At 69.7% G+C, this 54,372-nt stretch carries 58 protein-coding genes, 2 tRNA genes and 1 pseudogene (1 of these 61 only partly in view); 25 read left to right on the forward strand and 36 right to left on the reverse strand.

Annotated elements, in window-relative coordinates; translation table 11 throughout:
- Positions 1-715: DNA translocase FtsK (locus BM249_RS10430; RefSeq protein ID WP_143103731.1), on the forward strand; the 715-nt coding region annotated here is incomplete at its 5' end.
- Positions 716-781: 66 nt separating this feature from the next.
- On the opposite strand, the gene BM249_RS10435 is transcribed toward BM249_RS10430, so the two are convergent.
- The 3 genes from BM249_RS10435 to BM249_RS10445 all read right to left on the reverse strand — a co-directional run bounded on the left by BM249_RS10435 (position 782) and on the right by BM249_RS10445 (position 4,034).
- Positions 782-1,102: a YnfA family protein gene (locus BM249_RS10435; protein WP_091971626.1), complete on the reverse strand. Its 321-nt coding sequence runs from the start codon at positions 1,100-1,102 to the stop codon at positions 782-784.
- Positions 1,099-2,136 (reverse strand): aldose epimerase family protein, encoded by a 1,038-nt coding sequence (locus BM249_RS10440; protein WP_091971629.1) that lies wholly within the window; start codon positions 2,134-2,136, stop codon positions 1,099-1,101. The genes BM249_RS10435 and BM249_RS10440 overlap by 4 nt, the downstream gene beginning before the upstream one ends.
- A 116-nt stretch (positions 2,137-2,252) precedes the next feature.
- Positions 2,253-4,034, reverse strand: coding sequence for an ABC transporter ATP-binding protein (locus BM249_RS10445; RefSeq protein ID WP_091971632.1), 1,782 nt, complete (start codon positions 4,032-4,034; stop codon positions 2,253-2,255).
- Positions 4,035-4,183: 149 nt separating this feature from the next.
- Between BM249_RS10445 and BM249_RS10450 the strand changes: the two genes are divergently transcribed.
- A complete protein-coding gene (locus BM249_RS10450; protein WP_091971635.1) occupies positions 4,184-5,116 on the forward strand; it encodes a metal ABC transporter substrate-binding protein in 933 nt (310 codons plus the stop codon).
- A gap of 4 nt (positions 5,117-5,120) precedes the next feature.
- Here the strand turns inward: BM249_RS10450 and BM249_RS10455 are convergent, their stop codons facing one another.
- The 4 genes from BM249_RS10455 to BM249_RS10470 form a co-directional block, all read right to left on the reverse strand.
- The gene (locus BM249_RS10455) at positions 5,121-5,753 is read right to left on the reverse strand and encodes a LysE family translocator (RefSeq protein ID WP_091971639.1); all 633 of its coding nucleotides are present in this window, start codon (positions 5,751-5,753) and stop codon (positions 5,121-5,123) included.
- Between the two features lie 64 nt (positions 5,754-5,817).
- Positions 5,818-6,795 carry a tetraacyldisaccharide 4'-kinase gene (gene lpxK / locus BM249_RS10460; protein ID WP_091971642.1) on the reverse strand — a complete coding sequence of 326 codons (978 nt, stop codon included), beginning with the start codon at positions 6,793-6,795 and terminating at the stop codon, positions 5,818-5,820.
- On the reverse strand, positions 6,795-8,117 hold the full coding sequence (locus tag BM249_RS10465) for a 3-deoxy-D-manno-octulosonic acid transferase (RefSeq protein ID WP_091971645.1): 1,323 nt from the start codon (positions 8,115-8,117) through the stop codon (positions 6,795-6,797). The genes lpxK and BM249_RS10465 overlap by 1 nt, the downstream gene beginning before the upstream one ends.
- Complete coding sequence (locus BM249_RS10470; protein WP_091971648.1) at positions 8,114-8,836, reverse strand: lysophospholipid acyltransferase family protein; 723 nt, start codon at positions 8,834-8,836, stop codon at positions 8,114-8,116. Before BM249_RS10470 ends, BM249_RS10465 begins: the two co-directional genes overlap by 4 nt.
- 278 nt (positions 8,837-9,114) lie before the next feature.
- On the opposite strand from BM249_RS10470, the pseudogene BM249_RS10475 reads away from it, so the two are divergent.
- A pseudogene (locus tag BM249_RS10475) lies at positions 9,115-9,603 on the forward strand (VIT1/CCC1 transporter family protein); the annotation flags it as partial.
- 86 nt (positions 9,604-9,689) lie between these two features.
- On the forward strand, positions 9,690-10,589 hold the full coding sequence (locus tag BM249_RS10480) for a metallophosphoesterase family protein (protein ID WP_091971651.1): 900 nt from the start codon (positions 9,690-9,692) through the stop codon (positions 10,587-10,589).
- Between the two features lie 110 nt (positions 10,590-10,699).
- Here the strand turns inward: BM249_RS10480 and BM249_RS21665 are convergent, their stop codons facing one another.
- Positions 10,700-10,873: a hypothetical protein gene (locus tag BM249_RS21665; protein WP_177232387.1), complete on the reverse strand. Its 174-nt coding sequence runs from the start codon at positions 10,871-10,873 to the stop codon at positions 10,700-10,702.
- Positions 10,874-11,173: 300 nt separating this feature from the next.
- A tRNA-Glu gene (locus BM249_RS10485) sits at positions 11,174-11,248 on the reverse strand.
- Positions 11,249-11,491: 243 nt separating this feature from the next.
- Between BM249_RS10485 and BM249_RS10490 the strand changes: the two genes are divergently transcribed.
- Together BM249_RS10490 and rpoH are read left to right on the forward strand one after the other, a co-directional pair.
- Positions 11,492-12,451 carry an RluA family pseudouridine synthase gene (locus BM249_RS10490; RefSeq protein WP_244528688.1) on the forward strand — a complete coding sequence of 320 codons (960 nt, stop codon included), beginning with the start codon at positions 11,492-11,494 and terminating at the stop codon, positions 12,449-12,451.
- Between the two features lie 267 nt (positions 12,452-12,718).
- Complete coding sequence (gene rpoH / locus BM249_RS10495) at positions 12,719-13,609, forward strand: RNA polymerase sigma factor RpoH (RefSeq protein ID WP_091971657.1); 891 nt, start codon at positions 12,719-12,721, stop codon at positions 13,607-13,609.
- 124 nt (positions 13,610-13,733) lie between these two features.
- Here rpoH and BM249_RS10500 read toward each other — a convergent pair whose 3' ends face one another.
- The 7 genes from BM249_RS10500 to BM249_RS10530 all read right to left on the reverse strand — a co-directional run bounded on the left by BM249_RS10500 (position 13,734) and on the right by BM249_RS10530 (position 21,153).
- Entirely contained in the window at positions 13,734-15,143 is a 1,410-nt protein-coding gene (locus BM249_RS10500; RefSeq protein ID WP_091971660.1) for a histidine kinase, read from the reverse strand.
- A gap of 99 nt (positions 15,144-15,242) precedes the next feature.
- Entirely contained in the window at positions 15,243-16,535 is a 1,293-nt protein-coding gene (locus BM249_RS10505; protein WP_091971663.1) for an adenylosuccinate synthase, read from the reverse strand.
- Positions 16,536-16,679: 144 nt separating this feature from the next.
- A complete protein-coding gene (locus tag BM249_RS10510; RefSeq protein ID WP_091971666.1) occupies positions 16,680-16,973 on the reverse strand; it encodes a hypothetical protein in 294 nt (97 codons plus the stop codon).
- A gap of 99 nt (positions 16,974-17,072) precedes the next feature.
- Positions 17,073-17,933, reverse strand: a complete 861-nt coding sequence (locus BM249_RS10515) for a D-amino-acid transaminase (protein WP_091971669.1) — start codon at positions 17,931-17,933, stop codon at positions 17,073-17,075.
- A gap of 55 nt (positions 17,934-17,988) precedes the next feature.
- Entirely contained in the window at positions 17,989-19,296 is a 1,308-nt protein-coding gene (gene purB / locus BM249_RS10520) for an adenylosuccinate lyase (protein WP_091971672.1), read from the reverse strand.
- Positions 19,297-19,400: 104 nt separating this feature from the next.
- Positions 19,401-20,021: an alpha/beta hydrolase gene (locus tag BM249_RS10525; protein ID WP_091971675.1), complete on the reverse strand. Its 621-nt coding sequence runs from the start codon at positions 20,019-20,021 to the stop codon at positions 19,401-19,403.
- A 193-nt stretch (positions 20,022-20,214) separates the two neighbouring features.
- Positions 20,215-21,153, reverse strand: coding sequence for a ring-cleaving dioxygenase (locus BM249_RS10530; protein ID WP_091971678.1), 939 nt, complete (start codon positions 21,151-21,153; stop codon positions 20,215-20,217).
- A 90-nt stretch (positions 21,154-21,243) separates the two neighbouring features.
- Here BM249_RS10530 and BM249_RS10535 point away from each other — a divergent pair, with 90 nt between their 5' ends.
- Both BM249_RS10535 and BM249_RS21670 read left to right on the forward strand, forming a co-directional pair.
- Positions 21,244-22,152, forward strand: coding sequence for a LysR family transcriptional regulator (locus BM249_RS10535; RefSeq protein ID WP_091971877.1), 909 nt, complete (start codon positions 21,244-21,246; stop codon positions 22,150-22,152).
- A 437-nt stretch (positions 22,153-22,589) separates the two neighbouring features.
- Positions 22,590-22,763 (forward strand): hypothetical protein, encoded by a 174-nt coding sequence (locus BM249_RS21670; protein WP_177232388.1) that lies wholly within the window; start codon positions 22,590-22,592, stop codon positions 22,761-22,763.
- A gap of 63 nt (positions 22,764-22,826) precedes the next feature.
- Here the strand turns inward: BM249_RS21670 and BM249_RS10540 are convergent, their stop codons facing one another.
- From BM249_RS10540 to BM249_RS10545, 3 genes are all read right to left on the reverse strand, one after another.
- Entirely contained in the window at positions 22,827-23,057 is a 231-nt protein-coding gene (locus BM249_RS10540; RefSeq protein WP_091971681.1) for a DUF6894 family protein, read from the reverse strand.
- 15 nt (positions 23,058-23,072) lie between these two features.
- The gene (locus BM249_RS22220) at positions 23,073-23,291 is read right to left on the reverse strand and encodes a DUF6538 domain-containing protein (protein ID WP_425284820.1); all 219 of its coding nucleotides are present in this window, start codon (positions 23,289-23,291) and stop codon (positions 23,073-23,075) included.
- 63 nt (positions 23,292-23,354) lie between these two features.
- A tRNA-Ser gene (locus BM249_RS10545) sits at positions 23,355-23,444 on the reverse strand.
- A 286-nt stretch (positions 23,445-23,730) separates the two neighbouring features.
- On the opposite strand from BM249_RS10545, the gene BM249_RS10550 reads away from it, so the two are divergent.
- The 3 genes from BM249_RS10550 to BM249_RS10560 all read left to right on the forward strand — a co-directional run bounded on the left by BM249_RS10550 (position 23,731) and on the right by BM249_RS10560 (position 26,941).
- The gene (locus BM249_RS10550) at positions 23,731-24,384 is read left to right on the forward strand and encodes an ABC transporter ATP-binding protein (RefSeq protein ID WP_091971879.1); all 654 of its coding nucleotides are present in this window, start codon (positions 23,731-23,733) and stop codon (positions 24,382-24,384) included.
- Between the two features lie 95 nt (positions 24,385-24,479).
- A complete protein-coding gene (locus BM249_RS10555) occupies positions 24,480-25,721 on the forward strand; it encodes a KpsE/RkpR family capsule polysaccharide export protein (protein ID WP_091971683.1) in 1,242 nt (413 codons plus the stop codon).
- A 65-nt stretch (positions 25,722-25,786) separates the two neighbouring features.
- Complete coding sequence (locus BM249_RS10560) at positions 25,787-26,941, forward strand: dimethylmenaquinone methyltransferase (protein WP_091971686.1); 1,155 nt, start codon at positions 25,787-25,789, stop codon at positions 26,939-26,941.
- Between the two features lie 65 nt (positions 26,942-27,006).
- Here BM249_RS10560 and BM249_RS10565 read toward each other — a convergent pair whose 3' ends face one another.
- Entirely contained in the window at positions 27,007-28,254 is a 1,248-nt protein-coding gene (locus tag BM249_RS10565; protein ID WP_091971689.1) for an acyl-CoA dehydrogenase family protein, read from the reverse strand.
- Between the two features lie 186 nt (positions 28,255-28,440).
- On the opposite strand from BM249_RS10565, the gene BM249_RS10570 reads away from it, so the two are divergent.
- From BM249_RS10570 to BM249_RS10585, 4 genes are all read left to right on the forward strand, one after another.
- Positions 28,441-29,817 carry a Wadjet anti-phage system protein JetA family protein gene (locus BM249_RS10570; RefSeq protein ID WP_091971692.1) on the forward strand — a complete coding sequence of 459 codons (1,377 nt, stop codon included), beginning with the start codon at positions 28,441-28,443 and terminating at the stop codon, positions 29,815-29,817.
- A gap of 136 nt (positions 29,818-29,953) precedes the next feature.
- A complete protein-coding gene (locus BM249_RS10575) occupies positions 29,954-30,223 on the forward strand; it encodes a hypothetical protein (protein ID WP_091971694.1) in 270 nt (89 codons plus the stop codon).
- Between the two features lie 173 nt (positions 30,224-30,396).
- Positions 30,397-31,029: a DUF4194 domain-containing protein gene (locus BM249_RS10580; protein ID WP_091971697.1), complete on the forward strand. Its 633-nt coding sequence runs from the start codon at positions 30,397-30,399 to the stop codon at positions 31,027-31,029.
- 88 nt (positions 31,030-31,117) lie between these two features.
- Positions 31,118-34,576, forward strand: coding sequence for an SbcC/MukB-like Walker B domain-containing protein (locus tag BM249_RS10585; protein ID WP_091971700.1), 3,459 nt, complete (start codon positions 31,118-31,120; stop codon positions 34,574-34,576).
- Between the two features lie 195 nt (positions 34,577-34,771).
- Here the strand turns inward: BM249_RS10585 and BM249_RS10590 are convergent, their stop codons facing one another.
- The 4 genes from BM249_RS10590 to BM249_RS10605 all read right to left on the reverse strand — a co-directional run bounded on the left by BM249_RS10590 (position 34,772) and on the right by BM249_RS10605 (position 37,728).
- The gene (locus BM249_RS10590) at positions 34,772-34,957 is read right to left on the reverse strand and encodes a hypothetical protein (RefSeq protein ID WP_091971703.1); all 186 of its coding nucleotides are present in this window, start codon (positions 34,955-34,957) and stop codon (positions 34,772-34,774) included.
- Positions 34,958-35,045: 88 nt separating this feature from the next.
- Positions 35,046-36,398, reverse strand: coding sequence for an ATP-binding protein (locus BM249_RS10595; RefSeq protein ID WP_425284821.1), 1,353 nt, complete (start codon positions 36,396-36,398; stop codon positions 35,046-35,048).
- Between the two features lie 44 nt (positions 36,399-36,442).
- On the reverse strand, positions 36,443-37,168 hold the full coding sequence (locus tag BM249_RS10600) for a response regulator (protein ID WP_091971708.1): 726 nt from the start codon (positions 37,166-37,168) through the stop codon (positions 36,443-36,445).
- Positions 37,168-37,728 carry a MarR family winged helix-turn-helix transcriptional regulator gene (locus BM249_RS10605; protein WP_091971710.1) on the reverse strand — a complete coding sequence of 187 codons (561 nt, stop codon included), beginning with the start codon at positions 37,726-37,728 and terminating at the stop codon, positions 37,168-37,170. Before BM249_RS10605 ends, BM249_RS10600 begins: the two co-directional genes overlap by 1 nt.
- A gap of 168 nt (positions 37,729-37,896) precedes the next feature.
- Between BM249_RS10605 and BM249_RS10610 the strand changes: the two genes are divergently transcribed.
- The 3 genes from BM249_RS10610 (at position 37,897) to BM249_RS10620 (ending at position 39,495) form a co-directional block, all read left to right on the forward strand.
- Positions 37,897-38,784 (forward strand): branched-chain amino acid aminotransferase, encoded by an 888-nt coding sequence (locus BM249_RS10610; RefSeq protein ID WP_091971712.1) that lies wholly within the window; start codon positions 37,897-37,899, stop codon positions 38,782-38,784.
- Between the two features lie 88 nt (positions 38,785-38,872).
- Positions 38,873-39,148: a DUF3072 domain-containing protein gene (locus tag BM249_RS10615; protein WP_091971714.1), complete on the forward strand. Its 276-nt coding sequence runs from the start codon at positions 38,873-38,875 to the stop codon at positions 39,146-39,148.
- Between the two features lie 119 nt (positions 39,149-39,267).
- On the forward strand, positions 39,268-39,495 hold the full coding sequence (locus tag BM249_RS10620; protein WP_091971716.1) for a Flp family type IVb pilin: 228 nt from the start codon (positions 39,268-39,270) through the stop codon (positions 39,493-39,495).
- A 40-nt stretch (positions 39,496-39,535) separates the two neighbouring features.
- On the opposite strand, the gene BM249_RS10625 is transcribed toward BM249_RS10620, so the two are convergent.
- The gene (locus BM249_RS10625; protein ID WP_143103732.1) at positions 39,536-40,303 is read right to left on the reverse strand and encodes a DUF937 domain-containing protein; all 768 of its coding nucleotides are present in this window, start codon (positions 40,301-40,303) and stop codon (positions 39,536-39,538) included.
- Positions 40,304-40,488: 185 nt separating this feature from the next.
- Between BM249_RS10625 and sfsA the strand changes: the two genes are divergently transcribed.
- On the forward strand, positions 40,489-41,196 hold the full coding sequence (gene sfsA, locus BM249_RS10630) for a DNA/RNA nuclease SfsA (RefSeq protein ID WP_091971720.1): 708 nt from the start codon (positions 40,489-40,491) through the stop codon (positions 41,194-41,196).
- Between the two features lie 267 nt (positions 41,197-41,463).
- On the opposite strand, the gene BM249_RS10635 is transcribed toward sfsA, so the two are convergent.
- A complete protein-coding gene (locus BM249_RS10635; protein WP_091971722.1) occupies positions 41,464-42,294 on the reverse strand; it encodes an FkbM family methyltransferase in 831 nt (276 codons plus the stop codon).
- 126 nt (positions 42,295-42,420) lie between these two features.
- Between BM249_RS10635 and BM249_RS10640 the strand changes: the two genes are divergently transcribed.
- Complete coding sequence (locus tag BM249_RS10640) at positions 42,421-43,185, forward strand: alpha/beta fold hydrolase (RefSeq protein ID WP_091971724.1); 765 nt, start codon at positions 42,421-42,423, stop codon at positions 43,183-43,185.
- Positions 43,186-43,231: 46 nt separating this feature from the next.
- On the opposite strand, the gene BM249_RS10645 is transcribed toward BM249_RS10640, so the two are convergent.
- The 9 genes from BM249_RS10645 to BM249_RS10685 form a co-directional block, all read right to left on the reverse strand.
- Positions 43,232-43,993: an ABC transporter permease gene (locus BM249_RS10645; protein ID WP_091971726.1), complete on the reverse strand. Its 762-nt coding sequence runs from the start codon at positions 43,991-43,993 to the stop codon at positions 43,232-43,234.
- The gene (locus tag BM249_RS10650; protein WP_091971728.1) at positions 43,990-44,913 is read right to left on the reverse strand and encodes an ABC transporter ATP-binding protein; all 924 of its coding nucleotides are present in this window, start codon (positions 44,911-44,913) and stop codon (positions 43,990-43,992) included. Before BM249_RS10650 ends, BM249_RS10645 begins: the two co-directional genes overlap by 4 nt.
- Before the next feature lie 127 nt (positions 44,914-45,040).
- Positions 45,041-45,526, reverse strand: coding sequence for a F0F1 ATP synthase subunit B family protein (locus BM249_RS10655; RefSeq protein WP_177232392.1), 486 nt, complete (start codon positions 45,524-45,526; stop codon positions 45,041-45,043).
- 128 nt (positions 45,527-45,654) lie between these two features.
- The gene (locus BM249_RS10660) at positions 45,655-46,218 is read right to left on the reverse strand and encodes a F0F1 ATP synthase subunit B family protein (RefSeq protein ID WP_091971732.1); all 564 of its coding nucleotides are present in this window, start codon (positions 46,216-46,218) and stop codon (positions 45,655-45,657) included.
- Between the two features lie 135 nt (positions 46,219-46,353).
- On the reverse strand, positions 46,354-46,581 hold the full coding sequence (locus tag BM249_RS10665) for a F0F1 ATP synthase subunit C (protein ID WP_018044493.1): 228 nt from the start codon (positions 46,579-46,581) through the stop codon (positions 46,354-46,356).
- A 109-nt stretch (positions 46,582-46,690) separates the two neighbouring features.
- A complete protein-coding gene (locus tag BM249_RS10670; protein ID WP_091971734.1) occupies positions 46,691-47,446 on the reverse strand; it encodes a F0F1 ATP synthase subunit A in 756 nt (251 codons plus the stop codon).
- Positions 47,447-47,517: 71 nt separating this feature from the next.
- On the reverse strand, positions 47,518-47,901 hold the full coding sequence (locus tag BM249_RS10675; protein WP_091971736.1) for an AtpZ/AtpI family protein: 384 nt from the start codon (positions 47,899-47,901) through the stop codon (positions 47,518-47,520).
- Positions 47,902-48,074: 173 nt separating this feature from the next.
- Positions 48,075-48,731 (reverse strand): DsbA family protein, encoded by a 657-nt coding sequence (locus BM249_RS10680; RefSeq protein ID WP_091971737.1) that lies wholly within the window; start codon positions 48,729-48,731, stop codon positions 48,075-48,077.
- Positions 48,732-48,966: 235 nt separating this feature from the next.
- Positions 48,967-49,464, reverse strand: a complete 498-nt coding sequence (locus tag BM249_RS10685) for a DUF721 domain-containing protein (RefSeq protein ID WP_091971738.1) — start codon at positions 49,462-49,464, stop codon at positions 48,967-48,969.
- Between the two features lie 150 nt (positions 49,465-49,614).
- Here BM249_RS10685 and mutY point away from each other — a divergent pair, with 150 nt between their 5' ends.
- Entirely contained in the window at positions 49,615-50,916 is a 1,302-nt protein-coding gene (gene mutY, locus BM249_RS10690; protein ID WP_244528689.1) for an A/G-specific adenine glycosylase, read from the forward strand.
- A 222-nt stretch (positions 50,917-51,138) separates the two neighbouring features.
- On the opposite strand, the gene BM249_RS10695 is transcribed toward mutY, so the two are convergent.
- Complete coding sequence (locus BM249_RS10695; RefSeq protein ID WP_091971881.1) at positions 51,139-52,248, reverse strand: site-specific DNA-methyltransferase; 1,110 nt, start codon at positions 52,246-52,248, stop codon at positions 51,139-51,141.
- Between the two features lie 659 nt (positions 52,249-52,907).
- Here BM249_RS10695 and BM249_RS10700 point away from each other — a divergent pair.
- The 4 genes from BM249_RS10700 to BM249_RS10715 form a co-directional block, all read left to right on the forward strand.
- Positions 52,908-53,255 carry a septal ring lytic transglycosylase RlpA family protein gene (locus BM249_RS10700; protein WP_091971742.1) on the forward strand — a complete coding sequence of 116 codons (348 nt, stop codon included), beginning with the start codon at positions 52,908-52,910 and terminating at the stop codon, positions 53,253-53,255.
- Between the two features lie 97 nt (positions 53,256-53,352).
- Entirely contained in the window at positions 53,353-53,667 is a 315-nt protein-coding gene (locus BM249_RS10705; RefSeq protein ID WP_091971744.1) for a polyhydroxyalkanoic acid system family protein, read from the forward strand.
- Positions 53,668-53,761: 94 nt separating this feature from the next.
- On the forward strand, positions 53,762-53,986 hold the full coding sequence (locus tag BM249_RS10710) for a hypothetical protein (RefSeq protein ID WP_091971746.1): 225 nt from the start codon (positions 53,762-53,764) through the stop codon (positions 53,984-53,986).
- A gap of 63 nt (positions 53,987-54,049) precedes the next feature.
- Positions 54,050-54,372 carry the 5' portion of an ABC-F family ATP-binding cassette domain-containing protein gene (locus BM249_RS10715; protein WP_091971748.1) on the forward strand. Its footprint extends 1,504 nt past the window's final position, so 323 of the gene's 1,827 nt are visible here — the first part of the coding sequence; its start codon is at positions 54,050-54,052; its stop codon lies off the right edge, out of view.

Genomic DNA, 54,372 nt, shown 5'->3' on the forward strand with positions numbered 1-54,372 from the left:
CGAGGAGATGGACCTCTCGGCGCTGCCCTACATCGTCATCGTGGTCGACGAGATGGCCGACCTCATGATGGTGGCGGGCAAGGACATCGAGGGGGCGATCCAGCGCCTCGCCCAGATGGCGCGGGCCGCCGGCATCCACCTCATCATGGCGACGCAGCGCCCGTCGGTGGACGTCATCACCGGCACCATCAAGGCGAACTTCCCGACCCGGATCTCCTTCCAGGTGACCTCGAAGATCGATTCGCGCACGATTCTGGGCGAGATGGGCGCCGAGCAGCTGCTGGGCCAGGGCGACATGCTGTTCATGGCCGGGGGTGGGCGCACCACCCGCGTGCACGGGCCGTTCTGCTCGGATTCGGAGGTCGAGAGCGTGGTGGCGCACCTCAAGCGACAGGGCCGTCCGTCCTACCTCGAAGCCGTCACGGCCGACGAGGGGGAGGGCGGCAAGGCGGGCTCGGACGAGGTCGAGATGGACGGCGCCGTGTTCGATCAGGGCAGCTTCGGCGAGACCGGCGGCGACCTCTACGCCCAGGCCATGCAGGTGGTGCTGCGGGACAAGAAAGCCTCCACCTCCTACATCCAGCGCCGCCTGCAGATCGGCTACAACCGCGCCGCCTCCCTCATGGAGCGCATGGAGATCGAGGGCATCGTCGGACCGGCCAACCACGCCGGCAAGCGCGAGATCCTGGTGGAGGCGGACGGCCGCGAGGGCTGATCGGCCTCACGATCGCAGCGCGATTCAGCGGGTCTGTCGCGAACCCGCCCCCTCGGCTGCTGGCGTTCAGGCGCGGGGGCCGTAGAGGATCACGCCGGCGCCCGCGAGGCAGAGGGCCGCCCCCGCGAGGTCGAAGCGGTCGGGTCGCTGCCCCTCCGCCGCCCACATCCACAGGAGCGAGGCTCCGATATAGAGGCCGCCATAGGCAGCAAAGGCCCGCCCCGCCACCTCCGTCTCGACGCGGGTGAGGAGCCAGGCAAAGAGCGCGAGGGCCACGGCCCCCGGCGCCAGCCACCACGCCGAGCGCCCGAGCCGCAGCCAGGCCCAGACCGAGAAGCAGCCGGCGATCTCGAACAGGGCGGCGGCGGCGTAGACGAGCACCGTCATGGAACCGTGAACCGGTAGGTGGTGAGGGCGGCGAAGCGCTCGCCTGGCCGCAGGGTGGTGCTCGGAAAATCCGGCTGGTTCGGCGCGTCGGGAAACCCCTGCGCCTCGAAGCACACGGCATCCCCGGCCCGGTAGAGGCCGCCGCCGGAGCCCGTCACCGTGCCGTCGAGCATGTTGGCGGTGTAGAGTTGGAGGCCGGGCTGGGTGGTGGCGACGGTGAGGTGCCGACCGCTCACCGGATCGTAGGCGGTGGCCGCCATGCGCAGGACACCGGGCGCGCCCAGCACGAAGGTGTGGTCGTAGCCCTTGGCCCGGATCAATTGCGGGTCGGCCGCGCGGATGCGGGCGCCGAGGGCCGTGGGATGCCGAAAATCCAACGGGGTGCCGGCGACGGGGCGCCGCTCGCCCGTCGGAATTTGCGCGTCGTCCACGGCGAGGAACGCGTCGGCCGCGACCGTCACGCGATGGTCGAGGACGCTTCCGGCGCCTTCGCCCGCGAGGTTGAAATAGCTGTGGTTCGTGAGGTTCAGGACCGTCGGCCGGTCGGTCTCGGCCGCGTAGGCGATGGCGAGGGTCTCGTCGTCGGTGAGACTGTAGGTCACCCGCACGTCGAGGGTGCCGGGAAAACCCTCATCCCCATCGGGGGAGCGCAGCGCCAGGGTCAGGCTCGTGTCCGTCACCCCTTCGACCCGCCAGACCCTGCGGTCGAAGCCCTGCGGCCCGCCATGCATCGTGTTCCGCCCCGCGTTACGGGGAAGATCGTAGACGTGTCCGTCGAGGTGGAAGCGACCGCCCGCGATGCGGTTGGCGAACCGCCCGATGAGCGCGCCGAAATGCGCGTCGCTCGCCTCGTAGCCGGCGAGATCGGCGGCGCCCAGGACCACGTTGGCGATGGCCCCCGTGCGGTCCGGAACCGCGATCCGGGTCACCACCCCGCCGTAATCGAGGACCTGCACGGTGAGATCGCCCCGCGCCAGGGTGTAGCGGGTGACGGCGTGCCCGTCCTCAGTGTGGCCGTAGGACTCTGATTTCATCCGAACTCCGCGCCTGCGCTTCGTCCGAGAAGACCCGCGACGGACCGCGGGCGTTCCCCCTCTTCATGCTTGCGGGGAGAGGCGACCCGCACGTGGTCAGCGAGAAAGCCGCCCCCTCACGGCGCCAGGGTTTCGGCGGCGGCGTCGCCCGAGAGCTGCATGCGGTGGAGTCGGGCATAGGCGCCGCCGCGTGCCATGAGGGCGTCGTGGGTGCCGGTCTCGGCGACGCGCCCGGCCTCCATCACCACGATGAGGTCGGCGTCGCGCACCGTCGAGAGGCGGTGGGCGATGACCAGGGTGGTGCGGCCCCGCATCAGCCGCAGGAGCGCGGCCTGGACGAGGCGCTCGGATTCGGAATCCAGCGCGCTCGTGGCCTCGTCGAGGAGCAGGATCGGCGCGTCCCGCAGGAAGGCGCGGGCGAGGGAGATGCGCTGGCGCTCGCCCCCCGAGAGTCGCCCCCCGGCGGGACCGACGCGGAAATCGTAGCCCTCGGGCAGGCGCGAGACGAAGCCGTGGGCGGCCGCCGCCTCCGCCGCCGCCTCGATCTCGTCCCGCGTCGCGCCGGGGCGGCCGAAGCCGATATTGGCCGCGACCGTATCGTCGAACAGCACCACCTCCTGGGACACCACCGCGACGGCCCGGCGCAGGGAGTCGAAGGTCACGCCCCGGATGTCCTGCCCGTCGATGGAGACGACGCCCGAATCGACGTCGTAGAGGCGCGGCACGAGGTTGAGGAGCGAGGATTTGCCCGATCCGGAGCGCCCCACCAGGGCCACGGTGGCGCCGGCCGGAACGAAGAGATCGATGCCCTCCAGGGCGGGGGCGTCGGCGCGATACCGGAAGCGCACGTCCTGGAAGCGGATGGCGCCCCCCGAGACGGCGAGCGGCGCCGCATCCGCCGCCTCGCGGATCACGGGGGCCTCGTCCATGAGGGCGAAGTAGCGTTGCAGGGCCGCCCCCGCCTCCTGCAGGATGGCGTTGAGGGTGCCGAGCGCCCGGGCCGGTTGGGCGGCCAGCAGCAGGGCGGCGACGTAGCCGGTGAAATCCCCCACCGTGCGCTCGCCCGACATCACCCGCTGTCCCACGAGCACCAGCACGGCGGCCACGGCGAAGCCGCCGCCGATCTCGAGGAGCGGATCGAGGCGCCCACGGGCGTTGGCGGCCTTCATCTTGAGGCGGCGGACCTCGTCGAAGGCATGGTCCGCCCGGCCCTTGAGGTAGCCTTCGAGGGCGTAGGTCTTGGCGATGCGCGCGCCCTGCAGGCTCTCGGAGATGAGGCTCGCGGTGAGCCCCATCTGCTCCTGCGTCGTTGTCGAGACCCGGCGCAGCTTCTTGCCGACCCGGCCGATGGGTCCGGCGACGAACGGCACGGTGATGCCGGCGACGAGCGTCAGGAGCGGGTCCATCCAGATCAGCGCCGCCACCAGGGCGATCAGCATGGCGATGTCGCGCAGGAGCACCGTGGAGATGCGGGTCAGCGCCTCCTTGATGAACGCAAAATCCGTGGTGAAGCGCTGGGTGAAGGCCGCCGGGCTCTCGCGACCGAGCTGGGCCAGATCCGAATCGATGAGGTGGGCATAGAGGGCCGCCTGCATGTCGGCCTCGACCCGCGTCACCACCCGGTTGGTCAGCACCGTCTGGCCGAACAGGGCGAAGCCCCGGATCGACGTGATGGCGATGACCACGAGGGGGCCATAGGCCAGGGCCGCCGTGTCCTTGCGGTCGAACGCATCGAACGCACCCTTGATCAGGGCCGGATAGAACCCCGTCGCCGCGCCCACGATGGCGATGAGCACGAGCACCACGGCCAACGTCGCCCGGTGGGGCCTGAGCCAGTCGCGCCAGACGCGGGCCAGGAGGGGGAGGGTGTCACCCCGGAGGAGCGGCCGACGCGCCATGTTTCTTGTGACTTTCTCAACGCCCCGCCCAATCGCATGAGGCGGTGTTTGCGACCGTGGGATCGAGAGATCAAGTCGAGGGCCAAACTTGGCAATGTGATAATGTTGCATTACAAGCTCGGCCGATCATGAGTTCAGGATTTGGATCGATGCCGCGTTGGCGCTTCTCAACCGCTTGGCCGCTGGCCTTCGCCCTGCTTCTCGCGCTTCTCGGAAGCGCGGCGCGGGCCGATGCCGAGAAGTTACGGGTGGTGGCGACCTTCTCGATCCTGGGCGATCTCGCGAGTCAGGTCGGCGGCGACCGCGTCGCCGTCACCACTCTGGTGAAGCCCGATGCCGATGCCCACGGCTACGCGCCGGCGCCGAGCGACGCCAAGACTCTCGCGGCGGCGGATCTCGTGGTGGTCAACGGCCTCGGCCTGGAGGGCTGGATCGACCGCCTGATCAAGGCGTCGGGCACCAAGGCCCCGGTGGTTGTGGCCTCCAAGGGAATCAAGCCCATCGAGGAGCCCGAAGAGTCCGGACATGGGCACGGCCATGGTCACGATCACCACGCCGACCCCCATGCCTGGCAGAGCATCGCCAACGCCAAGGTCTACGTCGCCAACATCCGCGACGGTCTGGTGAAGCGCGATCCCGCCCATGCGGCGGTGTACGAGGCCCGCGCCAAAGCCTATCTCGGCGAACTCGACGCCCTGGAGGGCGAGGTCCGCGCGACAATCGCGAACATTCCGCCCGCGCGGCGACGGATCATCACCACGCACGACGCCTTCGGCTACTTCACCGCCGCCTACGGCCTCACCTTCATCGCGCCGCAGGGCGTCTCCATGGACAGCGAGGCGAGCCCGCGCGACGTGGCGCGCATCGTCCGACAGATCAAGGCGGAGAAGATCCCGGCGGTGTTCCTGGAGACCATCGCCGACCCGCGCCTCATGGAGCAGATCGCCCGCGAGAGCGGCGCGACTGTCGGCGGCAAGGTCTATTCCGACGCCCTGTCGGGACCCGATGGTCCGGCCCCGACCTACGTGGGGATGATGCGCCACAACCTCGCGGCGTTCGCGAAGGCGCTGGGACAGCCCTGATCGCTCAGCGTCGCGATTCCGCGGCCATGCGCAGGGCGAGGCCGGCCAGCACCGTCCCCATGAGCCAGCGCTGTATCAGCTGCCAGACCGGACGATCGGTGAGGAACGCAGAGACCGACCCGGCCCCGTAGGCGATGGCCGCGTTGATGCTGACGCTGATGACGATCTGGACGCTGCCGAGGATCAGGGCCTGAGCCAGGACGCTGCCCCGCTCGGGATCGACGAATTGCGGCAGCAACGACAGGTACATCACCGCGATCTTCGGATTGAGCAGGTTGGTCACGAAGCCCATGGTGAACAGCCGACGCGGGCCGTCATGGGGCAGGGCGCGCGCCGCGAACGGGCTGCGTCCGCCCGGCCGTACGGCCTGCCAGGCGAGGTAGAGCAGGTAGGCCGCCCCGGCCCCGCGCAGGGCATCGTAGGCGAACGGCACGGCGAGCAGCAGGGCGGTGATGCCGAGGGCCGCGCACAGCATGTAGACGAGAAAGCCCAGGGCCACGCCACCCAGCGAGATCAGCCCGGCCCGTGGACCCTGCGCGATGGAGCGCGACACGAGGTAGATCATGTTCGGCCCCGGCGTCAGCACCATGCCGAGGGAGATGAGGGCGAAGGCGAGGACGGTGGACGATTCGGGCATTCCCCGAGGTTAAACCCCATCTTTCTCGAGACCAACGACAGTCCTTGGCGATGCCATCGGGCATTCAGGACCGCCGCAGGCTTGTCGCGAGCTGTGCGACGAGGGCGGTCGTCGGGAGAATTTCAAGGGTGACGGGCAGGACCGCGACCCGCCCGGAAAAGTCCGGCGGCAGGCGGACATGATCCTTGGCCGTGGTGACGAGATCGGCGCCGAGGCGCGCCGCCTCCGCCGCCAGGGCGTCGAGGTCGGTTCGGCGATAGGGATGGTGATCGGGAAACGCCCACGTGCCGGCGACATCGGCGCCCGCCGCCCGTAGCGTCGCGAACATCTTTTCCGGCCGGCCGATTCCCGCGAAGGCGAGGACCCGGCGCCCATCCCAGTCGCCGCCCGGCACGAGGCGGGCGCGGTGGACGGGCAGGCCGCGCCGCGCGGCATCCTCGGCCACAGCCTCGCCCGGCGCACCGTCGCCGACGAGGACGATTCCGTGGACATGCGGCCATTGCCGGGCGAGCGAAACCCGCAGGGGGCCGGCGGGAAACACCCGGCCGTTCCCGAGGCCCGCCCCGGCATCGACCACCGCGAGGGCGAGATCCTTGGCGAGCGCCGGATTCTGCAGGCCGTCATCCATGACGATGACGTCGGCGCCCAGGGCGACGCATTGGCGGGCGCCGGCCACGCGGTCGCGCGCCACCACCGTGGGGGCGTGGCGCGCCAGCAGCAGGGGCTCGTCGCCGGTCTCGGCCGCGCCGTGCCGGTCGGGCTCGACCCGGACGGGGCCGGTGAGGCACCCGCCATAGCCGCGCGTCAGGAAGGCCGGAGCGGCGCCAAGATCGCGCAGCATCGTGGCGAGCGCCAGGGCCGTGGGGGTCTTGCCGGCGCCCCCGAGGGTGAAGTTGCCGACACAGATCACGGGGCAGGGGGCGTGTACCCCCGGCCGGTCCATCCGGACGACGCTGCGCCAGCCGTAAAGGGCGGCGAGCGGTGCCAGGGCCCGCGCGGCGGGGTGCCCCGGTGCCGCGTTCCAGAAGGCCGGCGGGCGCATCAGGGTGCGGCCGAGGCCAGTTCGGCGAGCTGCATCTGCGCGATGAACGGATCGAGCACCGCCAGAGTGCGGTCGACGGCGCCCTCGAACGGCGCGAGGGCAGCGGCGCCCGCGCGGGCCATGGCGTCGATGCGGGCCGGATCGGCGAGGAGCTCGTCGAGGGCCACCGCGAGGTCGGCGCCGTCGGCGACGCAGCGGGCACCGCCGGCGGCGTCGAGGGCGCCATAGACTTGCGAGAAATTGAAGATGTGCGGCCCGTGCAGCACGGCCGCTCCGAGGCGCGTCGGCTCGATGGGGTTCTGGCCGCCCCGCTCCACGAGGGAGCCGCCGAGATACACCACAGTGGCCAGACGATAGAACAGTCCGAGTTCGCCCAGGGTGTCGGCGACGTAGAGGGCGATCTCCCCGTGTGGGCGCTCGCCCTGCGAGCGGCGCGCGCTGCGCAAACCCTCCGCCGCCGCCCGGGCGGCGACATCGCCGCCACGATGCGGATGGCGCGGCACCACGATGGTGAGGAGGCTGGGCCAGCGCCGCTTCAGGGCCGCGTGGACGCCCGCCACCACGGCGTCCTCCCCCGGATGGGTGCTCGCCGCGACCCAGACCGGGCGGTCGCCGATGCAGTCGCGCAGATGCGCGTGCTCCTGCGCGTCCACGGGGGGCACCTCGGAATCGTATTTGAGATTGCCGGCGACGCTGACGCGGGGGGCGCCGAGGCGGGCGAAGCGGGCCGCATCCGCCTCCGTCTGGGCGAGGCAGACGGAGATGCGCGACAGGAGCGCCCTGGCCGTGCGCGGCGTGCGGCTCCAGCCCCGGAACGAACGCTCGGATATCCGGCCGTTGACGAGGAGGAGGGGGATCGCGCGGGTGTGCAGCCCCACGATGGTGCTCGGCCAGATCTCGGATTCCGCCACGAGGGCGAGGTCCGGCCGCCAATGGTCGAGGAAGCGGGCGACCCAGCGGGGCGCGTCGAGGGGAACGTACTGGTGCAGGGCGCCCGGCGGGAGGCGCGGGCCGATGAGGTCGGCGGCGCTGCGGGTTCCCGTGGTGACGAGGACCGAGAAGCCCCGCGCGATCATGCCGTCGACGAGGCCGACGAGGGACAGGATCTCGCCGACACTGGCCCCGTGCATCCACACGAGGGGGCCGGGGGGCCGAGCCCGGCCCGGCAGGCCCCGGCGCTCGGAGAGGCGGCCCGGATCCTCCTTGCCGCGGCGGGCGCGCCACGCGAGCAGGCCGGCGACGGCGGGCTCGCCGAACACGAGGCCGGAGCGGTAGACCCGCAGGAGCGCCGTGAGGGGCGGCGCCTCCGGGGGCGTCGTCACGCGGGGTTCCCCACCCGGTCGAGCCGGCCGACGAGGGTGTAGGCGCGGTCGTGGACGCGGTTCATCTCGGCCTCGACCGCGACCCGCAGGGCCTCGAATTCCTGCGGTTCGACCTCGCGGGGGATGGAGATCGGCGTTCCGAACACCATGGCCCCCCGGCCGAAGGGGAGACCGAAACAGGCCCGGTCCCAGCTCTTGAGGCGCAGATGCCGGCTCGTCACCACGGCGACGGGCACGATGGGGCGCCCGGAGAAGCGCGCGAGGGTGAGGATGCCGGCGTCGCAGCGCCGCGACACCTTCGGGACGTCGGCGCTGAAGGCAACGGATTCGCCGTTCTTGAGGGCGCGCAGCATGGCGCGCAACCCCTCCGCCCCGCCCTTGGCCTTCACGTCGCGCACGGCCCGGCCGCGCGCCCCAGAGGCGCGGATCACCCGCACCCCCATGCGCTCAAGCGCGATGGTGTTGATGTTGCCGTCGGGCGAGCGTGAGATGATCGTGGCGATGCGGTCGTGCGGCCGTCGCATGAACGAGATCATCGTGTGCTGGCCGTGCCACATGCCGGCGATGAACGGGGAAAGATCGTCGAGCCACGGATCGGGGGTCGCCGGCTCCACCACGAAGCGGTTGGTGGCGCGGACGAAGCGCAGGTAGCCGCCCGCGAAGCGGCCGAGGGCCTGCTGGACCGGCGGAGCGCGGCCGATGCGCTTGAGGAGACTCATGAACCTGCCTTCGCGCGACGACTCACGGCCTGCCCGGTCGTGAACGCCGGATCGAGGGGCCTTGGCCGATGCCGGGCGGTGTCTAACGCCGTTGCGCGCGGCGACGCAACGGCGCCCGTGCCGCCGGATCGTACGGCGCAGGGGCGAAATCCCACCCGAAGGCGCCGAGACCCCCTTGCCTGGAATCATTCCAATCTCTAGTTTATAATAATTCCAAGATGGAGATCGCCGCCATGATCGCCGAGGCCGCCACCCCGATTTCGCCCGGCATGTCCGCCGACGAGGACCGCCGGGCCTTCGTCCTGCGCTATGTCCAGCCGGGGCTGGCCGGCCTCATCGACGGCTCGGTCTCGACCCTGGCGCCGATCTTCGCAGCCGCCTTCGCCACCCACAGCAACGCCGCGACCTTCCTGGTCGGTCTGGCGGCTTCCATCGGGGCCGGGATCAGCATGGGATTCACGGAGGCTTTGTCGGATGACGGCTCGATCACCGGACGCGGCTCGCCGGGGATGCGCGGCCTCGTCTGCGGGGTGATGACGACGCTGGGCGGCCTCGGTCACACCCTGCCGTATCTGGTGCCCGACCGCTGGCCGAACGCCTTTGCGTGGGCGACGGGCCTCGCCGCGTTCGTGGTCGCCGTCGAACTCGTGCTCATCGCCGGCATCCGCACGCGCTACATGGCCACACCCTTCTGGCGGGCAGCCCTTCAGGTGGTGCTGGGCGGCGCCCTGGTGCTCGCCACCGGCATCGCCATCGGCAGCGCCTGACAGGGCCTTCCGCGAAAAACACGCCGGTTGACCCCGGCGCCCGCAATGGCGATGCGGGGGGACGCCTCCTGCCGAAACGGACGCCCATGTTCCGCCTCGCCCACATCACCGATCCGCATGTCGGGCCGCTGCCGCGCCCGCGCCTGCGCCAACTCTTCAGCAAGCGCGCCACGGGCTACGTGAACTGGCGGCGCGGGCGCAAGAACGCCCACGACATGGACCTGCTGGCCGCCCTGGTGGCCGATCTCCAGGCGCAGCCGCACGACCACATCGCCTGCACGGGCGACCTCTGCAACATCGGCCTGCCGAGCGAGTGGGCGACCTCGCGGGTGTTCCTCGAAGCCCTGGGCAGCCCCGACACCGTGAGCTTCGTGCCGGGCAACCACGACGCCTATGTGCGCGGCTCCCTCGACGGGCTGCTCGCCGCCTGCGGGGCCTGGACCACGGACGACGACGGCACGGCGGGGGTGTTTCCCTACCTGCGCCGACGCGGACCCGTGGCCCTGATCGGCCTCTCGTCGGCGATTCCCACGAAGCCGTTCGCGGCCACCGGACGCCTCGGTGCGCCGCAGATCACGGCGGCGCGAGGGATGCTGGAGCGCCTTGGCACCGAAGCCGAGCCGCCATGCCGGGTGGTGATGATCCACCATCCGCCCCATCCGGGGGGGGCTTCGTCGGGGCGGGAACTCAAGGATGCGGAAGCCTTCATGGCGATGATCGCCGAGGCCGGGGCCGATCTCATCCTGCACGGCCACAATCATCTCGGCAGCGTGCATTTCGCGGCGGGGCCGGGTGGAAAGCCGATCCCGGTGGTGGGCTGCACCTCGGCCTCGGCCCGCGAGGGCGGCCCGAACCGGCGAGCGAGCTACTACCTCTACAGCATCACCCGGACCGAAGCGGGCTACGACATCCAGGGGCGGGAGCGGGGCCTCACGGAGGCGGGGCTCATCGACGAGCGCGGCCCCCTGCGGCTGCGTCCGGAGTGACGACCGGGCGCGCGCCGCCCGCGTGCGGGCGACGCGATCTCGTCGTCAGACGAGCACCCATCGGTTCCGCCGGCATGGCGGAGTTCGGCTTGGCTCCGACGGATGCGGGATCAGACCGTGAGACCGTGGGGCGGATTCGCGGCGACGAGGGATGCGAGAAGAGCGAGATCGGCCTCGTAACGTTCGGCCTGTGGGCGGGTGAGGCCGCTCACCAGCACTTCGGTGCCACGATAGACAGTATAGGTGCCGTCGTGAGTCGGCTTGACGCGAATGGTCTGGGACATAGCGAACACCTTGCCTCGAGTGACAGCCATCGAATGCGGTGACAAATCCGATGGTAACTCAATCTTAACGCGGAGCAAGGGCAGGTGCGGCGCCCGCAGGGGACTTTCGATGCGGCACCGCAAAAGAGCCGACTCAATAAAAATGAATAAAACCTGGATTCCTGCATAAGCGCCCAAGACTTGGATCGCCTCGCGACGCATCAACGACGATCGCGATAGGCCACCCCAAGATCAACGGGCAATAAACTGGAAGCTCGACATTTCACATCGCATACGAATGAAAAATGGAGCATGGTGGATTGGCGCGCCCACGGGGAATCGAACCCCGGTCTGATCCGTGAGAGGGACCTGTCCTAACCGCTAGACGATGGGCGCGGTCTTCAATCCAACGCCGCCTCCTTCCGGAGACCGACGCCGCTTCCCGAGAGTTCCGATCCCGTCGGGACCGTCCGGCGGGAGGAAGCTTCCCGGCGGCGTGGGGTTCGTATAGCGACGGTCCGGCGGGGGAGCAAGTGCCTTCCCGTGAGTTTTTGCAGACGGGTTTTGCGTCGCCCCGGGGGTGACGTGTTCGAGGCGGAGGGACGTTCGTTGCAGCAACCAGAGGACCGTCGGACGACCTTGCCCGACGATGCGATTCCGGAACGCCTGGACCGGGCCCTGGCGCGGGCTTTCCCCGACGTCTCGCGGGCGCGGCTGCAGGATCTCATCCGGAGCGGCCAGGTGCGGCGCGACGGCGCCGTGGTCCTCGACCTTTCGGTGAAGGTCGGTCCGGGCGCCGATCTCAGCGTCACCATTCCGGAGGCGGCGCCGCCCACCCCGAAGGCCGAAACCCTGGACCTCGTCGTGGTCTACGAGGACGGCGACCTCATCGTCATCGACAAGCCGGCGGGCCTCGTGGTGCATCCGGCGCCGGGCCACGAATCCGGCACCCTGGTCAACGGACTCATCGCCCATTGCGGCGACAGCCTGTCGGGGATCGGCGGCGTGCGGCGGCCCGGCATCGTCCACCGCCTCGACAAGGATACGAGCGGCCTTCTCGTCGTCGCCAAGAACGACCGCGCCCACAAGGGCCTGACGGAGCAGTTCGCCGATCACGGTCGCACCGGCCCCCTGGAGCGGGTCTATCGCGCCCTGGTCTGGGGCGTGCCGGAGCCGCGCGTCGGCACCATCGAGGCCGCCCTGGCCCGCAGCCAGCGCAACCGCGAGAAGATCGCCGTGGTGCGGGACGAATCCGGGCGCGAGGCCATCACCCATTACCATGTCGAGGAGGTGCTCGATCCGGCGGGGCTCGTCGCCCTGGTCCGTTGCGAACTCGAAACGGGGCGCACGCACCAGATCCGCGTGCACATGAGCCATCGCGGCCATCCGCTGCTGGGCGACGCCGTCTATGGCAGCGCCTTCAAGACGAAGGCGAGCCGCCTGGACGAGGAGGCGCGCGCGGCCCTTCAGGCCCTCGGGCGTCAGGCCCTCCACGCCTGTGTGCTTGGCTTCGCCCATCCGCGCACAGGGGAGGAGCTGTATTTCGAAAGCCCGCTGCCGCCCGAGATGACGGCCCTGATGGACAGCCTGCGCCGTTGAGGCAAGCCGCCCCGTTCGGCGGCCGATCCGCCACGGTCAAGCCCCGATGGGGCGGACGAGGGTGCGGAACGGCACCGCCGCACGCGGCGTTTCGTGTCACCCATGAGCCAACGACGACATCGCGCGTTGACCGCGATGTTCGCTCGACCGAACCGCCTTCCGGGGCTCCGCGTTTCCCGGTAGATATGGAGACGCGAACCATCGGCTCAAGGGAGCGGCGGTTCGGATCGGGTCCGCCCCCTGGGGGACCATGGAAGGAGATGACACATGGCCGGCGCATTGCCCGTGCTCGCCACCGAGGGTGGCCTGTCGCGCTACCTCGATGAGATTCGCAAGTTCCCGATGCTGGAACCGAACGAGGAATTCACCCTCGCGAAGGACTGGCGTGAGAAGGGGGACCGCAACGCGGCCCACCGCCTCGTCACCTCGCACCTTCGCCTCGTCGCCAAGATCGCCATGGGTTATCGCGGCTACGGCCTGCCCATCGGCGAGGTCGTCTCCGAAGGCAATGTCGGCCTGATGCAGGCGGTCAAGCGCTTCGAGCCCGACAAAGGCTTTCGCCTCGCCACCTACGCCATGTGGTGGATCAAGGCCGCGATCCAGGAATACATCCTGCGTTCGTGGTCGCTGGTGAAGATGGGCACCACGGCCAATCAGAAGAAGCTGTTCTTCAACCTGCGCAAGGCCAAGGGCCGCATTTCGGCCCTCGAGGACGGTGACCTCAAGCCGGATCAGGTGGCGCAGATCGCCGTCAAGCTCGGCGTGCCCGAGCAGGAGGTGATCGACATGAACCGTCGCCTCTCGGGCGACACCTCCCTCAACGCCCCCTTGCGCGAGGAAGGCGAGGGCGAGTGGCAGGATTGGCTCGTCGACAACAGCCCGAGCCAGGAGACGGTGCTCGCCCGCGAGGAAGAGGGCAACAACCGGCTCTCGGCCCTGCGCGACGCCCTGTCGGTGCTCAATGCCCGCGAGCGCCGCATCTTCGAGGCCCGCCGCCTCGCCGACGATCCCATCACCCTGGAGGATCTCTCGGGCGAGTTCGGCGTCTCCCGCGAGCGCGTACGCCAGATCGAGGTTCGGGCCTTCGAGAAGATCCAGGAGGCGGTGAAGCGCAACCTCGCCTCCCGCGAGGCGCCCCGCACCGCCGCCCACGCCTAATCCGGACGCCGCTTGAGGCCCTCGGGATAGCGCCGCGCCGGCTTCCTCCGTCAGGCGACCGCTTTCATCGAGCGGGCGCCTTATGCGCCGCCACCGGCAGCCCCCGCGGGGGCCGCCGAGGCCGTCACTGCCACTGGGCGAAAGCCTTCTCCATCACCTGCGCGCCGGCGGTCCCTTTCTCGAGGTTGATGATCGCGCGCGAACCGGTGTTGAACTTGATCGCCAGTTCGAGCCAATTCCGGTGCAGCAGCAGGTCGGTGTTCCGCTCGATGTCGTTGCGCAGCGACGACAGACCGATGAGGAACAGGTTCTCGCGCACCCGTACGGGCAGGCCGGAGACCGGCGAGCCCCGGGCGTTCTCCTCCTCCTTGGCCTGAAGCAGGCCGATATCCTGCACCGCCCGCTTCGGGCCGCCGGCGAGGCCGTCCGTGGTGAAGGCGAGCTCGATGGTGTGCGACGCCGGCAGCGTCGTGTCGCGGTTGCGGTTGATCGTCATCGTCAGGGTGATCCCGGCGTCCGGGAAATCCGCGTTCGCCCGCACGACGGTTTCGAGGGGCTGGCCGCGCTCGCCGTTCACGGTCTCCAGGCGCCATTGGACGCGCCCCTGCACCACCGTCGGCGGGGCGTTGGCGGCGGAGGTGTTCTCCTCGTAGAACACCGCCCGCTGCGCCACGGTGAGATCGGCCGGCGCGGCACTCGGAGTTGCCGTGCTCGGCTGGGCGGAACTCGGCGTTGAGACGTTCGGCTGAGGCGCCCGGGGCAGCGGGGCGGCGGGGTCGCCGCCGATCCGGTCGGCGTACTTGCTTTCGGCCCCGGACGGCGCCGTCTCCGGCTGTTCGGCCGCGATGGGATGCAGGTCCGCCGGCTTGTCGCGCAGCAGGAAGGCCGCGACGGCGATGAGGCCGATCACGGTGAAGAGCACCGCCCCCACGACGATGTTGCGCACGAGGCGGGAGCGGCCGGCCGGTGGGGCCACCACGTCGATGCGCGGCCGTTGACGTCCACCGCCGGCCTCGGACGTGGTCTCGTCCGCGCCCGGCTCCGAGGGCGCCGGCTCGGGCGGCATCAGCAACGCATCGGCCGGATCGACGAACGGCGTCTCCTCGCGGCCCTTGCGCGCCTGGATCGGAATGAGCGGCGCGGCCACCGGAGCCTCCGGCGGCAGGAGGGGCGTCGGCCCGAGATCGGGCGGCGGCGCCGGCGGCAGGAAGGGCTCCGGCGCGCGGGGCGGAATGCGCAGGGGCTCCGGCTCGGGGGCGCCCGGAACCGATTCCGGCAGGTCCTGCCAGGAATCCACGGGCGCTGGCTCGGGGATCGGCTCCGGAGGGGCACGCTCGGCCTCCAGGCGGACGATGGCGGCCTCGAGGGCGCGGGCCTCCAGATCGATGTCTGCGTCCGAGAGGGGCGGATCGAGGGAGCGCAGCTGGCTGATCAGGGCGCTGCGCGCACGCTCGTAGACGGCCTTGCGCAGGGCCGGTGAGCGGTCCGGCATCGCCTCGAGGGCGCGCGCCAGCAGGGGGTAGTAGTCGGCCATCGTGCCTCGGGTCCGCTCAACTCAAGGAGCGGGGCGTCGCCCCGCCCGGAAGCGGCGCCCCGCCCGGGAGCGAACGCGCCGCCCGTCCCCTCGCGAGGCTCAATCCTCGAAGGGGCTGTGCATCAGGATCGTGTCGTCGCGCTCCGGCGAGGTCGAGAGCAGCGCCACCGGGGCACCGATGAGTTCCTCGATGCGGCGCACGTATTTGATCGCCTGGGCCGGCAGGTCGGCCCAGGAGCGGGCGCCGGCCGTGGTGCCCGACCAGCCCTCGATGGTCTCGTAGATCGGCTCGACCTTGGCCTGGGCCGCCTGATTGGCCGGCAGGTGGTCGATCACCTGTCCGTCGAGGCGGTAGCCGGTGCAGACCTTGATGGTCTCGAACCCGTCGAGGATGTCGAGCTTGGTGAGCGCGATGCCGTCGATGCCGGAGGTCCGCACGGTCTGGCGCACCAGCACGGCATCGAACCAGCCGCAGCGGCGCTTGCGCCCGGTGTTGACGCCGAACTCGCGGCCCTTGGCGCCGATGGTCTCGCCGATCTCGTCGAACAGCTCCGTGGGGAACGGACCCTCACCGACACGAGTGGTGTAGGCCTTGGCGATGCCGAGCACGTAGCCGATGGCCGACGGGCCCATGCCAGACCCCGTAGCCGCCTGAGCCGCCACGATGTTGGACGAGGTCACGAACGGATAGGTACCGTGATCGACGTCGAGGAGCGCGCCTTGCGCGCCCTCGAACAGGATGCGCTTGCCGGCCCGGCGCTCCTCGTCGAGGAGTTTCCACACGGTGTCGGCATAGGGCAGGATGGTGGGCGCGATGGCCTTGAGTTCGGCCAGAAGCGCACCGGCATCGACCTCGGCGATCCCGAGCCCGCGCCGCAGGGCGTTGTGGTGGGTGAGCACCCGCTCGATCTTGGCGGCCAGCGTGCTCTCGTCGGCGAGATCGACGACCCGGATGGCGCGGCGGCCGACCTTGTCCTCGTAGGCCGGGCCGATGCCGCGCTTCGTCGTGCCGATCTTGAGACCGGCATTGGAGGTCTCGCGAAAATGATCGAGTTCGCGGTGAAGCGGCAGGATCAGCGTCGCGTTGTCGGCGATCCGCAGGGTTTTCGGCGAAATCTCGACGCCCTGGGCCTGGAGGCGGGCGATCTCGTCGACGAGGTGCCAGGGATCGACCACGACGCCGTTGCCGATCACCGAGAGCTTGCCGCCCCGCACCACGCCCGAGGGCAAAAGGGCGAGCTTGTAGGTCACGCCGTTGACGACCAGGGTGTGGCCGGCATTGTGCCCGCCCTGGAAGCGGACCACCACGTCGGCCTGCTCGGAGAGCCAATCGACGATCTTGCCCTTGCCTTCGTCACCCCACTGGGCGCCCACGACGACGACGTTTGTCATTCACAAAAGACCTGTCCGGAGGACCCGCGCGCCAGCGACCCGGCCCAAGGGCCGAGCCTACGCATTCTCCGGGTCTTTCCGCGATCCGTCGCCGGAAATCAAGCAAGGGGTGCGTTCGGCCCCGAATCACCGGGGGACGAGGATCTACTTCGCCTCCGTGCCGGGCTGGCGGCCGGGGAGGTCGCCGGGCTTGATCACCGGCATGGAGCCGGGGTTCGGATCGGGCGGGCGTACCACGAGGCCGGGCGCGGTGTTGGCCGGGGGCTTGATGACGCCGTCGTTCTTTTCCAGCCTGTCGCTGAGGGTGCCGCCCGTGCCCGGCGGCCCGGCATCGGGCTGAATCTTGTCGGGCACGGTGCTGTTCGGCGCGGGCGCCTGGGCGAAGGCGGCGGTCGCCAGCAGGCTCAAACCCGCGGCGAGGGGCCAAATCGGACGCATCGTTTCACCTCTTCGGATGCGGGAATTGTCCCGGACAAACCGATGCGAGGGCGATGCGTTCCTGTTTTCATCCGGGTCTCCCCGTCTCGTGAAGCGCCCTCAAGCGCCTGCGCGCGCCATCTCCAGGTAGAGTTCGCGCAACCGTACCGTGTGCGGGCCGGGCGTACCGGCGCCGATGGGCTTCCCGTCCAGTTCCACCACCGGCATCACGAAGGCCGAGGCGCTGGTGTAGAATGCTTCCTCAGCCGCATGGGCCTCCGCCACGGAGAACAGGCGCTCCTCGAGGGTGAGGCCGGCCTCGGCGGCGAGACGGAGCACCGCCTGCCGGGTGATGCCGGGCAAGAGGGCGGTCGAGAGCGGCCGGGTCACGAGGGTGCCGCCCTTCGTCACGATGAAGGCCGTCGAGGAGGAGCCTTCCGTCACGGCGTCGTCCTCGACCATCCAGGCTTCCGCGACCCCGGCGGCGGCGGCCTGCTGCTTGGCCAGCACCTGGGCGAGCAGGGCGACGGACTTGATGTCCCGGCGCTTCCAGCGAAGATCCGGCACGGTGATGACACGGGCGCCCTTGGCGGCGAGGGGATTGGCCGCCACGCTTTTCGCCTGCGTGAACATCATCACGGTGGGCGGGGTGCCGGCCGGCGGATAGGCGAAGTCGCGTTCGTACACGCCGCGCGTCACCTGCATGTAGACGAGCCCCTCCGCGACGCCGTTGCGGGCGACGAGCTCCGTCTGCAGGGCCACCCACTCGGCCAGGGTGTGCGGGTTGGCGATGTCGATCTCGCCCAGCGACCGGTCGAGGCGGGCGAGATGGGCCTCGTTGTCGACGAGGCGGCCATCGAGCACCGCCGAGACCTCGTAGATCCCGTCGGCGAACAGGAAGCCGCGGTCCATGATCGGCACCCGCGCCGCGTCGAAGGGCAGGAATTCGCCGTTGAGGTAGACGATGCGGGGGTTCGACACGGCGGGACCTTATCGCTGGAGTGAAACGTGCGACGCAGGACTTATGCGACGGCCTTCAGGCCGCCCCGAAGACGCGCGAGAAAATCGTGTCGACGTGCTTGAAGTGGTAACCGAGGTCGAAGCAATCCTCGATCTCGGCGGGCGTCAACGCGGCGGTGACGTCGGAATCGGCTTTCAGCAGGGTGAGGAAGTCGCCCTCGCCGCGCCAAACCGGCATGGCGTTGCGCTGGACCAGGCGGTAGGCGTCCTCGCGGGACACGCCGGCCTGGGTCAGCGCCAGGAGCACCCGCTGCGAGTGGACGAGGCCGCCGAGCTTGTCGAGGTTGCGCTGCATCTGCTCGGGATAGATCAGCAGCTTGTCGATGACACCGGTGAGGCGGCCGAGCGCGAAGTCGAGGGTCACGGTGGCGTCGGGGCCGATCATCCGCTCCACGGAGGAGTGCGAGATGTCGCGCTCGTGCCAGAGAGCCACGTTCTCCATGGCGGGCAGGGCGTAGGACCGCACCATGCGGGCGAGGCCCGTGAGGTTCTCGGTGAGCACGGGGTTGCGCTTGTGCGGCATGGCCGAGGAGCCCTTCTGCCCCTCCGAGAAGAACTCTTCCGCTTCCAGCACTTCCGTGCGCTGGAGGTGACGCACCTCGATGGAGAGGCGTTCCACCGAACTCGCCACGACGCCCAACGTCGCGAAGAACATGGCGTGGCGGTCGCGCGGAATCACCTGGGTCGAGACCGGCTCAGACGACAGCCCCATGGCCTTGGCGACGTATTCTTCCACGCGCGGGTCGATGTTGGCGAAGGTGCCCACCGCCCCCGAGATGGCACAGGTGGCGACCTCCTCGCGGGCCGCCACGAGGCGGGCGCGGTTGCGCTCGAACTCGGCATAGGCCTGGGCGAGCTTCAGCCCGAAGGTGACGGGCTCGGCATGGATGCCGTGCGAACGGCCGATGGTCGGCGTCATCTTGTGCTCGAAGGCCCGGCGCTTGAGGGCGGCGAGCAAGGCGTCGACATCCTTGATGAGGAGGTCGGCGGCGCGCACGAGCTGCACGTTGAGGCAGGTGTCCAGCACGTCCGACGAGGTCATGCCCTGGTGGACGAAGCGGGCCTCGGGGCCGACGATCTCGGCGAGATGCGTGAGGAAGGCGATGACGTCGTGCTTCGTCACGGCCTCGATGGCGTCGATGCGCGCGACGTCGAACACCGCGTCGCGGCCCTTCTCCCAGATGGTGTCGGCGGCGGCCTTGGGCACGACGCCGAGATCGGCCAACGCCGTGGTGGCGTGGGCCTCGATCTCGAACCAGATCTTGAACCGGGTCTCGGGCGACCAGATCGCGGTCATCTCGGGGCGGCTGTAACGGGGGATCATGGGCGCCTCGGACTCTTTTTGCGATGCGGGCTTCTCTGAGCGGCGCCTAGCATGCGGGAGGGGGCGGCCTCAACCGCGCTCCTCCCGCTTGGCACATGCCCGCTTCACGCCGCTGCGAGAGGGCCGAGCCAGGCTTCAACCGCCGTCACGTCGGCCTGGGACAGGCCGTGCCCGGTGGGCAGCACCGTGTGGGTAACGCGGGCGCCGGCCGCGCGGAACGTCTCGGCCAAGCCACGGGCATTCGCCTCCGGCACGATGGGGTCGAGGGCACCCGACAGCATCAGGACGGGGGTCTCCGTCAGATCCGGCCCCGGCGGATCGGCCAGGGGCCGCATCGGGCGCAGGAGCGCGGCGCCGGCCAGGACGCCCGGATGCAGCAGGAGCAGGGCGGCGGCGATGTTGGCGCCGTTGGAGAAGCCGAGGGCCACGGGGGCGGGGAGTCCGTAGGCCGCCCGCGCGTCGCCCACGAAGCGCGCCAGATCGGCGGCGCGGCGGCGCAGGTCGTCCTCGTCGAACACGCCCTCGGCGAGGCGACGGAAGAAGCGCGGCATCCCGTTTTCGAGGACGCCGCCGCGCGGCGACAGCAGGGCCGCCCCCGGCGCCACGGTGCGGCCGAGGGGCAGGAGATCGGATTCGTCGCCGCCGGTGCCGTGGAGGAGGAGCAGGGGCGGGTGGTTCGAGGCCGTCGCCGGCTCGAGGCGGTGGACGAAGGCGAGGGCGGTCATGACGCTTCTCCGGGTAACGCGGTCAAGGGCGCCCGGCCGGAAGCCGGCCGAGGCGAAGGAACGGGACAGTTTGGTCGCGACGGATCGGAAGGCCGCGACCGTACTCCGACACCTCTCAGGAGAGGGGACCCGCGATGTACGTCCCCTGCCGCCAGAGCGACGGACATCGCGACGTGATCGGACGGCATTCACCTCACGCGAGGGCCGGCAGCGTCGCCTCGATCCGCGCGCGGTGCGGCTCCAGGCCGGCGGGGAGCTTCAGACTGGCACCGAGATCGGCCTCGTCCACGGAAAAGCCGGGACCATCGGTGGCGATCTCGAACAGGACGCCGCCGGGCTCGCGAAAGTAGACCGAGCGGAAATAGGCCCGGTCGCGCTGCTCGGTGACGGCGAGGCCGTGCCGCGCGGTGAGCGCCTCGACCATCGCCGCCTGCGCCCCGTCGTCCGCCGCCCGGAAGGCGATGTGATGGACGGAGCCCGCCCCCTGGCGGCCCTGCGGAACCTCGCCGACCGCCCGCAGGGTCACGAATCCGCCCTCGGTCGCGCCGCTCGCGTAGCGAACCTTGTTGCCCTCCCGCGCCACCTCGGTGAAGCCGAGGACGTCCGTGAGGATAGCGGCCGTGGGCTCCGCCTCGCCCAGCACCAGGGTGACGCCGTGCAGACCCCGGATGGCGTGCTCGGCCGGCACGTCGCCGCCCGTCCGGGCCGGGGCCTCGCCGGCCTCGGCGACGCCCACGAGGGCGAGGAGCGTCCCGTCGGGATCGCGCAGGCGGAGCGTGGGCTCGCCCATCACCGCGACGGGGGCGTCGTGGGCGATACCGGCCTCGACGAGGCGCTGCACCCACCAGCCGATGGCGGCGCGGGGCACCCGGAACGCCGTCTCGCCCGTCTCGCCGACGCCGACCCGGCCGGGGGCGGCATGGGGGATGGGGAAGAACGTCAGGATGGTGCCGGGCCGCCCGGTCTCGTCGCCGTAATAGAGGTGGTAGGTGCCCGGATCGTCGAAATTGACGGTCTTCTTCACCAGCCGCAGGCCGAGGATGCGGGTGTAGAAATCGCGGTTGCGCGCAGCCGAACCGGAAAAGGCGGTGACGTGATGCAGGCCGTGCCGCGTGGTGCTTTGCTGAGCCATGGCGGTGTCTCCTTCTGTTGACGCCAACATGGCCCTTGCCGACGCGCCAGAAAACGGAAACGATGGAAAGACATCGTTTCCGGAATGCACATGAAGCTCCCCGATTTCGAGGCTTGGGGCGTGTTCGCCAAGGTGGCCGAGTCCGGTTCGTTCGGGCAGGCGGCGCGGGATCTCGCGGTCTCGCCCGGCACGGTCTCGAAGGCCGTGGCGCGGCTCGAGGCCCGCATCGGCGCCCGCCTGTTCCACCGCACCTCGCGCCGGCTGGCCCTGACGGAAGCCGGCCTCGCCGCCCGGGACGCGGCGGCGCGGTTGCTCGCGGAGGGCGAGGCGGCGGAGACGCAAGCCAGCGCCGGCGCGGCGGCCCCGCGCGGCCGGGTGCGCCTCGCCGCCCCGATGTCGTTCGGGGTGATGCATGTCGCGCCCCTGCTGCCGGATTTCCTCGCCGCGCATCCGGGCCTAACCATCGACCTGCATCTGAGCGACGCGGTGATCGACCTCATCGGCGGCGGGTTCGATCTCGGCCTGCGCATCGCGGCCCTGCCGGATTCGTCCTTACGCGCCCGGCGCCTCTGCACCGTCCACCGCTCCCTCGTCGCCGCGCCCGCCTACCTCGCCGCCCATGGCCGGCCGGCGCACCCGCGCGACCTCGCCCATCACGCCTGCCTCGGCTACGCCTACCTGCCGAGCCCCGACCGCTGGCGCTTCCTCGCCCCGGACGGCACCGAGGCCGTGGCGGTTCCCGGCGGGCCGCTGCGGGCGAACAACGCCGACGCCCTGGCGCCGGCGCTGCGCGCCGGGCTCGGCCTCGCCGTGCAGCCGGACTTCATGCTGTGGGACGACCTCGCCATGGGACGCCTGGAGCGGGTGCTGCCGGGCTGGTCGCCGCCACCCATCGCCCTCCACCTCGTGACGCCGCCGGGCGACCCGCGCCCCGCCCGCGTCACGGCACTGGCGGAGTATCTCGCCCGCGCGCTCTCGGCCGCACCCTGGGCGCAGTGAGGGGCCTCGACAACGCGAAACACCTTGGCGTGAGCCACGCCGTCCCTCGCAAGCGCGGGTCCTTTCGCCCGGACGGAGAGGGAGCCGGTCGCGCCACGTCGATCCGGAGCGATCGATCGAAACTCGCCAAAGACTCACTCCACCGCGATACGCGGCGCGCCCCCCATCGGGGCGTTGGGGGAGGGCGGGGGCAGGGCCTGTCCCACGGCCACGGGGCGGCGGCGAAGATCCGAAAGAGGTGTCGCGCGCGCCTGAGCGGTCGGGTCCGTGGTTCGTCGAGCGCCCCGACCGTCGATCGCGCGCGGGCGGCGTCGAGGGGTGCCGCGCGAGACCGGCCTCTTCAAGGCGTTGCTCAACGTTTCACGGCGCCATAGCGCAACTTCGGCCGGGCCGGTGCGTTCAATTGTCAACCGATCCTTCACGCCTGGATGACCCCGATGAGCATCTTCCAGATCAAGCAGAAGACCAACGGCGCGGTCCTGTGGACCGGCAGCGCCACCGACGCCGTCTCGGCCCTCGACGCCATGGCGCGCGAGGCCGGCTACGCCGATTTCGCGGCCCTGCCCGAAACCATCCGCGCCACCAGCCCCGAGGCCTCCCGCCTCGACTGATTGTTTTCGCAATCGACGACCCGACCGGCGCCGTGGCTCCTCGCCATCGGCGCCGTTGTCGTTTCAGGGCGCCGTGATGGCCTCCGTGAACGGAAATTCGAGGACGATCTCCCCGTCCGCATCGGTGACGACCACCACGGCCCGCATCAGCCGCCGATCCCCGCTCGCCGCCCAGATGTCTTGGGCAAGCCGCTTGGCTTCGTCATAGGCCGCGTCCGCGTCGCGTAAGGAGCGGAACGCGGGGTCATGCGGAGTCTGGTCGTCGATGGGGATGGTGAAGCAGTAGAGGGGCATAGGGCTCAACGGGTTTCAAGGGAAAAACGGTCTGCGCGCCGATCCACTCCCATCGCAATGAGAGCGCGATCCAGCGTCGCTCGCGGTGTCGAGTGCTCTGACGAGGTGCTGTTGGCCTACGGCAGCCACGAGATGGGCTGGCACCCGCAAGCGGACGTACCAGCGACCCCGGCGGCATTGCAGACACTCGGCACGGCGCACCGTTAGCTTCGCTCCCAGGAGCCACGGTGACACAATGTCAGCACGTGGATTGGGATCGAGCGCAAAAACTTTTATCAAAAGGAATTTATAGGTCTCTGGCGGAGGGAGCGGGATTCGAACCCGCGATACCGTTTCCGGTATACACACTTTCCAGGCGTGCGCCTTCAACCACTCGGCCACCCCTCCGGGCCCGCATCGCGACCGACGGCGTGCCGGGTGGTTGATCCCGGGGGCCTTTCGTGTCGCCGCGATCAGCGCGGGTGGCACGCTGTACAAGGGGCCCGGGCGGGGTGCAAGGCGTGATCGCGCGGTTCGTCGCGGGAATGTCACGATTTCCGTCGTGACCCGCCCCCTGTCACCCGGGAACCACGGTGCCCGGCCCGGGCGGGGCGACATCCTCAGATTCGCCGCTTTCGGGCGGCAGGGGTCCGAGGCCCGGCGCGTGCTCCGGGCCTGGAGCCGCATCCCGACCGTGATCCGCTTCGACAACGTCACCAAGATCTACCGGACGGACGGCCACCGCCGCACGATCCTCGAACGCGTGTCGTTCACGCTGAAACCCAACGTGAGCTACGGCATCCTGGGCATCAACGGGGCCGGCAAGTCGACGATGATGCGCCTCATCGCCGGCACGGAGGCGCCGTCGCGGGGGCGCGTCCAGCGGACCATGCGGGTGTCGTGGCCCCTCGGCTTCGGCGGCGGCTTCCACCCGCAGATGACCGGGCGGGACAACGTCATCTTCGTCGCCCGCATCTACGGCGAGGACCCGAAGAAGGTGCTCGAATTCGTCGAGGATTTTTCGGAGCTCGGCAGCTACCTCGACGTGCCGATCCGAACCTACTCGTCCGGCATGGGCTCGCGCCTCGCCTTCGGCATGAGCATGGCGATCCCGTTCGACACCTACCTCATCGACGAGGTGACGGCGGTGGGCGACGCCCGTTTCCAGAAGCGCTGCGAGGACGCCTTCGCGGCCCGGCGGGTCAATTCCAACGTCATCATGGTCTCGCACGGCATGGAGACGATCCGCACCTGGTGCCAGCAGGGCATCGTGCTCATCAACGGGCGCGCTATCCTGTACGAGGACGTCAACGACGCCATCGAGGTCTATCGCCGCCTCAACGCCTGACGGCGGGGTCGGACATGCTTTCGCCGTTCCGGTGTCGGATGGGGCTAAGGACGGCGGATGGCGGCCGCCCGAACGGAACCAGTGGCTGAAGGCTCATGAGCGTCGAGATCCGCAATCCCACCGGCCAGCCCATCACCACGGCCGACCGCTCGAACGCCGTCGCGGAATCCCTGCGCCAGGTCGCCCGCGTCTCCCGCTTCGCCGACCGCAAGAAGGGCATCCGCTCCTACCAGAGCCACGTGAAGTCGGATCCGGTGATCCCGATCCTGTTCGTGCTCTGCTTCGTGCTGCCGACCTTGCTGGGCGGCCTCTATTACGGCCTCATCGCGTCGGACCGCTACGTCACCGAGACGCGCTTCGCCCTCCGGCCGGCGCTCGGTGCCGCGGAGAAGGCCTCGTCGGATCAGGTCGGCACCACCAAGGGCGTCGTCAACCAGATGGTGGCCCAGGACAGTCTGGTGACGGTGAATTACATCCACAGCCGGCCCCTCATCGAAACCCTGGAGAAGGAACTGCCCCTTCGCGACATGTTCTCGCGCGACGGGATCGACTACCTCTCCCGCTTCGATCGCGACAAGCCCATCGAGCGCTTCGTGCGCTACTGGCACGAGCGGGTGGCCACGAAGATCGAGAGCGGGTCCGGCATCATCACCCTCACGGTCGACGCGTTCGATCCGGCGGAATCCCTGGCCATCACCCAGGCGATCCTGAAGGAGAGCGAGCGCATGGTGAATTCCATCAGCAACCGCGCCCGCGAGGACGCCGTGGCCGAGAGCGCCCGTGAATTGAAGCTCGCCGAGGAGCGGATGACGAAGATCCGCCTCGCCATGGCGACCCTGCGCAACCGCGAGGGCGTGCTCGATGCGAAGAAGACCAACGACGCGAACCTGAAGGTGATCGGTGAATTGCGCACAGCCCGCATCAATCTCGCGGTCCAGCTCAACCTCGGCCAGCGCGACCTCGGCCCCGAATCCCGCCGCATCATCGACCTGAAATCACAGATCAAGGACCTCGACGACGCCATCGCGCGCATCGAGAACCAGTCGGCCAGCCAGGACCCGGAGCAGCGCCGGGTGCTGGCCGATGCCCTGACCAAGTTCGAAGCCCTGGAGGAAGAGCGCGACGAAGCCGAGAAATACTTCGCCAAGGTGCTCTCGGCCTATGAGCGCGCCCGCATCATCGCCGCCCGCCAGGTGGAGTTCTTCAGCATGATCGTCCCGCCCGTGAAGGCGGAATCCGCTCAGCAGCCCCGCCGCCTCCTCATGATCAGCCTCATCGCGGCGGGCGCCGCCCTGCTGTTCGCCGGCGCCGTGGTCGCCCGCAAGCAGACCTCGTGATCCCGGGTCGCGGCGAACCCGGAACTGCGGCATAAGCGGCCCCTGATTCCGTCCGAGGACCCGCCGTGACCGTCACCCAGATCACCCACCACGACCTCGACGGCTACGGCGCCTCGACCATCGTCGGGCGCTTCGTGCCCGTCTCCCGCATCATCCACGTGCCGCGCTACAGCGATGTCGGCCCCGTGGTCGAGGTCGAGCTGAAGCGCCTCGGCCGCACCCGCAAGCCCGAGACCCTGATCCTCACGGATCTCGGGCTCGAACCCGTAGCGGTCACCTTCATCCGCAACTTCGCCACGATGAACCGGGGCCGGGCCGTTGAGGAGCGTCACCGCCTCATCGTCCTCGACCACCACGCCTCCTCCATCGACCGCCTGCGCGAGCAGAACCTCGAGCCGGTGGCCGAGGCCGACGACCCGAGCGTGTCGCGCTTCGACCTCGACGACCCAGCCATCACCGTCCTCATCGACGAGGGCCGTTGCGCCACGAAGCTCGCCTATCACCGCCGGGCCCTCTACGCCTCGGACGCCACGGAGGGCGACGCCGACCTGCTGGCCCTGGTGGAGGCGGTGGACGCCGTCGACCTCTGGCGCAAGGACCGGCCGACTTTTGCAGGCGGCCACGCCCTCGACGAGGTGTTCTGGGACAACGTCTCGAACCTCGTTCCCATCGGCCACGCGTGGCACGACCGCTTCGTGAGCGACCTCCTAGTCGCCCTGGCGGGGCGCCTGCGCGAGGGCGCCTCGCCCGCCGAACTCGAAGCCGGGGTGGGGGGCATCCGCACCGCCATCGTGAACCGCTATCTCGCCGACGACGCGACGGACGATCCCCGCCTCACCACCCGGATGCGCTTGGCCCGGGTGCTCGCCCGCTCGGACCTGTTCCAGCCGCTCTCGGACGGCACCTATCTGTCCTTCGGCCTCGATTCCGGCACGTTCCAGCGGGTGTCGGACCTCATCATGGATGCGGGCAAGGCCAAACGCGTCCTCAACGTCCAGCGCACGGGCAACATGTCGTTCCGCTCCAACGACGAGACCGCCCTGGAGGGCGCCCGCAAGTTCCGGGGCGGCGGCCACAAGGACGCAGCCGGCGGCAAGCTGCCCACGGGCTCGGCCTTCTCGCTGGCCGATGCCATCGCCCAGGTGGAGCCGATCCTCAACCCGCCCGCGCCCGATCCGTCGAGCAGCCCCTTCGCCGCCCTGAAGGGGTGGAAGGGCTGATCTTTCGATCGAAGAATGCTGGTCCCCCTCCCGAAGGAGAGGGGGATCGCTTCCCCCATCCCCACTCACGGTCGCGGCAGCATCCGGTCGCTGACGATGCGGCGCTGGATCTCGCTCGTGCCCTCGAAGATCGTGGTGAGGCGGGCGTCGCGCCAGTAGCGCTCGACCCGGCGCTCCGTGGTGTAGCCGTTGCCGCCGTGGAGCTGCATCGCCTGGTTCGTCACCCGCACGGCCATCTCGGTGGCGAGCAGCTTGACCATGGCGGATTCGCTCTCGGCCGCCGCGCCGTCATCGAGGAGATGCGCGGTCTGCTGCCAGAACGCGCGGGCCTGCGTCACCTCGGCGGCCATGTCGGCGAGCGCGAAACGCAGGGCCTGGAAATCACCGATGGGGTGGCCGAACTGCTCGCGCTCCTGAAGGTAGAGCTGGCAATCCTCCACCGCCGCCCGGGCGACGCCCACCGCACGGGCCGCCGTGTGGACGCGGGCGATGTTGAGGCCGCGCTGCACAGACGCGAAGCCACCGGCATCGGCATCCGCCCCCTGGTCGCCGTAGAGCCCCGTCAGCCGGTCGCTTTCGGGCACGCGCACACCATCGAGGGCGAGCTCGAAGGTGAGGAAGCCGTGGTAACCGATCTTGTCGATGACCGTGCCGGTCATGCCCTCCGGGAAGGTGCCGGGCTCCTTGACCACGAGGAACGGCTCCAGTCCGGCGGAGCGGGATTCGCCGGGCTCCGGGTCGCGGGTGCGGGCCAGGACCTCGATGAAGTCGGCTCCTTGAGCGAAGCCCGCCCAGCGCTTGGTGCCCGTGAGCACCCAGGTGTCGCCCTCGCGCACCGCACGCGTCTGGACCCCCGCGAGGTCGGAGCCGGCCGTGGGCTCCGACAGCGCGATACTGCCGATCCATTCGCCTCGGGCCGAACGGGCCAGTAAGTCGGCCCGGCGGTCGTCGTCGAGCACCTGGGTGCCGAGGCCCTGGCCCCGCGCCAGGATGCTGGCGACGGAGAGCCACGCCCGCGCCAGCTCCTCCGAGACGAGGCAATATTCGAACACCCCGAGGCCGAGGCCGCCATGCTCCTTCGGAATGGTGATGCCGAACCAGCCCTTCTTCGCCATGGCGTCGATGAGGCTGCGCGGCATCTCGGCCTTCTGCCGGTCGAGTTCGTCGGCGATGGGCATCACCACGTCGCGGGCGAAGGCGCGGGCCTCCGCCTGGAGGGCGGCGCGGGCCTCCGTTCGCCACGGCGTGACGAGTTCGGGCGGGCGGGGCGCGATGGGCTCGGGGCGGGACTCGCGATGATCCGGCGTCGACATGGGCTCCCCCGTGATGGTTGTCCTCGGGGCCCGATGGCCCCGGTTGCGTCGGCACGCGGTCGACGATCGGATAAGCTAAAGCGTGGCGCGGCGAGTGGTTGCCTGGTCTGCCCATCTCCCGCGCCATCCCGCCCGAAACCGCGGTCTCGGTTGACACGGAGCGTAGGGATGGGCTGACCTCCCGCCGTGCTGTTCACCCGCCTCTCCGACGACCTGTTCCGGCCCCTGGCCTCCCCGAGCCGCGCCTTCAACGCGGTGCTGCTGCTGCACCTGCACACCCGGGTGTTCGGCGACACGGCCGAGCCCCTGCGCAAGACCGAGCTGCTGGCCGCCATCGGCGATTTCTCCGCTGATTTCGCGCAAGGCGAGATCGCCGACGACGAGACCACGCCCGTCGATCCCATCGAGCGCCGCTCGGCCGTCTACCGCCGCCTCCTCGATGCCGGCTGGCTGGTGGAGCGGCGCGAGCGCTACGTGCCGGTGGTGGATTTCGATCCCGAAGCCCGCATCCTCATCGAAGAACTCGCCCGCCTCGACCGGGGCGAGACCCGCTCGTACGGCGGCGCGGTGCTCGACGTCCTCGGCAGCCTGGAAAGCGCCATCGCCAACCCGGCCGACCGGTCGGAGGCCCTGGTCAACGCCGCCAAATCCTCGCGGGCCTTCCTCAGCCATCTCAGGACGCTGGCCGGCTCCATGCGCAAGATCGAGGCGCGCATCCTGGCCCAGGAGGACCAGCGCGCCGCCTTCCGGCTCTATTTCGACGAGTTCGTGGCCCGCCACATCGTCAGCGACTACCGCACGCTGCACACCCGCCTCAATCCGTTCCGCTTCCGCTCCGGCATCGTCCGCGAGGCGGGGCGGGCCTTGCGCGATCCCTTGACCCTGCGGGCGCTTGCCGAAGCCGGCCTGCGCGAGGGCCGGGCGCCCGACGTCGAGGCCGCCGAGCGGGCCGTGCGTGCCGATCTCGCCGAGATCCTGGCGATCTTCGAGGGACTCGACCGCCATCTCGATGCCGTCGCCGACATCGTCGCCCGTCTGGAGCGGCGGATCGCGGCGGCCTTGCGCTACATGGATCACCGCGATTCCGACCGCATCGAGCGGACGGCGGCGGCCCTGCGCGCCGTCGCGGGCGCCGACGACGCCCTCGAAGACATGCCGGCGCCCGGCGTCTCGCTCCTGCGCCCGCCCATCGGCCCGGCGCAACTCTACGCGCCGCGCTTCAAGCGGCCACCGATGGATTTCGAGCCCCTGCCGGAAATCTTCCTCGACCCGGTGATCGAGGCCTTCATCGCCGCCAAGGACGCGTTCCGCCACCGGGTCGCCGTCACCCCCGACCGGATGTCGGATTTCGTCGAGGAACGGCTCGGCCGCAAGGGCACCTTGCGGGGCTCGCAGATCCCGATCACCGATGTCGACGCCTTCGTGGTGTTCCAGCGCCTGCGCGAGATCGACGTGCTGTTCGACGGCAGCCTCGGGAGCCGCTACCGCCTCGCCCGCGTCGAGGGCCGGGTCGCCAATGGCTGGCTCGATTGCCCGGATTTTCTCATCGAGCGCGTTCGCTGATTGCTGCAACGCAATATTCGATGCGCTTTGGACGGTCGTCTGCTTTGTGAAGACTGCACTTGGCAGCGTGGACAACAGGGCTCATCCTGAGATCGACCCGCCCGAGAGGAAGAGCGGCGGCGTCGGGAGGTTCGCCATGGTGTCCGGCAAGTGTCTGATCAAATCCGCCTGGGTCGCCGTCGAGGTCGGGCGTGAGCGCAGCGAGCGCGTCCTCGTGGTGGAGACCTACATCGCCGTGAGTCCCCTGGAGCCGAACTACGATGCCGAGCGCTACGACAGCATCGTGGCCGAGGTCCGCCGGGTGCTCGCCGCCAACCCGTCCCTCGACCGGGCGTCGATCCTGAGCATGCACCGGGACACCAAGTGTCTGTCCCTGTTCCGGGCGGAGACGGCGAGCGCCGCCTGAATCGGGCTCCGGCAGGACTCCATCGGTCGGCGTGAAGCGCACCGGTCCCCCCTCTCCTCCCAGGAGAGGGGACCTGCGCTACAAGCGAGACGGGAGGCGATTCCCGAATCCGGTTGGCGCCCCGGCGCCCGGACGGCTAGACACCGCGCTTCGTTCGCGTCCCGGAACCCGTCATGCTCGAACCCTTCCGCGCCATCGTCGACGGCGACGAGCCGCCGCCGCCCGGTGCCCGCGCGCCCTCGGAGGAGGAGCTGACCCGCGCCCTGCAGGTGCTGCTCAAGAACCAGTGCGTCTATTCCGCCACCCCCGGCATCGGCCGCACCTACGACCTCGCCCGGCATTACGCTCCGTTCTTCCAGGGTTACTTCGCCTGCCTCGGCTATGCCTTCGAGGTGTCGCACCGCGATCAGATGGTGTTCCTGAAAGTGCCCCCCGACGGGGTGCGCCACGATGCGCAGGCCGAGCGCCTGCGCAAGGACGAGACCCTGGTGCTGCTCGCCCTGCGCCTCGCCTACGAGGAAGGTCTGCGGGATCACCGGGTGACTACGGACGGGGTGGTGGAATGCACCACGGACGATCTCGCCGAATCGATCCGCACCGCGACCCGCAGCGATCCGCCGGAGGAGACCCGCCTGCTGGAGATCCTGCGGCTGTTTTCGCGCAAAGGGGCCGTGCGTTTGGGCGAGCGCGACAAGACCGAAAAGCTCACCCCCCTGATGGTGCTGCCTGGCATCGCCGTGCTGTCGCCGGACGCCTGGATGGAGCATGTCCGCGCCTGGGCCTCGGCCGGGGATGACGCCGACTGACCGGGCCGCACGGCTTGCCTCGCGGCCCCCGCCCATGCGAGCGAGGACCCAACGACCCCTCACAGCGTGACAGAACCGCCAAGCTTTCGTGTATCGCCTCACCGACATCGTCCTCTCGAACTGGTACCTGATCCGGCGCGAACAGATTCGCATTCGCGGCGCGACGGCCCTCGTCGGGCCGACGGGTGCGGGCAAATCGACGATCTTCGATGCCGTCGGCACGGTGCTGGCCGGCAACAACGCCAGCCGGCTGGCCCTGAACGCCTCGGCCTCGGGCCGCTCCGCCCGCACGGTGCGCGACTATTGCCTCGGCTGGATCAGCGACCCGGCCGAAGGCGGGCGCCCGACCCGCGAGGCCTGCGAGACCCTCATCGTCCTGGTGTTCGAGAACGAGGTCTCGGGCCGGGTCGTCTCCGTGGGGCTGGCGCTTAGCGCCCGGGCCGAGGACAGCCGCGAGACCACCCTGTCGCGCTTCGTCTGCACCGGCCACCGCTTCGAGATCGCCGATTACGTGCGCGAGACCCCGGAAGGCAGCTTCGTCGCGCCCTGGGCCGAGATCGCCAAGGATCTGCGCATCCGCTCCGAGACCTTCGAGGAGTTCCGCGCCTCGGGCGAGCGCTTCACGGCCGAAGTGCTCGGGCTCCTGCGCGAGGGCGCGCCCGTACCCGAACCCCGCCACTTCCTGCGCACCTTCGCCAACGCCGTGGCGTTCAAGCCGATCTTCGATTCCTCCGCCTTCGTGCGCTCCTTCGTGCTCGAACCCGAGCCCCTGGATGTCGCCCGCATCCGCCAATCCGTGGAGAACTGGCGCCGGCTCCTGGAGACCATCGAGGAACTGGAGCGGCGGCTCGGCCATCTCGGCCGGATCCTCGCCCGCTACGAAGCCTGGGCGGAGGCCAGCCTGTCGGCCGCCCTCGACGAGTTGCGGGCGGCGAGCGCGGATCTGCGCCGCCGCATCGTCGAGTACACGGGCGCCCGCACGGGCCTCGCCGATGTGGCCGAACGCCTGCGCATCGCCCGCGAGAGTGTCGCGACCAGCCAGGGCTTCGTGCGCGACATCGACGGTGAGATCGCCGAAAAGAAGGCCCTCATGGCCGGCACCGCGGCCCAGGGGCGGCTCGCCGCCTCCGATGCCGGGCTCGCCATGCTCAACCGCGACCGGCGCGACCTGACCCTGCGCGTCACCGGCCTCGTCGGCCTGATCCTCGACGTCGCCCGCCTCTCCGCCGTCATCGGCGAGATCCGCCGCATCGATCCGGCCGCCGCCCGTTTCGTCGAGGCCTGTGCCCGCGCCGGCCTGCGCCGCGAGGCGCCGCCCGAGGAGGTTTTGCGCCCCGATGGTCCCCTCGCGGCCCTGGTGTCGGGCCTGCAGAACCTGCCCGACATCGCCGGCCCCCTCGACACCGCGGCCGAGGACATGGCCCTGCGGGCACGGGCCGCCGAGACCGAGGCGCAGGCCCTGTCGGCGCCCTTCGCCGGGAGCGGGGCCGTCAAGGGGCCGCGCCTGTCGTCCGACGTCGCGGCGTTCCGTGACGAACTCGCCCGCCTCGACATCGAGGCCGTGCCGATCTGCGAACTCGCCGAGATCGTCGAGCCGAAATGGGGCCTCGCCCTGGAAGGTCTGCTGGGCGCCGCCCGCGAGGCCCTTGTGGTGCAGCCCGACCAGCTGAACCAGGCCTTCGCCCATCTCGAAGCCCGCAAGGCGCAGTTCTACCGCTGCCTCCTCGTGAAGACGACCGACACGGCGCGGCGCCGGGGCGGCGGACGCTACGACGACGGGCCGCTGGCCATGATCGAGACCCGCGATCCCCATGCCGAGGCGTTCCTCGCCGCGCGGCTGGGCGGCTACGACCTCGCGCCCGACGATGCCGCCCTGTCCCGCATGAGCCGCGCCGTGGCGCCGAGCGGCCGCTCGACCTCCGGCATGGCCTATTCGGTGGTGCGGCCCGTCCAACTCATGATGACCCGGGGCAGCCGTGGTCCGACCCAAGAGGGCCGCGAGGCCATGGAGCGGGCCGTGGCCGAAGCCCGGCGCCTGCGCGGCGAGGCCGGAGTGCTACGCGAGGCCGCCCGCATCGCCGCCGGGCTCAAGGGTCGCATCGCGGACGCGGCCATCGACCTCCCCGGTCTGCGGGCCGAGTGCGACGGCCTGGAGGGCCGCCGCCGCTCCCTCGCCACCGAGCGGGAAACCGTCGAAAAGGCCGATACCGGCGCCATCGAGGCCGAACTGAAGGAACTCGCCAAGGAACGCTCGGCCTACCTCACCGAACTCGTGCAGGTGTTGGAACCCAAACGCGACGCCCTGCTGGGCGAGGAAGCCGGCCTGAAGGCCAAGGTGGCGTCGTCCCGCGAGGCGGCCCGCGCCGCCCTGGCCGCGCGCCGCACCGCCCATGCCCGCTGGGTCGGCGGCGACACCGTCCGCATCCGGCTGGTGCGCCCGGAAGGGTTCGACCCGCGCGCCGTGGCGAAAGCCCGGGCCGACCTCGCCGGCCTCGACGCCAAGGCCCTCGCCGCCGCCGCGAGTGCGGCCCGCGGCGCCGCCCGCGAGGCGAGCGAGACCGCACGGACGCAGGGGCGCACCGCCGAGCGCGACCTCGCCGAGTATTGCGTGCAGTGGCGGATCGACAATCCCCTCGGGCGCGGCGACGCCCCGGCCTCGTTCGGCTACGGCTGGACCCGCCGCGCCTACGACGAGGTGGCGGGCCACGAATTGCGCCGCTACCGCGACCAGGCCGTGCGGGCCGAGGGCGAGATGCGCCGCCTCATGACCGAGGATCTGCTCACCCGCCTCGCCGACAAGTTCGAGCGGGTCCGCGCCCGCCTCGACGCCCTCAACGAGCGCCTGTCGAGCCAGACCTTCACGGGCCAGACCTATGCGTTCGAGGCCGCCGTGGACCGCCGCTACGCCGCCGTGCATGCCCTGGCCACGGAAGTGGCGCGCTCGCCCGACGCGGCGCAGGCGGTGCTGCCGGAGCAGGGCGCGACGGCGGAGGGGCCGCTCGCCGCCGCCATCGAGGAGATCTCGGCCCTCATCGCCGGGGAGGAGAGCGCGGCGCGGCTCGCCGATTATCGCAACTACTTCGTCTACGAGATCGGCATGCGCGATGCCTCGGGCAACCGCACCACCATGTCGAACCGGGCCCTGCGCGGGTCGGGCGGCGAGGCGCAGGCGCCGTTCTACGTCGCCATCGCGGCCTCCCTGGCCTCGGCCTATTATCCCGGCGACCGCCCCGGCGACGAGAATCCGGGCCTCGGCCTCTGCCTCCTCGACGAGGCGTTCTCGAAGCTCGACGTGCGCAACTCCCAGGCCCTCGTCGATCTCTACCAGGCGTGGGGCCTGCAACTCCTCATCGCCGCGCCGGAGGACAAGCGCACGACGCTCACCGAGGTGATGGACACCATCGTCACCGTCTACAAGAGCCCGGACCTGAAGGGCGTCCGCATCGAATCCGAGCACCCCCTGGAGGCGGCCAAACGGGCGCTGGCCGCCATCAATCCGGAGCGCCAGGGGATCGAGGGCTTTCGCCTGCCCGATGCGGCGGCATGAGCGCGGACCTGCGCGAAGCCCGCTCCGAGCGCCCGTAGAACGGATCGTGGCGCGGGAGATCATCACGCCGGCGCGCATTCCTCGCCCCGCCTGCGGGGAGAGGGGCCCGCGCTGATCCGATTTTCGTCCATCCAAACGAAAACGGCCCGAACCAGGGGTTCGGGCCGTCCACGCGGATCGAAACGATCGAAGGCGTCAGGCGCGCTCGGCGAGGCGGCTGGCGCCGTAGCAGAGGCCGCCGGCCAGGATGAACAGCACCACGAAGGTCTTCACGGTGGCGTAGAACAGGGCCGGCTCGATGCCCGCATCCGTGTAGAGCAGCAGGCCGATGGCGGAGATCGGCAGGAGCAGCAGGGTCAGGAGGGGGATCAGCGGGTTCATGCACTCAGCCTCAAGTCGGGGCGCACCGGCCCGTGGAATGGTGATCCGCCTCCATAGCACTCCCGACGGCGCCCCGCCAAGGTCGTGATCAGGCCGGAATCCGCACCGTGGCGCGCACGCCCCCGAGGGGCGAATCGTGCAGGCTGACATCGCCGCCATGCGCCCGGGCGATGTCGCGGGCGATGGCGAGGCCGAGACCCGAGCCGCCCGCATCCTGTCGGGCGTCGTCGAGGCGCACGAACGGCTTGAACACCTCCTCGCGCTGGTCGGCCGGGATGCCCGGTCCGTCATCGTCGATGGAGACCAGGAAGGCGCGGGCCTCGCGGCGCCCCACCACCGCGACGGTGTCGCCGTAGCGGGCGGCGTTGGCCGCGAGGTTGAACAGGCAGCGGCGGATGGCGTCGGGCCGCAGGGTCACGCGCGCCTCGCCGTCGATTTCGACGGCCTCGACATGGGCGCCGAGGCGTTCGACATCGGTGCGCAGGTCCTCCAGGAGGGCGCGCATGTCGGTGGGCACCGCCACCTCACCGGAATCGCCCCGCGCGAAGGCGAGGTAGGCTTCCAGCATCCGGCTCATCTCGTCGACGTCGCGCTGCAGGTCTTCCGCGTCCGCCGTCTGGTCGATGAGCGCCAGGGTGAGCTTGAACCGGGTGATGATGGTGCGCAGATCGTGGCTCACCCCGTTGAGCATGGTGGTGCGCTGTTCCATCGCCCGCTCGATGCGGCGCTTCATCTCGATGAAGGCATGGCCGGCCTGGCGGACCTCGCGGGCGCCGCGCGGCCGAAACTCGATCTCGCGGCCCTTGCCGAAGCTCTCGGCGACGGCGGCCAGCCGCAGGATCGGCTTGATCTGGTTGCGCAGGAACAGGATCGCGACACCGAGCAGCACCAGGGACGAACCGCTCATCCAGAGCAGGAAGATGTGCGAGTTCGAGGCGTAGGCCATGCTGCGCCGCGCCGTCACCCGCATCACCCCGTCGGGAATCGCGACCCGGATCTCGATGAGGCTGGACCGGCCCACCGTGTCGATCCAGTACGGCCGACCGATCTGGCGCTTGATCTCGTCCGACAGGGCCTCGTCGAGGATCGAGAAGAACGGGCGCGGACCGGCGGCGGGGAGGGTGGCGCCCTTCAGGATGTCGAGGTCGAGATTGAGCCGGGTGCCGGCGATGCGCGTGAGGGTCTCGGCGTCCTTGTCCTGGGGGTAGCTCTCGTAGATGTCGATGAGGGCGGCGACGTCCGCCGTGACGGCGGCAGACAGGCGCCGGGTGACGAGCTGCCAGTGCCGCTCCATGAAGGTGTAGGCGATGACCGATTGCAGCAGCACCACCGGGGCGATGATGATGATGAGCGAGCGCGCGTAGAGGCCCTTCGGCAGCACGTCGCCGATGGCGCGGCTGAGGAGCCGCCACAGGCGGCGCGGCGGCGGCAGGCGCGCCAAGGCCGCGAGCAGGCGCTGGGGGCGGGACGCCTTCGGCACACCGGTCAATCGACGGCGAGGCGGTACCCGACGCCCCGCACGGTCTGCAGGAACAGGGGGTTGGCCGGATCGACCTCGGTCTTGCGGCGCAGGCGGTTGATCTGGACGTCGATGCTGCGCTCGGCCGCCAGGCCCCCGGCGCCCGCCAGCGCCTCGCGCTCGACATTGGCGCCGCCCGCCTGGGCGAGAACCGTGAGGATCTCGCGCTCGCGCTCAGTGATGCGGATGGTCTCGTCGGCCCGGCGCAATTCACCCCGGTCGATCCGGAAGGAGAACGGCCCGAAGGTCACGGTCTCGAGGCCGGGCTCGCGCGGGGACGCGCCCTCGTTGCGCCGCTTGATGATGTTGTTGAGGCGTAAGATGAGTTCGCGCGGCTCGAAGGGTTTGGGCAGGTAGTCGTCGGCGCCGATTTCGAGGCCCATCACCCGGTCGTTGGGATTGGAGCGGGCGGTGAGCATGAGGATCGGCACCCGCGAGGTCTCGCGGACCTGCCGGGCGTAATCGAACCCACTCTCGCCCGGCATCATCACGTCGAGGACCAGGGCGTCGAACACGAAGCACTGGGCCTTCGCGCGCGCCTCGGCGACGTTGGCGGCGGCGGTGACGCGGAACCCCTGCTCGTAGAGGAAACGGGTGAGGAGTTCGCGCACCCGCCGGTCGTCGTCGACCACGAGGACATGGGGGGCGTGGTCGGGCAGTTCGACGCTCGCCTTGAGGCCGGGCAGGGACATCAGGCGGCACTCCGGGCGCGGCGGGCCATGAGGCGGCGCACGGCCGCGCGCTCCTCGGGCTCGATCATGGCCAGGAGGAAGTTCTGGGCCGAGATGGCGCCGCCATCCGGGTTGCCGTCCGGGGATTCGGCGGCCGGATCGGCGAGCGCCCGCCGCACCCGGTGGGTCTGCACGCGGATGAGGTCGCCGGCCAGGGCCGTGCCCCGGTCGGTGCAGAACAGCAGCCGCTGGCGCCGGTCGCTCGTACCGGTCTTCTGCACGATGTAATCCTGCTCGATGAGGTCCTTGAGCACCCGATTCAGGCTCTGCTTCGTGATCCGCAGGATATCGAGGAGTTCGGCGATGGTGAGGCCCGGATAGCGATCGACGAAATGCAGCACCCGGTGGTGCGCCCGGCCGAACCCGTATTGCGCCAGGATGCGGTCCGGATCGCCGACGAAATCGCGATAGGCGAAGAAGAGGAGTTCGATGAGGTCGTCGCCCGGGTTCTGGCCGGAGGGGCCGGGGGTCTGCCCCGGAACGGATGCGCCGCCGGCCGTCTGGGTCGCGGGGAAGGTCACGCTGGAACCGGCCTCGTTTATGTCAGTGTTGTTGACATATTTCAGGCGCGTTGCTACCCGTCAAGCCTTCCGGTAGGGCCTCACGCCGCGTGGCGCGCCCCGCCGCACCATCTCCCACACCCATGACGCCGGCTTCGAGGGCAAGCCCGCGTGTCGAGGAAGCCCGCCATGTCCCTGATTCCGTTCGACGCGCGCGAGGGCACCATCTGGTACGACGGCGTGATGGTGCCGTGGAAGGACGCCAAGATCCACGTTCTCTCGCACGGGCTGCATTACGGCTCGTCGGTGTTCGAGGGCGAGCGGGCCTATGGCGGTCGCATCTTCAAGAGCCGCGAACATGCCGAGCGGCTGCTGCGCTCGGCCGAACTCCTGGATTTCAAGATCCCCTACACGGCGGACGAGATCGAGGCCGCCAAGGAACTCGTCCTCAGAACCAGCGGACTCACCGACGCCTATCTGCGCCCCGTGGCGTGGCGCGGTTCGGAGATGATGGGCGTGGCGGCGCAGGGCAACACGATTCACCTGGCCATCGCCGCCTGGGAATGGCCGAGCTATTTCGATCCCGAGACCAAGATGAAGGGCATCCGTCTCGACATCGCCGATTACCGCCGTCCCGATCCGCGCACCGCCCCCTCCACCTCCAAGGCGGCGGGCCTGTACATGATCTGCACCATCTCGAAGCACCGGGCCGAGAACAAGGGCTACGCCGACGCCCTCATGCTCGACTGGGAGGACAACGTCGCCGAATGCACGGGCGCCAACGTGTTCTTCGTGAAGGACGGCGCCATCCATACGCCCCTGGCCGACCGCTTCCTCAACGGCATCACCCGCCAGACGGTGATCGAGCTCGCCAAGCGTCGCGGCATCGCCGTGACGGAGCGGCGCATCCTGCCGGCCGAGATGGAGGGCTTCTCGGAGTGCTTCATCACCGGCTCCGCCGCCGAGGTGACGCCGGTGTCGGAGATCGGCCCCTACCGGTTCGTGCCCGCCGCCCTGACCAAGACCCTCATGGACGACTACACCGCCGAAGTTCAGCCCAAGGCCGTGGCCGCCTGATCCGATCCCCCGCCCGGTCGTCTCGACCGGGCGGAACCGGGAGCGTTTCCTCGCGTTCATAAGAACAATCCATGAACACGAGGCCATCATGACCAAGGCTGCCGCGAAGGCCCAAGAAAACAGTCCAAAAGAGACCCATTCAAAAGAGACCAATCCGAAGATCGATCCGAAGGACACCTCGAATCAGATCAAGGACCCGAGCGAGTGGACCACGGGCGGCGAGCCCATGACCGGCGCCCAGGCCTCCTACCTCAAGACCCTGTCCGAACAGGCCAAGGACCCCGAGGCGTTCTCGCCCGACCTCGACAAGGCGGAAGCCTCCCAGCGCATCGACGCCCTGCGCAAGGAAGCCGGGCGGGACTGAGCGTTTTCCAAGCGTCGAGGCCCGTGTCGCGGGCATTTGGCCGCTGGCCTTAAGCTCCGATAAAGCGCCCCCGGATAACGTCACCTCGCCACGCTGCGGGCGGGGGGAGTTCACGGACCATGGCGGGAGACACGAACGAGGGGCGAGATCACGACGTTCGCTCCACCGCCCGGAGCCTGGGCCGGCGTCTCCGGCTCTTCCTCAGGGCCGAGGAGGGCTCCACGGCCATCGAGTACGGGCTCATCGTCACCTTCGTCGCCCTGATGCTCGTCGGGTTCCTCGCCAGCTTCGGCGACAAGCTGAGCGGCTTCTTCCTGTCCCTGGCCAGCGGGATCCGAACCTCCTGACCCGCTGGGCCGGGCGGCCGCGCCGTCCCGCCCGGTGCCGTCACCGCGCGGCCTTGGTCCCCGTGGAGGCTCCGGGCGCGGCACCGGCCTCGTCCTGCCAGAACGTGTCGAACAGGCGCTGCATCGCCTTGGCGTTCTCCTGCTGCACGTCGAGGCCCGACTGGAACATCTGCTGAAACAGTTCGAACGGCGCGGCGTCGGCGGCCGGGGCCGTGGGGCCGGTCGCCGGCTTGCCCGGTGCGGTTCGGCCGCCGCCCGCCAGGGGCTTCAGCCGGCTGGCCGCGCGCGGCGGAGGAGCCTTCGGGGGCGTCGGCGCCAGCCCGCTGGCCGCCAGGAAGTTGTTCATCATCTCGGTCCAGGCGGGGTGAGGCGCGAAGCCGAACGGGTTCGCGGCCGGGGCCGGGGCGGCCTGCTGCGGTTGGTTGATCATCACGTGGACGATGCCGGCCACGATCATCCCCGCCATGATCGGCAGCATCTGCTTCAGGATCGGCATGGCGATGCCGCTGGCGCCGGCCGCCTGCTGCAGCACGGCCTGGCTCAGGTTCGGCGAACCGAACAACTGGCGCACCAGCATGTCCATTTGCGGCGTGGCGGCGGGCTGCGCCGCCGGGGTGCCGGCGAGGCTGAACAGCTGAGCGAAGCCCATGGGATCGTTGGCGGCGTTGCGTTGGAGGCCCATGGTGAAGGCGGGCAGGAGCACTTCCATGGCCCGCCGGGTCTGGTCCTGCGACAGGCCGAACTGCTGCCCGAAGCCCTGCGCGCCCGGACCGGCCTGCGCCTGGAGAATCTCGAACAGGTTGAACATGACCGGCCTCGTGTACGGATGGACGAGGCCGATCCGCATTCCCTGATACGCGTCCGTGAAGTCTGTCGTATCGGCGGTTGACTTACCAGCCCGGCAATGACGATGCCCCCGACCGCAACCGGGAATACCGCCCCGGACCGTCGTTTTCTTCGCGATCTTCGCCCCATCCTCTCGCAAGGCGGCCCATGCGTTTCCCCGCGCCCCTCATCCCCGCGCGCCTCGTGCGCCGCTACAAGCGCTTCCTCGCCGACATGGAGCTGGAAGACGGGCGCCTCGTCACGGCGCATTGCGCCAATCCCGGAGCGATGCTCGGCCTGCTGGCGCCGGGCGCGCGCGCACTCCTCTCCGCCTCCACCAACCCGGCGCGAAAGCTCGGCTTCTCGTGGGAGCTGGTGGAGGCCGATCTGCCGGGCGGCCCGCAATGGGTCGGCATCGATACCCAGCGGCCGAATGCCCTCGTGGCCGAAGCCTTCGCGGCGGGAACCCTGCCCATGCTCACGCCGTACACGCGCCTGAGACCCGAAATCCGCTACGCCAAGGCGAGCCGGGTCGATTTCCTGGCCGAGGGGGAGGGCCTGGTTCCGTGCCACGTCGAGGTGAAGAACTGCCACCTCATGCGGCAGCCCGGCCTCGCGGAGTTTCCCGATTGCAAGGCGGCCCGCAGCGCCCGCCACATGGCCGACCTCGCCGAGGTGGTGGCGCAGGGCGGCCGGGCGATGCTCATCGTCGTGGTGCAGATGCGGGCCGACCGCTTCGACGTCGCCCGCGACCTCGATCCGGCCTTCGACGCCGCCTATGGGGCCGCCCGCGCGGCCGGCGTCGCGGTCCACGCCCACCGGTGCCGGATCGACCCGGAGGGCGTCACCCTGGCGGAGGCGATTCCCGTGGTGTGATGCGGTTTCCGTGTGATGGCCTCGGACTGACCATGCGCAACAGACTCTTTCCCCTGAAAGGAGAGGGGACCCGTGCTGATCCGGAAACCGGATGGATCAACCGGAAGCGGGGGGAGACGCCCGCAAACCGTGTTTTCGAAGGGATCATCCCTCCGGCAGGTGTCGAGCTTAAGAGTGCCTCACGAAACTCCCGCCCCGGGACGGTTCTCGCCCCGAAGACGACGGTGCGGCGGGAGTTTTGTGAGAGACACTAAGCCCGCCTGCGCTTCAGGCCGCCCGTTCGAAGACGAGGTTGAGGCGGGTGCGGGCGAGGAGGCGGTAGCCTTGGCTGTCGAGCAGGGCCGGGAGATCGATCTGCCACTGGGCGGTGCCGTTCTCCACCAGCAGCAGGCGTGGGTGGAGGGCGGCGGGGGCGTTCCGGAAGAACGGTTCGAGGATGAGATCCTCGGCGCCCTCGACGTCGAGCTTGATCGCGTCGATGCGGGTGATGCCCTCGCTCCGGGCGAGATCCAGCAGGGTGACGGCCGGCACCCGGATCTGCCCGCCCTCGTTGGTGCCGACGATCTTCAGGCTCGATTCGCCCCGGTTGCGCGGATCCACGAACAGGGTGAGCTCGCCGGCCTTGTCGGCCACGGCGCAGGCCACGGCCTTGACGGTGCCGAACGGGTTCTGGGCGATGTTGTAGGTCAGCCGGTCGAACACGTCTGGCTGCGGCTCGACGGCGAGGATGCGGGCGCGGGGGCCGGCGAAGGCCGCGACGAACAGCGCGTAAGCGCCGATATTGGCGCCGATGTCGAGGAAGGTGCAGCCGGGTTCGAGACGGGCGCGCAGGAGGTCGCGCTCCTCCGGATCGAAGAATTGCGGCGTGAACAGCACCTTCTTCTCGCAATTGTTGTTGTACGGGTAGAGCCGCATCCGGGCGCCGTAGCGCTCCACGTCGAGGGGGCGCCCGCGCAGGAGACCGATGCCGATCCGGCGCAGGAACAGGGCGAGGCGCCGGGCGGCCCAATTTCGGTATGGGAGCCGGCTCGTGCGTGCGGTGATGCGCGCGACGAGGCCGGTGGGGGCGTAGGCGCCGTAGGGCTGGATGTCCTTCATCACCCGGGGTGATGCCAGCCCGCCCCCGCCGGGGCAAGCATCCGGCTGAAATCGAGGGCTTTCCTCCCTCGGCGGCCCGGACCACAAGGGCGTACGCCCCGTCCGATGCGAACTCCCGAGCGCCCCATGCAGACCTTCCTTTCCGACGGCATCAACATCGCCTACCTCGACACGCCCGCCGAGACCGGCGCCGGCGATCCGATCCTGCTGATCCACGGGTTCGCCTCGAACCATGCGGTGAACTGGGTCAACACCCAATGGGTGAAGACCCTGGCGAAGGCCGGGCGCCGGGTGATCGCCCTCGACAATCGCGGCCACGGCCAGAGCCAGAAGCTCTACGATCCGGAGGCCTACGGCTCGGACCTCATGGCCCGCGATGCGGCGCGCCTCCTCGACCATCTCGGCATCGGCCAAGCCGACGTCATGGGCTATTCCATGGGTGCGCGCATCGCAGCCTTCCTCGCCCTCGACGAACCGGCCCGCGTGCGCTCCCTGCTGCTCGGCGGCCTCGGCCTGCACCTCGTGGAGGGCAGGGGCCTGCCGGACGGCATCGCCGAAGCCTTGGAGGCCGAGCCCGGCGCCCCGGCCCCGAACCCGACGGCGGCCGCCTTCCGCACCTTCGCCGAGCAGACGAAGAGCGATCTCCGGGCGCTCGCCGCCTGCATGCGCGGCTCGCGCCAGACCCTGTCCCGGGCCGAGGTGTCGCAGATCGATGTCCCGACCCTCGTCACCGTCGGAACCCTCGACACGGTCTCGGGTCCCGGCCCGGCCCTGGCGGCGCTGATGCCCAACGCCCAATCCCTGGAATTGCCCAACCGCGACCACAGCACGGCGGTGGGCGACCGGGGCCACCGCGCCGGCGTGCTGGCCTTCCTCGACGCGCGGCCTTGATCGCCCGTCAAGCGAAACGTCCGAACGCGGACGTTTCGCGAGACCATCAGCTCTTGAGGCGGTAGCCCGTCCGGAAGATCCAGGTGACGCCGGCGAGGCACAGCACGAGGAAGACGAGGGACATGGCGACACTCACGCCGATGCCCACGTCCGAATGGCCGAAGAACGCCCAGCGGAAGCCGCTGATGAGATAGACCACGGGGTTGGCGAGGCTCAGCGTCCGCCAAACCGGCGGCAGCATGTCGATGGAATAGAAGCTGCCGCCCAGGAAGGTGAGGGGGGTGATGACGAGGAGTGGCACCAGTTGCAGGCGCTCGAACCCGTCCGCCCACAGGCCGATGAGGAAGCCGAACAGGCTGAACGTCACCGCCGTGAGAACGAGGAAGCCCACCATCGCGAACGGATGCGCGATGGTGATCGGCACGAACAGCGTCGCGGTGGCGAGGATAATGAGCGCGATGAGGATCGCCTTCGAGGCCGCGGCTCCGACGTAACCCAGCACGATCTCCAGGGGCGAAACCGGGGCCGACAGGATCTCGTAGATCGTGCCGGCGAAGCGCGGGAAGTAGATGCCGAACGAGGCGTTGGCGATGCTTTGCGTCAGCAGCGACAGCATCATCAGGCCCGGCACGATGAAGGCGCCGTAGGGCACGCCCTCGACGGCGGTCATGCGCGCGCCGATGGCGGCGCCGAAGACCACGAAATACAACGACGTGGCGATGACCGGCGCGACGATGCTCTGCAGGGCCGTGCGCCAGAAGCGGGCCATCTCGAAGCGGTAGAGGGCGCGGACCGCGTACCAGTTCATGCCCGCTCCTTCACGAGATCGACGAAGATGTCTTCCAGGGACGATTGGCTGGTGTGGAGGTCGCGAAAGCCGATCCCGGCGGCCGCGAGGTCGGCCAGAAGCCCGGTCAGGCCGGCATCGCCCGTGGTGTCGTAGGTGTAGACGAGGTCGCGCCCGCCCTGCGCCAGTTCGAGGTTGTGGCCCGCGAGGGCAGGGGGCAGGCCGGCCAGGGGTGACGCGAGGTGCAGGGTGAGCTGTTTCTTGCCGAGTTTGCGCATGAGCTCGGCCTTGTCTTCCACGAGGATGATCTCGCCGTTGCGGATCACCCCCACGCGGTCGGCCATCTCCTCGGCCTCGTCGATGTAGTGGGTGGTGAGGATGATGGTCACGCCCTGATCGCGCAGGCGGCGCACGAGGCGCCACATGTCCTGGCGCAGGGCCACGTCGACGCCGGCGGTCGGCTCGTCGAGGAACAGGATGCGGGGCTCGTGGGCCAGCGCCTTGGCGATGAGCACCCGCCGCTTCATGCCCCCCGACAGGGTCATGATCCGGCTGTCGCGCTTGTCCCAGAGGGAGAGGTCGCGCAAGGTCCGCTCGAGATGGGCGGGGTCGGGGGGAAGCCCGAACAGGCCCCGGCTGAACGCCGTGGTGGCCCACACGGTCTCGAACGCATCGGTGGTGAGCTCCTGGGGTACGAGCCCGATGGCTTTGCGCGCGGCCTTGTAGTCCCGCACGATACATTGACCGTCGACACGGACGCTGCCGGCGCTCGCCGTGACGATGCCGCACACGATGGAGATCAGCGTCGTCTTGCCGGCGCCGTTGGGGCCGAGGAGCGCGAAGATCTCCCCCTTGGCGATGTCGAGGGAGATGTCCTTCAGGGCGTTGTGCCCCGAAGCGTAGACCTTGGACAAATTGGCGATCGAGAGGATCGGCGGCATCGGATCTCCGCTGCGGGCGCTTGGGACGGGTATCGGGCTCGCGATTCCACCGGGACGGGGAAATCGCGAGCCGAAAATGCGAAAAGCCGCCTCGCGGCGGCTCTTCTGTCGATGGGTGAGGGCGTGATCAGGCCTGGAGCCGGGTCCGGACTTCGCCGAGGCTGCGACGGACGAGGTCCTGGGCCGCCTCGCCCTGCATCCGCTCGCGCAGGATAATTTCCGAGACCTTCACGGCGGCGTCGGCGGCGGCGGCCCGAACCTGGGCGGTGGCCTGAACCTCAGCCTGGGCGATCTTGGTCTCGGCCGACTTGGTACGGCGGGCGATGAACTCGTTCAGGCGGGCATGGCCCTCGTCGGCGATGCGCTGGGCCTCGGCGCGGGCACCGGACACGATGGCCTCGGCCTCGGCTTCGGCGGCGGAGCGACGCTTCTTGTAATCAGCGAGCACGCCGGCGGCTTCCTCACGCAGGCGGCGGGCCTCGTCGAGTTCGGCGCGCACGCGCTTGGCGCGGTGATCGAGCCCGCCGGTGATCTGCTTGAAGCCACCGACCTTCCAGACCACGGCCATGAACAGCACGAAGGCGACTGCGACCCAGAATTCGGCTTCCAACAACATTGCTCGCTGTCCCGTTCGATGGCGCCCGGTACGAAGGCCCTCACTCGGAAGTCCCGCTCGGGCGGAGCCGGCGTCGCCTCGTCGAGGAGCCGCCGGCCGCTAAGGGTATGGTTGTGCGAACCCGCTCAGTGCGGGAGCGCGACGCTGTCGAGGGCCTTGGTCAAGGCGGCCTCGTCGGGGCCGCGGCCCGTCAGGCGCTCGACGATGGCGGCGGCGGTCTCGCCGGCAATGCCGCGGACGTTGCCCATGGCCTCGGCGGTGCGGCTCCGGATCGTGGCTTCGGAGGCGGCGATCTTCGCGTTGAGCTCGGCTTCGAGGGCCATGCGCTTGGCGTCGGCCTCCTGCGACAGGGCCGTGCGGGTCTCGAGGGCGATGGCCTGGGCCTTGGCCTGGGCGTCGCTGAGGGATTTCTCGTAAGCCGCGCCGGCGGCATCGGCCTCGGCCTTGAGGCGCTGGGCCTCGTCGAGGTCCGTGGACAGGCGGGCGGCGCGATCGTTCAGGATGGACTGGATGCGCGGCAGGGCGATCTTGTCCATGAGGTAATAGAGCAGCCCGAAGGCGAGGGCGAGCCAGATGAGCTGGGACGCGAAGGTATGGCTCTCGAAGGGCGGAAAGCCGCCACCATGCTCGGAAGCAGGCGTCGCGGCGAAGCCTTCATGCGTTGCGGTCGGATGGGCCGGCTGAGCCATGACGTCCTTCGGTCATAGTGGGAGACTTGCGGTCCGACCGCGGGCATCGCGATCGTGTTCATGAGCGGGTGGGCCGGACGCGCCCTGCATCCCCTCGGAGATGCGGCGTCCGGCCCACGCGCGGTTCGTTGTCGCTTAGACGGCGAACAGGAGCAGCAGCGCGACGAGCAGCGAGAAGATGCCGAGCGCTTCCGTCAGGGCGAAGCCGAGGAGCAGGTTGCCGCGCTGGCCGTCGGCGGCCGAGGGGTTGCGCAGGGCGCCGGCGTAGAACTGGCCGAAGAGGTTGCCGAGGCCGATGGCGGCGCCCGCCATGCCGAGACAGGCGAGGCCGGCACCGATGTACTTGGCAGCTAAGGGATCCATCAAAATGCTCCTAGGGTCAGTTCGGTCGTGTGGGGAGAGAAATCCGGACCGCCAGGGCGAACCGGGGACGGAAGGGGGCGGGTCCCGACCTGGGCCGGGACGACCCGGCCTAGTGGCCGGGATGCAGCGCGTCGCTGAGGTAGATCGAAGCGAGCGTGGCGAAGACGTAGGCCTGCAGACCGGCCACGAGGAACTCGAGGGCCGTGACGGCGACGCTGAGCGCCAGCGGCAGGGGCGAGATCGCGCCCCAGGCTCCGGCGGCGAGGAGCGCCGGAACGAAGCCCGCGAAGATCTTCAGGGCGATGTGGCCGGCGAGCACGTTGGCGAAGAGACGCACCGCGAGGCTGATGGGGCGCGAGATGAACGACACGATCTCGATGGCGACGATCATCGGCATCAGCCACCCGGGCACGCCCGACGGGACGAACACCTTCAGGAACTTCGTGCCGTGGGCCATGAAGCCGTACACGATCACGGTGCCGATCACGAGGAGCGCCAGGGCGAAGGTGACGATGATGTGGCTCGTCACCGCGAAGGCATACGGGATCATGCCGAGCATGTTCAGCACGAGCACGAACATGAACAGCGAGAAGATCAGCGGCATGAACCGCTCGGAGCCGTGCCCCGCGGACTGGCGCAGGGTCGAACCGATGAACTCGTAGAAGATCTCGGCCAGGGACTGCATCCGGCCCGGCACCACCGAGCGCTGCGCCGTCGCCACCACGGTGATCAGTGCGATGATCCCGACGGCGGCGAACATGTACAGGGCCGATTGCGTGAACGCGATCTCCTGATTGCCGATATGCCCGAACGAGACGAGCGGCTTAAGCTCGAACTGGTGGATCGGATCCATCTTTACGGCCATTGCCGCTCCCGTCCTTCTAGAAACCCCGGACCCGCGGGGTCCGCCACCAAATCCGCGCGAGCGGCATGTCTTCAGGACCGTTTGCGGTCCCGTTCCTGCGTCGGTGCCTTCGGGAGAGCCCCCGAGACACGCATGACGTTGTAGACCCCGGTGAGGAAGCCCAGCATCAGCAGGACGATCAGGCCCCAGGGTTTCGTCCCCAGGAAATGATCGGCCATCCAGCCGAGAATGCCCCCCGCCAGGACGCCGGCGATGAACTCCGTCGAGAGTCGCATCGCCTGGCCGAGAGGAGAGGGCCCGGTCGAAGAACCGGAACGCGGCGCCGAACCGGACGGGGCACTGGGCCGCTTCCGTTCGATCTGCGTCTCGAGACGTTTGAGCCTCTGGGAGAGGTCATCGTCCCGCGCTTGCTCCCCACCGTTTCCGCGCCCGTCCCCTGTGCCGTTGCCGCTCATGATCGCGAAAACTCACATTGGCGAGAGCGAGGGAACCGGTCGGGACGCCTCCTTCAAGCGGGCGGCAACATAGTTTCGCCCACCTTGAGTGTCAAGGCGACCCCGATACCGCCTAACCCCTTGCTCTCACTCGAAAAATCAACGTTTCGCCCGCATATCGCAAAAGCGATGCGTCAGGTGCCGAGAATCGGCTTGATGACCTTCTCCATGCCCTCGATGGACATCTCGCCGGTGTAGCGTTCGCCGTTGATGAAGAAGGTCGGGGTGGAATCGACCTTGAAGGTCTCCATGCCCTTCTGCTTCACGGCGTTGATCGCCGAGTAGAGCTTCTGGTCCTTCAGGCAGCTCTCGAACTTGTCCTTCGAGTAGCCGGCCTGGCGCAGCATCTGCTCCAGGGCATCCACGGGCGATTGCGGCTTCTGCACGTAGGCCCAGGCAGCCTGCTGGTCGAACAGCAGATCGGTGATGGGATAATATTTCGCGTCCCCATCGCAGCGCGCCAGCATGAACGCGGCGGTAGCCAGGGGATCGAGGGGAAATTCGCGCAGGGTGAAGCGCACCTTGCCGGTGTCGATGTAGCGCTCCTTGAGGAGCGGATACGTCGTGCGGTGGAAGGCGGCGCAGTGCGAACAGGTCATCGAGGCGTACTCGATGATCGTGACCTTGGCGTCCTTCGGCCCGAGCCAGACGTCGCCCAGGGGGCCGGGCTCCATGAGGGTCGAGAGGTTCGCCGATCCTTGGGCGAGGGCCTCCAGGGTGAACCGGGGCAGGAGGGCCGCCGCGCCGAGGGCGAGGCCGGTGGCTTTGATGGCGTCGCGCCGGGTGATCATGGCTGTGACAGACTCCGCTTGCGGACCGACGTAGCGTCTGGCGCCTGCGGTAGATTTTCCGACGCCTCCTGACAAGGCGGGTGGGCGTTCCGTCGGCCTCAATCGCCGGCGCTCGCCTCCGCGAGTTTAGGCTTTCGCTTCGCTCGATGTCTTTCAGGACCCGGTCCTGAAAGACCCGGTTCGCGCGGCGCTCTTCGCGCCGCGAAGCCGATCAATCGGCTTCGAAACCATGGCATTAACGCCTTGGCGCGGCCTTCGGCACCGTGGCGACCACCGCCGTGCCGAGGCGGTCGAGGGCCTCGCGCAGGCCCTCGTCGCCGATGGCCCGCACGGCGAGCGCCACTTCGCCGCGGCGAACGGGGTCGACCACGGGCGGCGCCGCTTTCCGGCCGATGCGGTCGACCCGGCCCTGGCGCAGAACGATCTTGGCGACGCAGGCCCAGCCGTAATGGGCGTTGATGCGCTGGATCACCACGGGGGCGAGGTGCTGGAGTTCGAGGGCGAACACGCCCTCCACCCGCACCACCAGGGTGCCGGGATCGGGCCGGCCCTCCTCTTCGCGCCGGCGCCGGCGCGGCCATTCGAGCTTGGACGGCTGGCAATAGCGGGCGAGGCGCTCGCCGACGATCTCCGGCCAGGCGGCGAGGATGTCCGTCGAGGCGAAGCCCTGCGCGGCGAAGGCCGGCCCGATGCAGGCATCGAGGAGTTCGGCCAGGGGCTTCACCCGCGCCATGCGCAACCGTCCCCAATCCTCGAAAAAAACCGATCCGTCCCGTATCGCCCGCGAATGGTTAGCACGGCGTTGCGCGCGGGAGGGAGCCCCCGGTTGGACGCGTCCGCCCGGCGGGGTAAGGACGGGGCTTCCTCGCCAGTGCCGAGCCCCGTGACCGACGCACCTCTCCCGAGCCCCCGGGCGGACGATCTGCTGGCCTGGTACGACCGGCACCGCCGGGTCCTGCCCTGGCGCGCCCTGCCGGGCGAGGTGCCCGATCCGTACCGGGTCTGGCTCTCCGAGGTGATGCTGCAGCAGACCACCATCGCGGCGGTCAAACCCTATTTTCACAAGTTCCTTGAGCGATTCCCGAGCGTCGAGGCCCTGGCGGCGGCGCCGGAAGAGGCGGTGATGGCGGCCTGGGCCGGGCTCGGCTATTATTCCCGCGCCCGCAATCTGCACGCCTGCGCCAAGGCCGTGGCGGCCATGGGCGCGTTTCCCGACACCCTCGTGGGCTTGCGCAAGCTGCCGGGGGTCGGTGCCTACACGGCCGGCGCCATCGCGGCCATCGCGTTCGATCGCCCCGAGGCGGCCGTCGACGGCAATGTCGAGCGGGTGATGACCCGGCTCCATGCCATCGAGACCCTGATGCCCGCCGCCCGTGCCGAGGTCCGGGTGGTGACGCAGGATCTGGTGCCCCGCGACCGGCCCGGCGACTTCGCGCAGGCCGTGATGGATCTCGGCGCCACGATCTGCACGCCGAAGCGCCCGGCCTGCGCCCTGTGCCCGTGGCTGGCCCCGTGCCGCGCCCGCGCCGCCGGCACCCAGGAGACGTTTCCGCGCAAGCTGAAGGCCGTGAAGGGAACGCTGCGCAAGGGCGCGGCCTTCGTCGCCGTGCGGGCCGGCGACGAGGCGATTCTCCTGCGCACCCGCCCGCCCGAGGGCCTACTCGGCGCCATGGCGGAGCCGCCCATGAGCCCGTGGGAGCCGGATTACGACCCCGCCCAGGCCCTCCTCGACGCGCCGTTCGACGCGCGCTGGAAACGCCTGCCGGGCCTCGTCCGCCACGGCTTCACGCATTTCCCCCTGGAACTGACGGTGTTTTTCGCCCGCGTGGCCCTGAGTACGTCAGCTCCAACCGGCATGCGGTTCACGCCGAAGCGGGATCTCGACAACGAACCCCTGCCGGGGGTGATGAAGAAGGTCCTGGCCCATGCCTTCGACCCGAAGCCCGAGCCGGTGAAGCGCGGCCGCCCGAAGGCCCTGCGGGCGATTCCCGACACGCCCCTCTTCGCCGAACCCGAGGAGGAGGCCCCGCCACCCCCGCCGAGCTTTCGCCCCGTGCCGAAGCCGGCCCCGCGCGTGGCCGCGCCGCCGCCAACGGACGACGGGGAGGGGTTCTTCGGGGAGATGGAGGAGACGGCCCCGCCGGAGGCACCGCGCAAGCGCGGGCGACCGAAGACGCGAAGATAGAAGAGATGATCCCCGCTCCGGGCGGGACCATCGCGAATCGTGCGCGAGTCCTCGCCCCGCTTGCGGGAAGAGGGTTCGGGCGCGGACGGACGGCTTAGCCTTCGGGGCCGTCCGGCTCGGCCGGCGGTGAGCTTAGTGTCTCTCACAAAACTCCCGTAGCGCCGTCGAGCCCAAGGCAAGAGCCGACCGTGATCGGGAGTTTTGTGAGGCACTCTTAAAAACTCAGGCCGCCGAGCCCATGGCCGCGCGCATCAGCCCGCGAAACACGTCGATCACCACGGGCTTGCCGTCCCGCGTCGCGTGCCAGAAATCCCAGCCGTTGCAGGCGGGAAGCCCCTGAACCAGGGCACCGATCTTGTGGATCGAGCCGGATGCCGGCCCGACCATGAGGGTGCCGTCGGGGCGGACCACGGCCGAATGCCGGCCGCGCGCATCCGTGAGGATCTCGCCGGCCCGGATGTGCCCGGCCTCCAGCACGCTCAGGAAGGCGACGCGGGGCTCGGCGCGCTTCGTCGGCGCCACCATGAGAGCGGCTTGCGACAGGGGTTCGATCGAATCGATGCGGGCCCGCGCCGCGTCGGCATAGACCGTCTCGCGCTCGATGCCGATGAAACGGCGGCCCAGGCGCTTGGCCACCGCCCCGGTGGTGCCGGTGCCGAAGAACGGATCGAGGATCACGTCGCCGGGATTCGTCGCCGACAGGATCGTGCGGGCGAGCAGGGCCTCGGGCTTCTGGGTCGGGTGTACCTTCTGGCCGTCGGCGCCCTTCAGGCGCTCATCGCCGGTGCAGAGGGGAATGAACCAGTCCGAGCGCATCTGCACGTCGTCGTTGCCGCCCTTCAGCGCCTCGTAGTGAAAGGTGTAGCCCTTCGATTCCGCCGAGCGCGAGGCCCAGATCAGGGTCTCGTGGGCGTTGGTGAAGCGCTTGCCCCGGAAGTTCGGCATCGGGTTGGCTTTCCGCCACACGATGTCGTTGAGGATCCAGAACCCGAGGTCCTGCAGCGCTCCGCCAACGCGAAAGATGTTGTGGTAGGAGCCGATCACCCACAGGGTCGCGTTCGGCTTCATCACCCGGCGGGCGGCGGTGAGCCAGGCGCGGGTGAAGGCGTCGTATTGAGCGAAACTCGAGAACTGGTCCCAGGCATCGTCGACGGCATCGACACGGCTCTGGTCGGGACGCAGGAGCGAGCCCTCGCCGAGCTGGAGGTTGTAGGGCGGATCGGCGAACACGCAATCGACGCTGCCGGCCGGCAGGGCGTTCATGGCGTCGATGCAATCCCCGACGAGAATCTCGTCGAGGGGAAGACGGGAAGCGGCGGGTACGAGACCCATCCGCGGCGCCGACACGGGCCGCCCGGGACGCGAGACACTTTTCCGGGCGGCGGTGCCGGCAACCGCGGTACGCAGGGAAGCCATGGCAAACACCGGTTACGCGACTGACAAGGCGGACCATGGAGCCGTTAACGTAAAGGCCGGGTTGCCGGGTTGGGAGCAATGTGTCTCAAATTGGGGCTGCAGTTTTTGCCGAGCGCCGTATCGCTTCCTGCCGAGGCGATATCTTCCGACTAGGCAAGACGTTCTTACCGCTCACCTTGGTTTGACCCGACACAAGACTAAGGACGGGCTGCTCCGCTCCCACGGACCGCAATGGCCCCCTTCGGCTCGAAGCGAAACCCTGTCGGGTCGCGGTAGGAAAATTCTTCCTTTTTCCCCTCGTTCGGCTTTGAACATGCCTGGGCTTCGCGAGACGCAGGGCGGTTTTCTTCTCCCGAGGCACGCCCGGCCGGACATCTTCCGAAATCAGTATTCGCGACCGCGCGGCAAAGTTTCACGAACCACCGGCTACCACGCAAATACATCTCAAGACCAAATTTACGATTTTGTCGGCTTTAGCCTTAAATGAGGCAACATTCGCCTCATTTCATCCGGTCTCATTTTGGCCCCGTTCCGCTTCATTTTGCCGGCCGTCCGAAACAACCGAGCAAGATCGAATGAATATCAAGCCTGTTCGTGTGGCCGCCCTCCTCGTTGGAACCGTCGTGACCCTCGCCAGCCTGCCCGCCGCCGCCCAGAGCGGCGCGGCCTCCTGGTACGGAAGCGGTCGCAAGACGGCCAACGGCGAGCGGTTCAACCCGAACGGAATGACGGCGGCCCATCGCAGCTTGCCCTTCGGCACCCGGGTGCGGGTGGAGAACAAGCGCAACGGCCGCTCCGTGGTGGTGCGGATCAATGATCGGGGCCCGTTCGTGCGCGGCCGGATCATCGATCTCGCCCGGGGCCCGGCCCGGGCCATCGGCCTCGGCGGCGTGACCCGCGTGGCCCTCAGCGTGGTCCACTGACGCGATCCTGAAAAGAAGCCGATCCACGGCCGCCGGCGTTGTCTCGCCGGCGGCTATCCCCATTTCCAACGTCGGACCAACCCCGCGCAGGACCCCGATGCCCAAGCCCCTCATCGTCGAAATCCCGCATGAACTCGGCCTCGCCGAGGCCCGCCGGCGCATCGCCGACGGTCTCGAACAGGCTCAGGGCATGCTCGGCAAGACCGGCATCGCCGTCGACCGGATGACCTGGACCGACGACCGCCTCGACTTCGCCATGGCGGCCATGGGCCAGAAGGTCGACGGGCAGGTGGACGTGGGTCCCCAGACCGTGCGGGTCGAGGTGCGGCTCCCCCTGCTGCTGGCCCTGTTCGCCGAGCGCATCCAGAAGAAGGTCGGCCAGGAGGGCAATCTGCTCCTCACGAAGAAGTAGGGTTTCGTCCGAGGCGAAGGAGGCCCGGTGCGGCAGCGGACGGAACCGTTGCGTCGGGCACCCGTTGCCAAGCCCCGACCTTTCGCGAGGCCCCATGTCGAATCCCGGCTCCCCGATCCCCGAAGCGCCCGTGCCCGAGACGCCCTATGAGGCGCCGCAGACGCCGCCGCCCGGCCCCGATCTGCCCGAGCCGGAATTTCCGGGCCGCTCCCCAACGGAGGCCCCCGACGTGACGCCGGCCGAGATTCCGGTGAACGATCCGGGCATCGGCCCCGATGTCGGTCCGGCTCCGACGGGACCGGCCAATCCCGTGATGTGAGCCGCACGCCCCGGCGCCCGGAACCATTTGTTCGCGGGCGCCGGCACTGCCATAAGCCCGGCCATGGCCGCTCCTCCGCTCCTCACCCTTCAAGACGTCGCCCTCACGTTCGGCGGCACGCCGCTCATCGAGCGGGCCGAGCTCGCGATCTCGCCGGGCGAACGCACCTGCCTCGTCGGCCGCAACGGCTCGGGCAAATCGACCCTGATGAAGATCGCCGCCGGTCTGGTGGAGCCCGACAAGGGCGTGCGCTTCGTCCAGCCCGGCACCACCATCCGGTATCTCGCCCAGGAGCCGGATTTTTCGGGGTTCGACACCACCCTCGCATTCGTCGAGGCCGGTCTCACCCACGGCGACGACGCCTACCGCGCCCGCTACCTGCTGGA

Origin of the sequence: Methylobacterium gossipiicola (assembly GCF_900113485.1) — a bacterium.
In the GTDB taxonomy this organism is placed as follows: Bacteria; Pseudomonadota; Alphaproteobacteria; order Rhizobiales; family Beijerinckiaceae; genus Methylobacterium; species Methylobacterium gossipiicola.

Excerpts from the sequence above, each read along its gene's own strand:
- BM249_RS10435 (WP_091971626.1), bottom strand. The coding sequence starts at position 1,102 with ATGACGGTGCTCGTCTACGCCGCCGCCGCCCTGTTCGAGATCGCCGGC.
- BM249_RS10440 (WP_091971629.1), bottom strand. The coding sequence starts at position 2,136 with ATGAAATCAGAGTCCTACGGCCACACTGAGGACGGGCACGCCGTCACC.
- BM249_RS10445 (WP_091971632.1), bottom strand. The coding sequence starts at position 4,034 with ATGGCGCGTCGGCCGCTCCTCCGGGGTGACACCCTCCCCCTCCTGGCC.
- BM249_RS10450 (WP_091971635.1), top strand. The coding sequence starts at position 4,184 with ATGCCGCGTTGGCGCTTCTCAACCGCTTGGCCGCTGGCCTTCGCCCTG.
- BM249_RS10455 (WP_091971639.1), bottom strand. The coding sequence starts at position 5,753 with ATGCCCGAATCGTCCACCGTCCTCGCCTTCGCCCTCATCTCCCTCGGC.
- lpxK (WP_091971642.1), bottom strand. The coding sequence starts at position 6,795 with ATGCGCCCGCCGGCCTTCTGGAACGCGGCACCGGGGCACCCCGCCGCG.
- BM249_RS10470 (WP_091971648.1), bottom strand. The coding sequence starts at position 8,836 with ATGAGTCTCCTCAAGCGCATCGGCCGCGCTCCGCCGGTCCAGCAGGCC.
- BM249_RS10480 (WP_091971651.1), top strand. The coding sequence starts at position 9,690 with ATGTTCCGCCTCGCCCACATCACCGATCCGCATGTCGGGCCGCTGCCG.
- BM249_RS21665 (WP_177232387.1), bottom strand. The coding sequence starts at position 10,873 with ATGTCCCAGACCATTCGCGTCAAGCCGACTCACGACGGCACCTATACT.
- rpoH (WP_091971657.1), top strand. The coding sequence starts at position 12,719 with ATGGCCGGCGCATTGCCCGTGCTCGCCACCGAGGGTGGCCTGTCGCGC.
- BM249_RS10500 (WP_091971660.1), bottom strand. The coding sequence starts at position 15,143 with ATGGCCGACTACTACCCCCTGCTGGCGCGCGCCCTCGAGGCGATGCCG.
- BM249_RS10505 (WP_091971663.1), bottom strand. The coding sequence starts at position 16,535 with ATGACAAACGTCGTCGTCGTGGGCGCCCAGTGGGGTGACGAAGGCAAG.
- BM249_RS10510 (WP_091971666.1), bottom strand. The coding sequence starts at position 16,973 with ATGCGTCCGATTTGGCCCCTCGCCGCGGGTTTGAGCCTGCTGGCGACC.
- purB (WP_091971672.1), bottom strand. The coding sequence starts at position 19,296 with ATGATCCCCCGTTACAGCCGCCCCGAGATGACCGCGATCTGGTCGCCC.
- BM249_RS10525 (WP_091971675.1), bottom strand. The coding sequence starts at position 20,021 with ATGACCGCCCTCGCCTTCGTCCACCGCCTCGAGCCGGCGACGGCCTCG.
- BM249_RS10530 (WP_091971678.1), bottom strand. The coding sequence starts at position 21,153 with ATGGCTCAGCAAAGCACCACGCGGCACGGCCTGCATCACGTCACCGCC.
- BM249_RS10535 (WP_091971877.1), top strand. The coding sequence starts at position 21,244 with ATGAAGCTCCCCGATTTCGAGGCTTGGGGCGTGTTCGCCAAGGTGGCC.
- BM249_RS21670 (WP_177232388.1), top strand. The coding sequence starts at position 22,590 with ATGAGCATCTTCCAGATCAAGCAGAAGACCAACGGCGCGGTCCTGTGG.
- BM249_RS10540 (WP_091971681.1), bottom strand. The coding sequence starts at position 23,057 with ATGCCCCTCTACTGCTTCACCATCCCCATCGACGACCAGACTCCGCAT.
- BM249_RS10555 (WP_091971683.1), top strand. The coding sequence starts at position 24,480 with ATGAGCGTCGAGATCCGCAATCCCACCGGCCAGCCCATCACCACGGCC.
- BM249_RS10565 (WP_091971689.1), bottom strand. The coding sequence starts at position 28,254 with ATGTCGACGCCGGATCATCGCGAGTCCCGCCCCGAGCCCATCGCGCCC.
- BM249_RS10575 (WP_091971694.1), top strand. The coding sequence starts at position 29,954 with ATGGTGTCCGGCAAGTGTCTGATCAAATCCGCCTGGGTCGCCGTCGAG.
- BM249_RS10580 (WP_091971697.1), top strand. The coding sequence starts at position 30,397 with ATGCTCGAACCCTTCCGCGCCATCGTCGACGGCGACGAGCCGCCGCCG.
- BM249_RS10590 (WP_091971703.1), bottom strand. The coding sequence starts at position 34,957 with ATGAACCCGCTGATCCCCCTCCTGACCCTGCTGCTCCTGCCGATCTCC.
- BM249_RS10600 (WP_091971708.1), bottom strand. The coding sequence starts at position 37,168 with ATGTCCCTGCCCGGCCTCAAGGCGAGCGTCGAACTGCCCGACCACGCC.
- BM249_RS10610 (WP_091971712.1), top strand. The coding sequence starts at position 37,897 with ATGTCCCTGATTCCGTTCGACGCGCGCGAGGGCACCATCTGGTACGAC.
- BM249_RS10615 (WP_091971714.1), top strand. The coding sequence starts at position 38,873 with ATGACCAAGGCTGCCGCGAAGGCCCAAGAAAACAGTCCAAAAGAGACC.
- BM249_RS10620 (WP_091971716.1), top strand. The coding sequence starts at position 39,268 with ATGGCGGGAGACACGAACGAGGGGCGAGATCACGACGTTCGCTCCACC.
- BM249_RS10625 (WP_143103732.1), bottom strand. The coding sequence starts at position 40,303 with ATGTTCAACCTGTTCGAGATTCTCCAGGCGCAGGCCGGTCCGGGCGCG.
- sfsA (WP_091971720.1), top strand. The coding sequence starts at position 40,489 with ATGCGTTTCCCCGCGCCCCTCATCCCCGCGCGCCTCGTGCGCCGCTAC.
- BM249_RS10635 (WP_091971722.1), bottom strand. The coding sequence starts at position 42,294 with ATGAAGGACATCCAGCCCTACGGCGCCTACGCCCCCACCGGCCTCGTC.
- BM249_RS10640 (WP_091971724.1), top strand. The coding sequence starts at position 42,421 with ATGCAGACCTTCCTTTCCGACGGCATCAACATCGCCTACCTCGACACG.
- BM249_RS10645 (WP_091971726.1), bottom strand. The coding sequence starts at position 43,993 with ATGAACTGGTACGCGGTCCGCGCCCTCTACCGCTTCGAGATGGCCCGC.
- BM249_RS10650 (WP_091971728.1), bottom strand. The coding sequence starts at position 44,913 with ATGCCGCCGATCCTCTCGATCGCCAATTTGTCCAAGGTCTACGCTTCG.
- BM249_RS10660 (WP_091971732.1), bottom strand. The coding sequence starts at position 46,218 with ATGGCTCAGCCGGCCCATCCGACCGCAACGCATGAAGGCTTCGCCGCG.
- BM249_RS10665 (WP_018044493.1), bottom strand. The coding sequence starts at position 46,581 with ATGGATCCCTTAGCTGCCAAGTACATCGGTGCCGGCCTCGCCTGTCTC.
- BM249_RS10670 (WP_091971734.1), bottom strand. The coding sequence starts at position 47,446 with ATGGCCGTAAAGATGGATCCGATCCACCAGTTCGAGCTTAAGCCGCTC.
- BM249_RS10675 (WP_091971736.1), bottom strand. The coding sequence starts at position 47,901 with ATGAGCGGCAACGGCACAGGGGACGGGCGCGGAAACGGTGGGGAGCAA.
- BM249_RS10680 (WP_091971737.1), bottom strand. The coding sequence starts at position 48,731 with ATGATCACCCGGCGCGACGCCATCAAAGCCACCGGCCTCGCCCTCGGC.
- BM249_RS10685 (WP_091971738.1), bottom strand. The coding sequence starts at position 49,464 with ATGGCGCGGGTGAAGCCCCTGGCCGAACTCCTCGATGCCTGCATCGGG.
- BM249_RS10695 (WP_091971881.1), bottom strand. The coding sequence starts at position 52,248 with ATGGGTCTCGTACCCGCCGCTTCCCGTCTTCCCCTCGACGAGATTCTC.
- BM249_RS10700 (WP_091971742.1), top strand. The coding sequence starts at position 52,908 with ATGAATATCAAGCCTGTTCGTGTGGCCGCCCTCCTCGTTGGAACCGTC.
- BM249_RS10705 (WP_091971744.1), top strand. The coding sequence starts at position 53,353 with ATGCCCAAGCCCCTCATCGTCGAAATCCCGCATGAACTCGGCCTCGCC.
- BM249_RS10710 (WP_091971746.1), top strand. The coding sequence starts at position 53,762 with ATGTCGAATCCCGGCTCCCCGATCCCCGAAGCGCCCGTGCCCGAGACG.